Source organism: Desulfovibrio desulfuricans DSM 642 (assembly GCF_000420465.1).
Taxonomy (GTDB): Bacteria; Desulfobacterota; Desulfovibrionia; order Desulfovibrionales; family Desulfovibrionaceae; genus Desulfovibrio; species Desulfovibrio desulfuricans.
The window spans coordinates 1-57102 of the sequence record NZ_ATUZ01000016.1 but is presented as its reverse complement, the minus strand read 5'-3'; the positions used below and the strand labels follow the sequence as shown (position 1 = coordinate 57102).

The following is a 57102-nucleotide window of genomic DNA, read 5'->3' as shown; positions in this document are numbered from 1 at the left end:
CGCACTCCCCTTGAGGACGCGTTCATTACGGCGGGCGACCGGTATCCCGGTCGCCCGCCAAATGCCGAGTACCAACGCCGAACATTATGGAACAATTTCTCCAACAGCTTTTGAACGGCCTGGCCGTGGGCGGCATCTATGCGCTTGTGGCGCTGGGCTACACCATGGTGTACGGCGTGCTCAAGCTCATCAATTTTGCCCACGGCGACCTGTTTACCATTGGTGCCTACCTGGGGCTTACCCTGCTTGTCAGCTGCAATATGGCAGGCGCGCTCAATCCCTTTTTGGCCGTAGCCGCCGTTTTTGTCATGGTGGCCCTGCTGGTGGCGATTATTGGCTTTTTGCTTGAGCGCACGGCATACCGCCCACTGCGCAACGCCAACCGTCTCTCGGCCGTGGTTTCGGCCCTTGGCGCATCCATATTTTTCCAGAACGCGGTCATGCTGATCTACGGCGCGCGCTTCTATGTGTACCCCGACTATCTGCGCCCCGACTTTACGGTAAGGATGCTCGGCCTTGAAGTACCCGGCGTGCGCCTGCTGGTCATCGCAGCCAGCGTTGTGCTGATGCTCGGCCTTTGGGCCTTTATCCAGCGCACCCGCACAGGCGCGGCCATTCGAGCTGTGGCCATCGACCCCGGCGCAGCGCAGCTTATGGGCATCAACGTTGACCGCATCATCTCGCTGGTCTTTCTTATCGGCCCCGGCCTTGGCGGCGCGGCGGGTCTGATGGTGGGCATCTATTACGGGCAGATCGACTTTACCATGGGCTGGTCTTACGGCCTCAAGGCCTTTACCGCCGCCATCCTGGGCGGCATTGGCAACATCCCCGGCGCAATGCTGGGCGGGCTGCTGCTCGGCGTTATCGAAGCCCTGGCCGCAGGCTACATAGCCATTGCCTGGAAGGACGCCATCGCCTTTCTGGTACTCATTCTCATTCTGATCATCCGCCCCACAGGCATTCTGGGCGAGCGCACGGCGGACAAACTATGAAAAAACTTCCGTGCAATTTCGCCGTGTATGCGGCTGCGGGCCTCTTTTTGTGCGCGTTGCCGCTCTTTTGCAATGCCTACTGGCTTGACGTGTGCGTGAGCATTGGCCTCTACGCCCTGCTGGCCCTTTCGCTCAATGTTATTCTGGGGCAGGCGGGCATATTCCATATGGGCCACGCCGCCTTTTTTGCCGTGGGCGCTTACACCACCGCTATTCTCAACACGGTCTGCCACTGGCCTGTGCTCTGGGTTATGCCGCTCTCCGGCGCGGCGGCGGCTATTTTTGCCCTCATTGTAGCCCGCCCCATCATCCACCTGCGTGGCGACTATCTGCTGATCGTCACCATCGGCATTGTGGAAATTGTGCGTATTGCGCTTATTAACGATGTTTTCGGCCTCACGGGCGGCGCCAACGGCATTTTCGGCATCAGTCGCCCCATGTTTTTTGGCTTCAAGATCGTCAAGAGCCTGCAGTTCTATTTTCTGGTCTGGGGCATGGTGGGCGTGAGCCTGCTGCTGTTCTACGGCCTGTGGCATTCCCGCTTTGGCCGCGCGCTGAACTTCATCAAGGAAGATGACGTGGCCGCAGAAGGCTGCGGGGTCAATGTTACCCACTACAAGCTGGCGGCCTTTGTTCTGGGCGCTTTCTGGGCGGGCATGGCTGGCACGCTCTATGCCGCAAAAATGACGACCATTGCGCCGGAATCGTTCAACTTCATGGAATCCGTGATCATCTTTGCGGTGGTCATACTTTCCGGCGGCAGCCAGCTTGGCGTGCTTATCAGCGCTTTTCTGTTCATCGGCCTGCCCGAAGTGCTGCGCGAATTTTCCAACGCGCGCATGCTCATCTTCGGCCTTGCCATGATGGTCATGATGGTCTGGCGGCCCCAGGGCCTGTTGCCCCCGAGGCAACGGCGCTACAAGGTTGCTGCGCCGCCAGCAGCCAGTGACGGGAGGCCCGCATGACCCTGCTGCGCCTTGAGGAAATGAGCAAGATGTTCGGCGGCCTGATTGCCCTGAACGATCTGACCTTTGACGTGGACGCTGGCAGCATTGTGGGGCTTATCGGCCCCAACGGCGCTGGCAAGACCACCGTGTTCAACTGCATAACCGGCAACTATACGCCGGAGTCGGGCCGCATCTTTTTTGACGGCAAATCCATTGCCGGACTGCGCCCGCACAAGGTGGTGGAACTGGGCATCGCCCGCACGTTCCAGACCATCCGCCTCTTTGGCCGCCTTTCTGTGCTGGAGAACGTGCTGGCCGGGCGGCACTGCCGCATGAAATCCGGCCTGATATCGTGCATGCTGCACACGCCGGGTCAACGCGAGGAAGAAAAAGCCGCCGTTGCCCGCTGCATGGAAGAGCTGGAATTTGTGGGTCTTGCCGATCGCTACACCGAGGCCGCAGGCGGCCTTTCTTACGGCAACCAGCGTTTGCTTGAGATCGCCCGCGCCCTGGCCTCCGACCCTCGTCTCGTGATTCTGGACGAGCCCGCAGGCGGCATGAACGATCAGGAAACCGCCGCGCTGGTGCATACCATCCGGGCCATCCGGGACAGGGGCATTACCGTGCTGCTTATTGAGCACGACATGCGCCTGGTGATGAAAATTTGCGAAAAACTGGTGGTGCTGGAACACGGCACCATGATTGCCCAGGGCAAGCCCGAAGACGTGCGGCAGGATCCCGCCGTCATTGAGGCCTATCTGGGCGCAGACGACGAAAAGTGGTAAGCCATGTCCCTGTTGCAATTGTCTAATGTGCACGTGCGCTACGGCAGTGTTGAAGTGCTGCACGGCATCGACCTGAAGGTGGACGAAGGCGAAATCGTCACCATTCTCGGGGCCAACGGTGCGGGCAAAAGCACCACCTTGCTGTCCATCAGCGGGCTGGTGCGCCCCTTTGAAGGCGAAATCCTCTTTGAAGGGCAAAACCTGCTGCGCCTGCCGAGCCACAAGGTCGTGGGGCTTGGCATTGCCCAGTCGCCCGAAGGGCGGCGCGTTTTCGGCATCATGAGCGTTCTGGAAAATCTGCGCCTCGGGGCATTCTGCATTGAAGACAAAGCCCGCCGCGAGCGCACACTGGAATGGATTTTTGATCTTTTTCCGCGTTTGCACGAACGCAAGGATCAACTCGCTGGCACGCTTTCCGGCGGCGAGCAGCAAATGCTCGCCATAGGCCGTGCCCTCATGGCCCAGCCGCGCCTTCTGCTGCTGGATGAACCTTCGCTGGGCCTTGCCCCGCTGCTGGTGCGCTCCATCTTTGAAACCGTGCGGGCCATCAACAAGAAGGGCGTGACGGTGCTGCTGGTGGAACAGAACGCCCGTGCGGCGCTGAAACTGGCCACGCGCGGCTATGTGCTTGAAGTTGGCAGCGTTGTCATGGAAGACCGGGCCGAAAACCTCCTTGCCAATGCCAGCGTGCGCGAGGCATATCTGGGCGGTTAGGCCAGACAGGGCGGCTGTTTTTTTACAAGCGCCCGCAATAGCATGAGGTTTCCGCGCCGCAACCCGGCTGAAAAATTTTTCACTTCTTTTACTTGACAGAAAATTGCTTTCAACTATATTTTTCCATTCCAACGCGGCGGCCATTCCGCCGTTATTTTAGCAATACGGCGCTGCTGCGCATGGAGGTTTTGCTATGACCCCTCTGGAAAAAGCCACCAAAACCGCTGAAGGCGTGGTGGTCAACGGTTTTGTTCTTTCCCCGGTGGTTGAACAGTGTTCTGGCTGTGACCGCGTGCGCGAATTTGAAGGCGAAGAGTTCTGCTCCAGCTACCCTGTCCCTGCCAAGAAGTGGACTGCTGGCCGTTGCAACTTTGCCACGCACGTGAAGGCCTCTGTTGCCGCTGCCGCCAAGGTCAACCCTTTGAAGGCGTCCAAGCGCGCCGCCAAGGGTGGCCGCTAGGCCAACCAGGCTTACATCGGTTCCGACATGCCGCTGGCGGTCAGCTTGCGATTTTATCGCAACAGGCCGATTCAACAACGGTCATGCCGGGGCTGAAGACTTTTTCAAGGGGCTGCGCGAGCAGCCTCTTGCGCGTTGTAACGCCATACGGGAAACCCCATGTTCAAGACACTCGACACCTTGTTGCGCGGGCTGGCTGGGCGAGAAGACCGCGTTGCGGAGCTTCAGGCCGTGCTTACGGCATGCCAGGCCCTTGGCCCGGACAACGGCGGCCAGGGCGAAATGGAAAAGGTGCGCTGCATCACCAACTGGCTCAAGGCCTGCGGAGTAACCGCCCTTTCACGAGTTGACGCGCCGGACCCACGCGTTACCGATGGTCAGCGTCCCAACCTTGTGGCCCGCATCCCCGGCAAAAGCAGCCGCACTCTGTGGCTTTTCGGGCATACGGACGTGGTGCCCCCGGGCGACCTCGCAGCCTGGACCAGCAATCCCTGGCAGGTGCGCCGCGATGGCGATTTTCTGTACGGGCGCGGCGTGGAAGACAACCAGCAGGCCATAGTCAGTATGCTGTTGCTGGCGGAAGAAGTGCTCTCACAGGGCATTACCCCCGAGCTTTCACTGGGTCTTGTTTTCATGGCTGATGAAGAAACCGGCAGTCTTTACGGCCTGGAGCATCTTCTCAACACAGCCCCGCACTTTTTTAATCCCGATGATCTTTACATCGTGCCGGACGCCGGTTCGTCCAAGGGCGATGTCATCGAAATTGCAGAAAAAAGCCAGCTCTGGCTCAAGGTGCAGACCACGGGCATCCAGTGCCACGGCTCCACGCCGCAAAAGGGCCGCAACGCCTTTCTGGCAGGGGCGGACATGGCCCTCTCGTGCCACAATGCCCTGCGCTCCGCCTTTGCCGATGCCAATCCCCTGTTTGACCCGCCCTATTCCACCTTTGTGCCGGGCAAGCACGAAGCCAATGTGCCGAACATCAACACCGTTCCCGGCAATGATGTTTTTTACATTGACTGCCGCCTCCTGCCCCATGTGGATATGGACAACGTGCTTGCAAAAATGCGTGAAGTGGCCGCCGAAGTGGCGGAAAAGCACACCGTGCAGATACAGGTGAGCGTGGTGCAGCGGCAGGACGCCACGGCCATACCGCAAACAGGCACCGTTGTTACAGCGCTCAAGGCCGCCATCGCCCGCATTTACGGCGTTCAGGCGCAGGCCGTGGGCATAGGCGGGGCAACCGTTGCGGCATTTTTGCGGCAAAAGGGCCTGCCCGCCGCCGTTTGGGGCTGCCTTGAAAACACCTGCCACCAACCGGACGAACGCTCATCCATCACCGCTACCATCAAGGATTCGCAGGTGTTTGCCCACATCCTCATGAACGCAGCCCATGTCTGATTCCATATTTGACTGCATTGTCGCCGGCGGCGGCCACGCTGGCAGCGAAGCCGCCGTGGCTCTGGCCCGCATGGGGCACAGTGTGCTGCTCATCAGCGGCAACCTCGACCGGCTGGGCTACCTATCGTGCAACCCCGCCATCGGCGGTCTGGCCAAGGGGCACATGGTGCGCGAAATTGACGCCCTTGGCGGCATGATGGGCCTGTGGGCCGATGCTGCGGGCATACAGTTTCGCGTGCTGAACATGAGCAAGGGGCCTGCGGTGCGGGCCACACGCGCCCAGATTGACCGCGAGGCCTACCAGCGCGTGCTCAAAAAAACGCTCTACAACACGCCCGGCCTGCGCATCTGGCAGGATTCCGTGGTGGACGTGACCACCGATGACGGCCGCGCCACTGGTGTGCGCACGGCTCAGGGCCTGACCTTTGCAGCGCGCCATGTGCTGCTGACCACGGGCACCTTTCTGGATGGGCGCATCCACATGGGCCTCACCAATCTGCCCGGCGGCCGCCTGGGCGATGCCCCGGCGCTGGGCCTTTCAGACAGCCTGCGCAGCCTCGGCCTGACCCTTGGCCGCCTGAAAACCGGCACCACGCCGCGTATCCTCAAGTCATCCATCGACTATTCGCAGCTAGAAGAGCAGCCGGGCGACACGCCGCCCCCGGGCTTCAGCCTTCACGGCCCCGGCCCGGCTCTGGAACAGGTGTCGTGCCATGTGACGTGGACAAACGAACGCGCGCACGAAATCATCCGCAGCGGTTTTGACCGCTCGCCCATGTTCACGGGCGTCATCAAGGGCACTGGCGCGCGCTACTGCCCTTCCATTGAAGACAAGGTGGCCCGCTTTCCGCACCGGGAGCGGCACCAGATTTTTCTGGAGCCGGAGGGACTCAACAGCGCGGAGGTGTATGCCAACGGCATTCCCACCAGCCTGCCCCTTGATGTGCAGCTCGACATGGTTCACGCTCTCAAAGGGTTGGAAAATGCTGTGGTGCTGCGCCCCGGTTACGCCATTGAATATGACTACGCCGACCCCATCCAGTTGCGCCCCACCCTTGAAACCAAGGCCGTGCCGGGATTGTGGCTCGCGGGGCAGATCAACGGCACGTCCGGCTACGAGGAAGCCGCAGCGCAGGGCCTGTGGGCCGCGCTGAACATCTCGTGCGCCATGCGCGGTCTTGCCCCTTTTACCCCGGGGCGCGATCAGGCCTATATGGCTGTGCTTGTTGATGATCTTGTGACACTCGGGACTCAGGAACCCTACCGGATGTTCACCTCGCGCGCGGAGCACAGGCTGCTGCTGCGCGAAGACAATGCCGATACGCGGCTGACCCGGATTGGCCGTGAACTTGGGCTCGTGAGCGACGAACAGTGGCGCGCGTTTTGCATAAAACAGGAAGCCGCCGAACGTTTCAGGGAATATCTGGGCAAAAAACGCATACCCGGCCACAAGTTGCCCGAGGATGCGCCCGAGGCCCAGTTGCCTGTGGGCAAGACTCTGGCAGAAGCCCTGAAACGCCCGGATGTTGACCTGGACTCGCTTGAAGCCATGCTGACCGCGGCCCGGCATGAAGCGCTGGCCGAGACCGGGGCTGATCTGGCTGCTGCCAGAGCTGCCGCCGGAACCGGAGCCTGTGAAAGCGTGCAGACAGAAATCAAGTATGAGGGCTATCTGGCACGGCAGCGTGAACTTATCGCGCGCTCGGCCAGGCTTGAGGCAACGGCCTTGCCCCCGCAACTCGATTATGCCAAAGTAGCGGGGTTATCCCATGAAGTGGTAGAAAAACTGGACAGGGTGCGACCTTGCAGCCTTGGGCAGGCCGGACGAATATCCGGCGTAACCCCTGCGGCGATTGCATGCCTGGAGGTTCACCTCCACAAACTTGGATTACTGCGCCCTGATAAATACCCCAATGGCGCTGCTGCATCCCCGCAGTGAGGGATGACGCCACACAACTGTTGACACCGGTGAATCTATGACGGGCACCCAACTTCTTATTGTTGTCGGCATTCTGCTTGCGGCGCTTTGCGCCACGCTCGTCTCGGTCAAAGGCCGGTTGCAGAGCCTGCGCCACGCGGCAAAGCGTGCGGAGATCATCCGCCGCATGCTTGAGACGGCGCAGGAACAGAACGAAATATTCGACCTTAATGTTGAGGAACTCCACAACAGCAAGGGCATGGCCGGCACCCTCGTCAGGATACTTTCCACGCAGCTTGAGATGGAAGTTCTTTCCTATGTATCACGTGAGCTTGAAGGCACCCCGGTGGAAGTATTCTTTCGCGCCACCCTGCCCGAAGGCCCCTCCTTTTTTAAATTCCAGGCACAGATTCAGCAGGTAAAGGGCGCGTATGACAAATCGCGCCTTCTCCTTTCCATGCCCAAGGATATAGACGCGGGGCAAAAGCGCCATTTCATCCGCGTTAAACCGCCCAAGGATCTGGTGCGTGTTATCGGCGTGTGGGAGATGGATCCCGCCAAGCCCATGCCCCGCAACACGGCAGAAATTGGCAGACCCCTGCTGCATTATAAATCCGGTATGGAAAACGAACTTGTGCAGGTGGCCGACATTTCCGCCACGGGCATGGCCCTGCGCTTTCCTACTGAATCGCTGGAAGACAAGCCAGTTGACCTCGACAAAGGTTCCCAGTTACTTTGTCTCATCATCTATCAGACGAGCAAGGAAGACCGCGTAGTCACATTCTGGTGCACCTGTGACGTGCTCAATATCCGCATGCAGAAAGAACCCACCCCGGCCCTGGTTCTGGGGACGGAATTCAGCAACTGGGCGGTTCTGGAACAGGGCAAGGCCGATATCAACTGGTTCCACAGCACCCCCAAAAGCGGTGTTTCGCCCATTACCCAATGGGTGATGCAAATGGATATCCAGCAGCGCAAGCTGACCGGCTAGGGCAGATTGACAGTAAAAATGATCCACTCCGCGCGGGTACTGAAAAAATCCGTTCCGGGATGTTTGCAAGGCGCAGATCGTTACATGCAACGGCTGCCGCACAAGTGAAGATGCTTTGCCGGTGAACAGGCATTGCAACGTGAAAATACTTTAGCAGGAAAATTCTGCCGTGGCGGTTGCACCGCAGGCAAACGCGCGCGGCGCGTAGTGAGTACGCCAACCTAGGAGGTTATTTTGGACGGCGGCACGGAAGGTCACAGTACCATCTGGTCGCGCCTGAGCAGACTGTTCGGGCACGACGATCAGGAATCTCTCGAAAAAGCCATTCTGGAAGCACGAGCCGACGGCGAGGTGGAACCCTACGAGGAATCCATGCTCCTTGGCATCCTGCGCTTCAACGATCTTCAGGTGCAGGACACCATGATCCCCCGCACCGATATAGACTGCGTTCCCGATGACATGCCGCTTCAGGAAGTGGCGCGCATCATTGTGCGTTCTGGTCATTCGCGCATTCCCGTATACAAGGACACCCGCGACAACATCGTGGGCATTCTCCACGCCAAGGATGTTCTCAGCAGCTTGCTGGATCAGGGGGACCACGCCCCCGCAGTTTCGCGGGTCATGCGCGAGCCTTTCTTTGTGCCCGAGACCAAGTCCATCCGCACCCTGCTGCAGGAATTTCGTGCCCGCAAGCAGCACATTGCCATTGCGCTTGACGAATACGGCGGCACATCCGGCCTTATCACCATTGAAGACGTGCTGGAAGAAATCGTGGGCGATATTGAAGACGAACACGATGCGCCGCGTCAGGAAGACATCCGCCCCCTCGGCGAAAATGTTTACGAACTCACAGGCCGCGCCCTGCTGGAAGACATTGAAGATCTGGGCGTTGATCTGGATTCGGACGAGGTGGACACCATCGGCGGCTACCTGAGCATGGAGGCGGGGCACGTCCCCGGCCCCGGCGAGCGCTTTACCCTGCGAGGCTGGGCCTTTACCGTGCTTGAAGCTGACAGGAAGCTCATTATCCGCCTGCGCATGGAACCTGCTGACCACGCCGCGCCCGCTCCGGCCACGGAAGAGGAAGAAGCGGCAAAAGCATGAAGCTGTTCCGTCCTGAAGCGCCATGGGCCACGCAGCGCGGCTGGGTTTTGTGCCTTGCTGCCGCACTAGGCCTGTGGCTGGGTTTTCCCAACGATCTTATCAGCTTTCCTCCACTGGTGCTTGTGTGGCCTGTGGCGCTGGCATTGCTTGGCCGGGAGGCCGCAAACCGCGCCATTGCCTTGCGCATGGGCTGGATTGGCACCATTGCTGGCGGCATGGCCGCACTCTACTGGCTCACCCTGCCCGTGCACAACGTGGGCGGCCTGCCCTGGCTGCTGGCCGTTCCCTGCGCGCTGTTCATTGTAACCTGCATTGGCAGTGCTGGCGGTCTGTTTGCCCTCGCGGCCCACATGTTCCGCCACAGGCCCGCCTGGGTGCAGGCCGTGCTGCTTGGCCTCTTGTGGTATCTGCTTGAGGCGGTCTATGCCCTTGCCCTGGGCTTTCCCTGGCTGGACATGGCCGGAGCATTGTCCCCCTGGCCCATACTGGTGCAGGCTGCGGACATAGTAGGCGGTTACGCCCTTACAGGCCTGTGGAGTATGGCGGCCCTGCTGTGCTGTCTTGCCTTTGTCTGCGGGCCCCGGCGCTTCTGCCCCGACCGCGCAAGCCTGATCCCCGGCCTTGTGCTCACAATTGCCCTGCTGTGTTACGGGGGCTGGCGGCTTTACGCCAACCCGATGATCACCGAACCCAGCGGGCCGGACAGCGTGGATGTGCTCTATGTGGAAGGCAATGTTGACCAGAACCAGAAGTGGGTTCCAGCCTTTCAGCGGCAAACGGTGGATCTGTATCTGGGCCTGACGTATCAGGGCCTTGCGCAAAACCCCGATGCCCGCCCTCTCATTGTGTGGCCGGAAACAGCCATGCCTTTCTTTTTTGAGGTCAATGCCCTGCATGCCCCGCGCATTCGCGAGCTGGCGGCCCACAGCGGCAGCCCGCTGCTGTTTGGCGCGCCGGGCCTCGAGCGCCACCCCGGCAAAAAAGATCCCGATGTTTTCAACCGGGCCTTTTTGCTGAACCCCAAGGGAGATACTGTCGGATATTACGACAAGGAACATCTGGTTCCCTTTGGCGAATATCTGCCGGAATGGCTCAACTGGGGATTTCTGGAGGCATTGCTGCAAGGGGTTGGCGTGTACCAGACTGGCACGGCTGTCGCCCCGCTGCGGCAGGACAATCTTGCTCTGGGAATGCTCATCTGCTATGAGGGAATATTCCCGTGGCTTGCCCAGAACCGCGTGGCGGATGGGGCAAATATTCTTGTAGATATCAGCAATGACGGCTGGTTTGGCAACACTCCGGCGGCACGGCAGCATCTCTACCTTACTGCCCTGCGGGCCGTGGAGCAGAACCGCTGGATATTGCGCGGCACCAACACAGGCATTTCTGTTGTGGTGGATCAGCGCGCCCGGCTGACCATGCAGGGAGGCCAGTTCAAAGCACAGGCCGTCTGGGGCAAGGCGGCGATTGTGACCGCGCCAAGCCTGTTCCACAGTATTTCGCCATGGCTTATGCCCGGGGCCGCCCTGGTATTTCTGACCCTGCTCCTGCTCGGCCCCGGCGGCAGGTTTGCAAAAGATCGCGACAAAGCCGCCTGCTGTTCCTGATTTTTTTCGGCCTTGACGCAGTCCGTGACGCGCCCACGCTGAGGTCTGATCCTCCCGGTTGCGCGGTTTTACGCCTCAGGGCATTCACCTTAACCCCCATAGTATCCACAATGTTGCAACTCAGTGATCTGCGCGCCGCATGCCAGCCCCTTTCCCAACGTTTCGCCACCCTCTGGGGGCGTCTTTGACGTTGCCGCCAGCCAGAAGCGCCTGCAGGACATCGAACACGAAATTTCCCGCCCCGGCGCATGGGACAATCCCGAAGCGCTGACCCCTGTTTTGCAGGAAAAGCGGCGTCTCGAAGAAGAAATCGAGCGTCTCAGCCGCCTCAAGACCTGCCACGACGACATGAACGAATGGCTGGCCCTGGCCTCTGAAAGCGAAGACCCCGAAGCTCTGGAATCCCTTGACCAGCAGAACCGCAATCTTGCCGCCCTGCTGGACGAAACCGAGCTTGTCATGCTGCTTTCCGGCGAGGAGGACAGTCAGGACGCGATACTTGAAATCCACCCCGGCGCTGGCGGCACGGAGTCGCAGGACTGGGCCGAAATGCTGCTGCGCATGTACACTCGATGGGCTGCGCGCCACAAGTACACCGTGGAAGAGCTGGATTACCTGCCGGGCGATGAGGCGGGCGTTAAAAGTGTTACCATGCGCATTGCCGGGCCGCATGCCTTTGGCTTTCTCAAGAGCGAGCGCGGCATCCACCGCCTTATCCGCATTTCGCCTTTCGATTCATCGGGCCGCCGCCACACCTCCTTTGCATCTGTGGACGTCATCCCTGACGTGGGCAACGATATTGAGCTGGACATCAAGGAATCCGACATCCGCGTGGACATTTTCCGTTCCAGCGGCCCCGGCGGGCAAAGCGTCAACACCACAAGTTCGGCTGTGCGCGTGACCCACATTCCCACTGGTGTTACCGCCCAGTGCCAGAACGAAAAATCGCAGCACCACAACAAGGATACGGCCATGCGCGTTTTGCGCGCCCGCCTGTACAACATAGAGCTGCAAAAACGCGATGCTGAGCGGCAGGCGGACTACGCAGGCAAGGACGCCATCGCCTTTGGCAGCCAGATCCGCACATACACATTGCAGCCCTACAGGCTGGTCAAGGATCACCGCACCGGCTCCGAAGCCGGAGATGTGGAAGGCGTTTTGAACGGTCAGATCGACCAGTTCCAACACGATTACCTGCTGCACCGACATGAGCAACAACGCTGATTTTGACGCACTTGCCAACGAGCTGCTTGCCTTGCGGCAGGCAGACGGCACCGCTTCGCGCAACAGCGGCGAATCTGTGCTGGTGGCCCGGCTGTTGCCAGGTTTCAACGTCAGCAGGTGGCAGGAATTTTTGCGCCGCTACCCCACCGGGCGCTGGTGCGCCCTGCCCGCCAGCCCCGGCCTTTTGCCGGAACTTGGCGGCGGCCCCAGCAATGCCCCCGGCCACCTTGCCCACCTGCTCATGGCCGAAATGTTTACGGTGCAGATAAGCCGCGAACTGTTGCGCCTTTCCCGTACTGGGGGCGATCTGGCGGTGATTGAAGCCGTTATTTTGGACAAGGCGCATCTGGACGAGGCCTCGGTGCAGGCTCTGGAAACCCTGCTTGTGGACTGCCTGCGGCAGTGCCGCGAGGAATGCGATACCCTTGGCTGTACCGGCCTTGGGCGCTTTGCCCTGCTCCTGCCCGGCGTCAGCGTGCTGCGCGCACGCCTGATGGCCGAGCAGATACAAAAAATCTTTGCTGTCCGGGCAGCGGAAATTCCCATTGCCAGCAAGGGCAGGCGTGCGGCAAAGGCCAATTGCGCCTTGGGCATAGCCTGCGCCGATCAGGGGGGCAGACCAACCCCCGAGGCCCTGTTGGGCAAGGCCGCACAGGCCACGGACGAGGCTCTGGCCCAAAAGCACGGCCACATTTGCATAGCGGGTGGTGCTGCCCTGGACGCCAGAACCACCCTTGTACATTCCAGCGAAAAACGATTTCTCTTCTTTGGGGGAAACTGATGGCGAATACGACATTGAGCGTTGCCCTGCTGAGCGGCAAAGGCGGGGTGGGCAAAACAAACATGTCGCTCAATATAGCCTGCGCCCTTCACCAGCAGGGTTTTAAAACCCTGTTGATGGATTGCGATCTGGGTCTTGCGAATCTTGACGTGCTGCTGGGCATTACGCCGGAAGGCAACCTCCAGACGGCCCTTTTGGGCGAAGCCGATGTATCTGACGTGCTCTGCCAGATTGATGGCGAGGACTTTGCCGTGCTGCCCGCAGCGTCTGGCGTGCCGGAACTGACCGAGCTGCAGCCCGACGCGCGCGACCTGCTGCTCTCCCGGCTGGAACCTGTGCTGCACAAATATGACTTTGTCTTCATGGATATCGGCGCGGGGATTTCCGGCACGGTGCAGACCTTTGCCGCCATGGCTTCGGTGCGCATCGTTGTCATCACGCCCGAGCCCACGTCCCTGACCGACAGCTACGCCCTCATCAAGGTGCTTAACAGCCGCTACGGCCTGCGCGACTTCATGGTGCTGGTCAATCAGGCAACCTCCCAGGCCGAGGCAAAATCTTCATTCGACAAACTTTCCGGCGCGTGCAAACATTTTCTGCACATAGAGCCTGTTTTGCTGGGGCATGTGCGCTCCGACAAAAAATTGCCAGAAGCAGTCTGCCTGCAAAAGCCGCTGATGATGCACTCTCCGGGCAGCCCCGCTGCGCTGGATTTGCAGAATATGGCCTCGCGCTTGCAGCGCATCCGGCTGGGAATGCTTGACTGGCTTGGCTCGCGCAACATTTTGCAACCTGTTCCGGTTCAGGACTAGATTTTTTGTCAAACAGTTTACCTTGTCTGGAAAAAGGTATAGGGTTGAATTACTAATAAATGCCCGACGTTGTCGCCCTGTTGGGCAAACTTGTAACGCGGTCACGGAGGCATGATGAACAAGAGCGAGCTTATCAAGGCACTGGCCGACGAAACCAACATCCCTCTGGACGACGCGTCGTTGGTGGTCAACACCTTCTTTGACGCAATGAAAAAATCTCTGCTTTCCGGAGAGCGTATTGAAATACGCGGCTTCGGCAGCTTCAAGATCAAGGAGTACGAAGGCTACGCCGGCCGGAATCCTAAAACCGGCGAAAGTGTCGTTGTTGAATCGAAACGCCTGCCCTTTTTCCGAGCGGGCAAGGAATTGAAAGAATTTATCAATCAGTAAGGCCGTAACGCGCTGCCGAACCTGAGGCCCGTGCGGGGCCGCCTGCCTGCGAGGGTCAAACCTTCGCGCGGGCTTTTGTTCGCTTTTTGCAGCGCGCTGACACACAGGAGTCTGTAATGCAATTTTCAGGTGCATTGACCGCGCTTGTAACCCCGTTCAGAAACAACGCTCTGGACGAAGAAGCATACCGCGCATTTATTGAACACCAGATCAGTGAAGGCATTCACGGTCTGGTTCCCTGCGGCACCACGGGCGAATCCGCCACCCTGACCCACGAGGAACACGAAAGGGTCATTGAAATATGCATAGATCAGGTCAAGGGCCGTGTTCCGGTTCTGGCGGGCGCGGGTTCCAACAATACCATGGAAGCCATCCGCCTGACCAAGTTTGCCCAAAAGGCCGGGGCCGATGGTGCGCTGCTCATCACCCCCTATTACAACAAGCCCACCCAGGAAGGCCTGTACCAGCACTTCAAGGCCATTGCCCAGGCTGTGGACATGCCTCTGGTGCCCTACAACGTGCCGGGCCGCACGGGTTGCAATCTGCTGCCCGCCACTCTGGCCCGTATGGCGCGCGACTTCCCCAACATTGTGGGCGTCAAGGAAGCCACCGGCGACCTGGTTCAGGGCAGCCGCGTGCTTGAAAGCTGCCCCGAGAACTTCAGCGTTCTCTCCGGCGACGACTTTACCGCTCTGCCCCTCATGGCGCTTGGCGGCAAGGGCGTCATCTCCGTTACCTCCAATCTTGTGCCTGGCCGCGTGGCAGCCATGTGCAATGCCTTCAACAAGGGCGACCTCAAGGAAGCAGCGCGTATCCACCATGCGCTCTTTCCCCTGCACGATGCCCTGTTCTTTGAGAGCAATCCCATTCCGGCCAAGACAGCGCTTGCGCTCATGGGCCGCATGGAAGCGGAAATCCGCCTGCCCCTCTGCCCCATGGCCGAAGGCACCAAGCAAAAGCTCATTGAAGTGCTGCGCCAGCAGAACCTCATCTAGCCTTGCTGCAGCAGATATGACAAAGCCCCCGAACCTCGCAGGTTCGGGGGCTTTTGCGTTCAGCCTGCAATAAAAATCTGATATCAGGCGCGGTCTTCAGGGCCAGCGATATCGTCTGCCGCATCATCAGCCGCATCGTCCGCGTCCTCATGCATGGCGGAAACCGACGATGTGCCGGACGCGTAGTCAGCCATACCGGCTGACTGGACAGCGCCAGTAGTGCGCGCCACTTCGCCGCGTTCATCACCCTTGTGCTTCACGCTTTCACCCTGGCTGATAAAGTAGACCTGCTCCGCAATGTTGATGGAGCGCCGCCACACGCGCGTGAGCGAGCGGGTCACTAGTATGATGTGCATGGCCTGATAGGGATCCAGGCTGGAATCAGGGTCAGAAAGGCTTTCCATAATCTGCTGGATGATGCGCACTTCGCTTTGCACGGCCTCTTCATCGCCGCGCAGCATATGCAGGGCGTCTTGCGCATTGTTCTCGCGAAACACGCGCACGGCGCGGTCAAAAGCCTCGCTGGCCTTGTAGTACATTTCGCGCACATGGGGAATCACCCCAAAGCCCGGCTTGTCCTGCATCAGAATAGCCTGCTCGGCCATGCTCACGGCCTCGTCGCCAATGCGCTCAAGGTCAACCACCATACGCAGGGCACTGACCACAAAACGCAGATCTCCGGCAACGGGCTGTGTGCGGGCAAGCAGTTGCAGGGCCATCTCGTCAATTTCATTTTCCAGAGCGTCAATGGCGGCATCGTTTTCAATGACTGATGCCGCGCGACCCGGATCACCTGCAGCCATAGCCTTGCCGGCGTCTTCCAGGGCAATGCCGACGCTGGCGCACATGACCAGCAGCCTGGTGCGCAGTGATACGAGCAGTTGTTGCAAATAATTGGCCTGTTGCTGCATGATCGTTCTCCCGGAACAATTACGCTTGAATGTGAACTGCCCTGCGCTCTCTTCGACGCGCTGGCAGCGCTTGAACATGACGTCCTGACGGCTGCGAGAGCAGGCGGTTAGCCAAAACGGCCTGTAATATAATCTTCCGTCTGCTTTTTAGCCGGTCTGGTGAACATGACATCCGTGGCGTTGTGTTCAATAAGCCTGCCCATGTAAAAAAATGCCGTGTAGTCAGAAACGCGGGCAGCCTGTTGCATGTTGTGCGTAACAATGATGATGGAAAGCGATTCGCGCAGTTCGCGGATGCTTTCTTCAATCTTTTGCGTGGCAATGGGATCAAGGGCGCTGGCGGGTTCGTCCATGAGCAGCACCTCCGGCTCCACAGCCAGAGCACGGGCAATGCACAGGCGCTGCTGCTGCCCGCCGGAAAGCCCAAGCGCCGGGCTTTGCAGGCGGTCTTTGACTTCTTCAAAAATGGCGGCCCTGCGCAGGGAAAGCTCCACTTTTTCGGCAATCAGGCTTTCGTCCCGCAAGCCATTGACGCGTAGGCCGTAGGCCACGTTTTCGTAAATGGTTTTGGGGAAGGGATTGGGCTTTTGAAACACCATGCCCACACGGCAGCGCAGCGAAACCACATCCGTATCGGGACGGTTCACGTCCTGGCCATCCAGGAGGATTTCGCCTTCAACGCGCGCGCCGGGAACAAGGTCGTTCATGCGGTTAAGACAACGCAAAAAGGTTGATTTGCCACAGCCCGAGGGGCCAATCAGGGCCGTGACCCTGCGCGGCTCAAAATTCAGGCTTACTTCGTGCAGGGCCTTGTTTTGCCCGTAGTATACACTGACGTTGCGTGCCAGCAGATGCTCGTTCATGAAAGTGCCGCTCCGTAAACGGAAGATAGGGTGAAAACAAGGGCCGTGCTGCCGTCTTGCGCCGGGCTTTCCGCCCGTATGCGGCCACCGTGCCGTTCAACAATGTGCTTGCAGATGGCCAGCCCAAGACCGGTAGTTGCCTGGCCCCTGTGCCGCTCCACCTGATAAAAACGTTCAAAAATGCGCTCCAGATCGGCCTTGGGAATACCGGGGCCGTCATCCACCACGCGGAAAACCACATCCGGGCCGCTCACGCGCGCACTGATGCGAACATCGCCGCCTTCCGGCGCGTAACGGCCCGCGTTTTCAATAAGGTTTCTGAAAACCTGCGCCAGATGCGGCTGGCTTGCCATCACGCGGCAGTCTTCGGGGATATCCACAACCACCGAACACTTACGGCGCTCAAGCATTTCGCGGCACATCCCCGCGGCTTGCGATACGGCATCGCGGGGATCCGTGGGGCTGAGTTCCAGACTACCTGTCTTGCCCTCCAGCCGGGCAAGGGTGAGCAGATCGTCCACCATGCGGCTGAGGCAAACCCCGTGCTTCAGAATGATTTCGCCAAAGCGGCGGCATTCGGGCGAGGCGTCCAGGCTGATGAGGGTTTCGGCATAGCCCTGAATGGCAGTCAGCGGGGTGCGCAGCTCATGCGACACGTTGGCCACAAAATCGCGGCGCACACGCTCCAGCCGTATAAGCTCTGTAATATCGTGGAAAACCGCCACCGCGCCCACGCCTGTCTGGCCCAGATGCTCAAGGCCGCAGGGGCGGGAAATGCATACCGACATGACCTGCCCGGACGAAAGCTCAAGTTGCAGATAGCGCTGCTCTCGATTGAGCGTGGGCTCTTCGCCAGCGGCAGCGCTTTCGTGCTCCGCAGATGTGGCAATGCTGTTTTGCGCTGCGTCTGCCTGGCCTGACCCAGAGCTGGACACAGAACCTGGCACTGGGCAGGCGGCCATGGCCGCATCCACAGCAGCCTGCAACTGCGGAGATGGAATAACTTCTACCACCTGCGCGCCCAAGGCCGATGCCGCAGCAGGAAATTCACGAGCCAATGCTCGGTTGCAGCGGCGGATGCGCCCATGCGGGCCCAACACCAATACGCCGTCGCTCATGGTTTCCAGTATGCTTTCAAGCTGGGATGTCTGCTCAGCAGCCGTTCGTACATGGTCTTCAATATTTTCAGCCATGCGGTTTACAGCTTCAGCCAGCGGAGCAAATTCCCTGCCGGGAATACGCCGCAAACGCCGCTGAAAATTCCCCAGTGAAATGGCTTCCACCACAGAGACCATCTGTGAAAGCGAATTGCGCAACGCACCGGAAAGCAGACCCGCAAGAATCAGCGAGAGCACCAGCGTCACAATGCCGATTCTGGTGAATACGGCCACGCGGCTTTCAATTTCCTGCTGCAGATTGTTCAGCGGCAAGGCAATGCGCAGCAGCCGCGCGTCATTTACGCGCACCGAGGCATACGCCATATCCGTGCCCAGCGTTCCGCTCGAACGCACGGAATATCCCTGCCCACCCTGCATGGCAGCCCGTACCTCCGGCCTGTCCGCATGGTTGTCGAGCTTGGAAACCGGCTGCGCGCCCGGCGCGGTGTCGGCCAGCACGTTGCCGCTGTTGTCAAGGAGCGAAAGCCGTTCCTGAGGCATTTTCAGTATGGCCGCCAGTTCGCGCAGGCCTTCAGGATTCGCCCCTGCCTTGTCAAGAATAGCGGCAGACAGCGTAGTTTCGCGCAACAGCCTTTCGCGCGCCGCGTCAACCTGACTCTGCTCAAAGGAAGCTCTGCCGTAATAAACGGCGATTCCCGAAGCAATGAGCGCTGCGGCAAGCACGCTGCAAAAAATTCGTGTTCTGAAAGAAAGCATGGTTTTTCTCACTCGTAACATGCTGTCGTGGGCAATTACATTTTGAAAATGTGCAGCCTCAAAACAATCAAACGATAACGCTGTCCACCATCAGCCAGACGCCCCGCCACCGTTGGCGCACCGCCCTGCTCCCGCCTCTGCGCCCTTATTCCTTGATGCGGTAGCCGACGCCGCGCACGGTCTCCAGCATGGGAGCCGCCTCGCCCAGCTTGGCGCGCAGCCTGCGCACATGGGTATCCACGGTTCGGGCATACCCTTCAAAGGAATAGCCCCACACGTTGTTGAGGAGCTGCTCCCGGGTGCGGACTGATCCGGCATGCCGCAGCAGGTCTTCAAGCAGTCGGAATTCTGTAGCCGTGAGGTTCAGCAATTCGCCTTCCACTTCGGCGGAATGCGCCTCGGTGCGCAGGCGTATGCCATGCCGCTCAAGCACAGGGCTTTCAACCTTGCGCCCGCCGCGCCGCAGCACGGCTTTGACGCGCAACATCAGCTCGCGGACGCTGAAGGGTTTGACCACATAATCATCGGCACCAAGACTCAGCCCCACCACCCGGTCCACTTCTTCACCACGTGCGGTGAGCATGAGCACCGGGATGTGGGAGGTTTCAGCCTGCGCGCCAAGACGGCGGCACACTTCAAATCCATCCACACCCGGCAGCATCACATCAAGAAGCACCAGGTCGGGGGTATGCTGCCGGGCAAGGGCCAGGCCCTGCGTGCCATCGGCGGCTTCATGCACTGTGAATCCCTCGCGCTCAAGATTGAAACGCAAAAGTTCACGAATGTCGGCTTCGTCTTCAACTATCAGTATTTGCTGGCTCATATGTTTCACCTCTATGACGCAAACAGAGTACAGCGGCTTTGTGCGCCAAACTGATGGAGGGCATGTTACAATTGCGTGACGGAAAACAATTTAAATAACCTGTAACATTTCAGAATGTTAATTGCGCATATTGCAGCTTCACGCAGTCTTCTGCGTTTCGTCATATTTTTGTAACAGAGGCAGGCAAAAAGAGAAACGTACCGGGAAACGCCCCGGCACCAACACCAGAAACCAAGGAGATAATCCATGTCTATCGGAAAACTGCTCGCCACCGCCCTCACGGTTCTGAGCCTCAGCGCTCCTGCCATGGCTGCCCAACAGGTCGTCATCAACGGTTCCACCACTGTTCTTCCTGTGGTTCAGAAAGCTGGCGAAGCTTTCATGGCCTCCCACCCCGATGTGGAACTGAGCATTTCAGGCGGCGGTTCCGGCAACGGCATCAAGGCACTCATTGAAAAGCAGTGCGACATCGCCATGAGCTCGCGCGACATCAAGGAAAAGGAAGTTGAAGCCGCCAAGAAAAACGGCGTGACCCCCAACCGCGTTGTTGTTGCTATTGACGCCATCGTGCCTGTGGTCAACCCCGCCAACCCGGTTGCCGCCCTCACCACTGGCCAGCTGCGCGACATTTATGCCGGCAAGATCACCAACTGGAAGGAAATTGGCGGCCAGGACGGCAAGATCGTTGTTATCTCGCGCGATACGTCCTCCGGCACCTTTGAATGCTGGCAGGAACTTATCATGAAGGAAGAGCGCGTTAACCCCGCTGCTCTCATGCAGGCCTCCAACGGCGCTGTGGTGCAGGCCGTTTCCAAGAACAAGAACGCCCTCGGCTATGTTGGCCTGGGTTACCTCGACAAGTCCACCAAGGGCCTCAAGGTCAATGATGTGACCGCCACCGCCCAGACTGCCCTTTCCAAGCAGTGGCCCATCGCCCGCGAACTTTTTGTCTTCACCAACGGCGCGCCTGCTGGCGGTGCCAAGGCTTTTGTTGATTACCTGCTGGATCCCGGCAAGGGCCAGAAGAACGTGCTTGAAGTGGGTTATGTGCCCCTGGGCAAGTAGGTAGACTTACTACCCGCGTTACACCCACAGCATCGGCGGAGCGGGACGGCATGAGCCTCCCGCAACCCGCCGGGGAGAAAGCGCAATGCGCTCCAGAGACATCAAGGAAAAAGCGGTGCGCGTCACCCTTACCACCATGGCAGGCAGCTCGCTGCTGGCTCTGGCTGGTATTGTCATTTTTCTCTTCATGGAAGGCCTGCCGCTTTTCAGCGAATACCCCTTCCTCAATTTTCTGTTCGGCAACCTCTGGTATCCGACTGAGGAACCGGGATTGTTCGGCATATTCCCCCTGCTGGTGGCCTCACTGGCGGTGACGGTACTTTCGTCCCTGCTGGCGGTGCCCATGGGGGTGCTGACGGCGGTTTACCTGACGGAAATCGCCCACCCCAACGTACGGCGCGTCATCAAGCCCTTTGTGGAGCTGCTGGCGGCATTGCCCTCGGTTGTGCTGGGCTTTCTGGGCATGGTGGTGCTTGCGCCCTTCTTGCAGGATTATCTGGATGCCGCCACAGGGCTGAATCTGCTCAATGCCTCGCTGGTACTGGCGCTCATGAGCGTGCCGACCATCTGTTCCGTGTCTGAAGACGCACTGTTCGGCGTGCCACGCGACCTGCGCGAGGCATCGCTGGCACTTGGCGCGACCCGTTGGCAGACAACCGTGCGAGTGGTTATTCCTGCCGCTCTTTCGGGCATAGGCACGGCTGTGATGCTTGGCATGTCGCGCGCCATTGGTGAAACCATGGTGGTGCTGATGGTTGCTGGCGGGGCTGGCATCATCCCCACCTCGCTGCTTGACCCGGTGCGGCCCATGCCTGCCAGTATTGCCGCTGAAATGGCGGAGGCCGCCTTCCGCAGCGAACACTACCACGCGCTGTTTGCTATTGGCATTGTACTCTTTTTCCTGACGCTGAGCTTCAACCTGGCCGCCGGTTATATTGCCGAAAAGCACCGTCAGGTGGGAACCTCCAGCCTGTAAACGCACAGTGTTGCAAGGTTGCACAGTATGACGCCAGTTCAGAACGAGGAAAAATCCATGTCAGCCACCAGCCGCCTTACCCCTGTTCCTTCCGCCGGGCCGAGCATCAAACTCACACCGCGCCCTCTGGAAGCAGACCTCAAACACCACGATGCGGACGAACCGCCGCGCGAAGAAGGTGCGCGCCTGCAATTTGCCAGCGGCAAGGGCCGCGGGCAGTACCAGACCTTCATGTTCTGGCTGTTGCGCGCGATTGCCGCCTGCAACGTGCTGGCACTGCTGGCCGTATGCGCTTTTTTGCTGCAAAACGGCTTGCCTGCCTTAAGCTGGTCGTTCCTGACCGAGGCCCCCCGACAGATGATGACCCAGGGCGGCATATTCCCTTGCATCGTCGGCACGGCAATTCTGTCGCTGGGTTCCCTCTTGCTGGCGTTTCCTCTGGGCGTGGCCTCCGCCGTGTACCTCAATGAATACGCCAAGCGCAACGCCTTTGCCCGCTTTGTGCGTCTGGGGGTCAACAACCTTGCGGGTGTGCCTTCTGTGGTTTTTGGCCTGTTCGGGCTTTCATTTTTTGTTACCTTCTGCGGATTTGGCGTAAGTATTCTTTCTGGCGTGCTTACCCTTGCGGTTCTGACACTGCCAGTCATTATCGGCACAGCCGAGGAAGCCCTGCGCAATGTGCCGGACACATACCGCGAGGCCTCGCTGGCTTTGGGCGCAACCAAATCGCAGACCATTGCCCGCGTTATTTTGCCATGCGCGCTGCCCGGCATGCTCACTGGGGCCATTCTTGGAGTGGCGCGAGCCGCGGGCGAAACCGCCGCCATCATGTTTACAGCTTCGGTATTCTATATGCCCAAGGGGCCGGATTCCATATTCAGCCCGGTCATGGCGCTTCCCTACCATATGTATGTTCTTGCCACGGCAGGTACGGAAATCGACAAGACACGCCCCCTGCAATACGGCACCGGCCTCGTGCTGCTCTTGCTGGTACTGGGCATGAACCTGCTTGCCATCATTCTGCGAGACAGGTTGCAGAAACGCTACTAATTCTCACACCCTCCCTCCTCCAAACTCCAATACCCTCTCCTTCCCTCCTCTCTGTCAGAGCCCGCGCAAGCGGGCTCTGGTCGTATTGGCCTTGCCCTGATGGCTAAAAGCAAGGGGCAGCTGCTGCATGGCTGCACCATCGGGCTGGATTCGTTCTGTCCGGTGTAGAGACAAGTAGAGGTTGTCAGCCTTACTAAAAGGCACGTAGGTTTGCACTTCTGCCTGCTGCGTGCCATTGCCCGAACTGCTGCCGGCAGCTTTACGCGGGGGGCAGACAGCCAGAGCCATCGCTCAAGGGACAGCCTCGACACAGACGCAAAAAGGGAGGCCCGAAGGCCTCCCTTTAAATGCGTATCAAGCCGTCCGCAGACGGTTGCGCTTGGATTAGAAGCTGTACGCGAAGACCACTTTGGCCTGGTACATGTCCTGCTTGCTGAACGAGCTGGGGGTCTGAGCCTTCTTCCAGGTGCTGTTGTCCATGCAGTTGACCATGTAGTCCAGTTCCAGGTTCATTTCCAGGTTCTGGTAGATCTTGTAGGAGTTCACGAGGTTGAATTCCACAAGTCCGTCGCGGGTGGTCAGGTAAGGCACAGTGTTGTTGCCAAGACCATCGGACCAGGAGTAGGCGGTATTCATGTACTTGACCATGCTGGTGCTGTTGGTGCCGCCCCAGTAGGCCACGCGGAAGGTGTGCTTCAGGTCTTCCAGGAAGCTCATGTCCTTCAGCTGGGCGCCGATGCCCCAGGTACCGGCGTAGTCAACGCCGTAGTCCTGACGCAGCCAGCCCATGTTGCCGTCGCCCATGTAGGAGGTGAAGTTGCCGGTGGGCACCAGGGAAGGCATGCGCTCGGAACCGTTCTTCACGCTGCTGTCGTCGCCGGAGGCATACCAGCCGAACAGACCGGGGGTGGCCCAATCCATCTTGTATTCAACAAGGGCCTTGGCCAGCCAGCCCTGACGCTGGGAGCTGCCGCGCACCCATTCGTTGCTCTGGCCCTTCTGCACATCATAACGGCCCATGCCTTCAACATAGCCGTAGTTGATGTCCAGTTCCACGTTCAAGGGATCGAACATGGTCAGAGCAACAGGCAGACCGGCCCAGAACATGGAACCGTAAGACTTGCTGGTGCCGCCGAGGCGCACAAAATCGTTACCGGTGATGGACGAACCCATGGGGGCGGGCAGCAGGGTCATGGGCGGGTTGCCGTCATTATTGTTGGCAACCTGATTGTACGTACCCTTGGCGGAGTCGTAGTTGGTCAGGGTGTTCTTGCCCAGCATGCCGTACATGATCCAGGGGGTCAGGTTCACGCCGTCAAAGGTCAGGGGGGCCATCACGCCGAACAGATCCATGTTGTCAAGATAGTTCACATGGTTGGTGCCGTGGTAACGGGCATCATCGCCATCGAAGTTATCATTGAAGGGACGCGCCCAGAAAGCGGTGAGGGCAACATTTTCGTTGAACTTGTAAGAACCGACAACAGCGGCCACGTCGGTATCAAGAATTGCGGAGCCACCGGCAACGGTGTTGGGCAGGGCAAGACCCTGGATACCCATGCGCACCTTGGCATCGGTCTGGGGGATGGCCCAGTCGATGTAGGCGTTCTTCACTTTAACCTGGTTGTTGCCGTCAGCACCGAGGGCGCCGCCGTTATCGCTCTTGCCCCAGTTCTGGGTGCCAATTTCAAAGAACACGGTGCCGGACAGGGCTTCAGAAGCCACGGCGTCCAACTGCAAGCGTACGCGCTGCTGAGCAACAAAGCCGTCGCCCTCATCGCCCTTACGCTTGACACCGTTTACAGAAGTCTTGTTGGTCAGGCTGTTGTTACCAGCGCTGAAGCCCATGAGCCACTGGCCCTTGGCCTTGAAATCAATGGCGCTGGCGCCGGTGGCCGCGCCGAACACCAGGCCGGCGGCCAGGATAAGCGTACAGATGCGTTTCATAAATCCCTTCCTCTCTAGTTTTTCCCACAGGGTTGACACAGGCCTGCTCCAACACAGGCTGAGAAAACATACCTAGAATCATGGATGAAGGCAACCGTTTTCGTCAAAAAATTTTTACCAGACTGTCACAATGGCAGAAATATGACGCTCAAATGACATGCTGGCAATGCCAAATCCTTCATTCCACTAATCCCAAACCACTGGCGTTGCTGTGCAGGGAGCCATCACCTACGTATTCTTCCCCAAAGCTGCCTACGTGGGCTTGCCGCAATTACGCGTTCAAATTTTTTGCAGGGCAAGAAGCCTCCTCATCTTAAAGGAGGCAGGTTCACACGCAAAAACCCGCCCCTGTTCATAGCCAGCATTGCTGCGGCATCATGAACAGGGGCGGGCCACGGGCTCACCCAAAAATCAGAAATTACCTGTAATTCAGCTTACAGAAAATCAGGATCAGCGGCAGCCTTGCCCTCTGCCAGCATAATACGCACATAGTGCAGGCTGTGCTCGTCAACCGGGATAATAGGGAAGGACTGGGAGCAGCCAGGGCAACGCACCATGCGAGGCTCCGTTGGGCTCGCTTGCGGCACGTGCTTGCCGCAGTTGGGGCACTGATAAAAAAACAGAATTTCCATTCCGTCAGGCGCAACAGGCTGGACGGGTCGCTTGCGCTCAGCCACGGCTGGCCTCCCCTTCATTTTGTGACGCGGCCAGATTGCGCCCGGTCATCAGTTCAGAAGGCTGCATCCCCCAAAGACCAAGAATGGTGGTGGCCACATCGGCCAGCCTGCCGTCTGCCAGGGCATGCACCTTTCCATCCGGCTCCAGCAGAATGCAGGGAACGGGATTGGTGGTGTGGGCCGTGTGGGGCTGACCTTCGGACGTGAGCATTTTTTCGCAGTTGCCGTGGTCGGCAATGACAATCATGCGGCCCTTGCGGGCCTCCACAGCGGCGACCATGCGCCCCACGCAGGCGTCAACCACTTCGCAGGCGTTGACCGCAGCCTGAAGAATGCCCGTATGCCCCACCATGTCGCCATTGGCGAGATTGCAGACCACAAGGTCGTACACGCCTGAATTCCAGGCTTCCACAAACTTGTCCGTCACTTCAACGGCGCTCATGGAGGGCTTTTGATCGTAGGTTTTCACCTCGCGGGGGGACGGCACAAGAATGCGATCCTCTCCAGCAAAAGGCTCTTCAAGCCCGCCGTTGAAAAAATAGGTGACGTGCGCGTATTTTTCCGTTTCCGCCAGGCGCAGCTGCTTCAGCCCTTGCCGGGAAACCACCTCGCCAAGCCCCATGCTCACGGCCTCCTTGGGAAAGGCCACGGGGATATTGAAGCTTGATTCATAGGCGGTCATGGAAGCAACCCCGGCCAGAGCCGGAACGCGGCCACGGTCAAAACCGTCAAACCCCGACTGAATAAAAGCCTGGGTAAACTGGCGCATGCGGTCTGCACGGAAGTTGAACAGGAACAGGCCGTCGCCATTGGCCATACCGGCATCATCGCCCGCAGCAAAATACAGGGGCTTGATGAATTCGTCCGTGATGCCAGCCGCGTAAGAGGCTTCAATGGCCGCAACGGGCGCAAGCGTGGTTGCAGGGGTACCGTGAACGATCACTTCCCATGCTTCCTCAAGGCGTTCCCAGTGCTTGTCGCGATCCATGGCAAAAAAACGGCCCACCATGCTGGCGATGCGCGTCTTGGGCTGCCCTTCAATGCTCTTTTGCAGCGCGCGCATAAAATCCACGCCGCTGTGCGGGTCGCGGTCGCGCCCGTCCATGAGGCAGTGGATGCGCACAGGCACCCCTGCCTTATGGGCCATGCCGCACAGGGCTTCCAGATGATGAATGTGGCTGTGTACACCGCCATCAGAAAGCAGCCCCGCCAGATGCAGCTTGCCGCCGCTCTTGCGAATTGATTCAAGCAGCCCGTTGAGTACCGGATTGGCGGCAAAGCTGCCGTCTTCCAGCGCCACATCGATGCGGGTCATGTCCTGATACACCACGCGGCCTGCGCCGATGTTCAGGTGCCCCACCTCGGAATTGCCCATGTAGCCGCGCGGCAGCCCCACATCGCGCCCGGAGGCCGCCAGTTGGGAATGAGGGCAGCGCGCGATGAGCGCATCCATATTGGGTGTAGCTGCAATATAGGGCGCGTTGCCGGGCCCCGGCTCGGCAATCCCCCAGCCATCAAGAATCAGCAAGAGCGTGGGCGTCATGATTATTCCCCGCTTCGGGCTTCGGCCAGAGATGCGGCCTTGCCCCACAGGGCCTCAAGGCCGTAAAGCTCGCGCACCGGCTCCAGAAAGACGTTGACGACAATATCGTTCATGTCCACCAGAATCCACTGACCGGCGGTGTAGCCTTCCATGCGCAGATATTCAAAATTGCGCTGGCGGCAAAGTTCGCCCACGCCATCGGCGAGGCTCTGGGCGTGGCGCACCGAACCGGCGCTGGCAATGACCAGGGCCTCGGCAAAGCCGCCCTGCCCGGCCATATCTACGCTGACCACGCGCGCGGCCTTGTGCTCTTCAAGCCAGGTGACCACGTCCGCCAGCTTTTCTTCCAGGGGGACATCCGAATAACGCTTGGGGGCTGTGCCCCCTGCAGGTGAAGAAGAAGTGTTGTTTTCCATACCCTGCACATAACGTAAAGACGGGGCAAGAGCAATGGCGCAGCAAGCCGCCAACGCGCTGAAACGGGCGTGAAATCGCGCCAATCCGTATTGACCGCGCCAGCGCATTGCGGCATACCCAAACGAAGCTTTTCAGGGATCAGCGTCGCGCTTTTGCGCCGCCAAACGCCAGCCGCAGAAGGAGAGGGCCGTGCTTTTCAACATCAAACAGGAAACTCTGCCACGCGAAGAAATGGAGGCGCTGCAACTGCGCCGCCTGCGTGATTTGTGCAACCGCGTCTACGCAAACGTGCCCTTTTATCGCAAACGCTTTGACGAGGCGGGCATAACCCCTGCCGACATCAAGTCGCTGGCGGATCTTAAGCTGCTGCCCTTTACGGAAAAGCAGGATCTGCGCAACCACTATCCTTATGGTCTTTTTGCGGTTCCCAAGGATCACATCGTACGCCTGCACGCCTCCAGCGGCACCACGGGCAAATCTGTTGTGGTGGGCTATACCCAGCGCGACCTTGAAACATGGGCGGAACTGATGGCCCGCAGTTTGGCCGCCGCAGGCGTGGTGCGCTCGGACGTGGTGCATGTGGCCTATGGTTACGGCCTCTTTACCGGCGGGCTGGGCGCGCACTATGGAGCAGAGCGCCTTGGCGCCACTGTTGTGCCCGCTTCTGGCGGCGCGACCCGGCGTCAGGCCGGTTTGCTGCGCGATTTTGGCGCAACAGTGCTCTGCGCCACGCCGTCCTATGGCCTGCATCTGTGGGAAGCATCCATGGAAGTGGGCGTTAATTTTCGCGATCTGCCCCTGCGCGTGGGCGTTTTTGGTGCCGAGCCGTGGTCTGAAGCCATGCGCCGCGACATTGAAGACAAAATGGACATCAGCGCCATGAACATTTACGGCCTGTCCGAAATCATGGGGCCCGGCGTTGCCATGGAATGCGAAGAAGCCAAGTGCGGCATGCATTTGTGGGAAGACCACATCCTGCCCGAAATCATTGACCCCGTTACGGGCGACCAGCTCCCCCCCGGCGAAGTGGGCGAACTGGTGCTGACCACGCTGACCAAGGAAGGCATCCCCATGTTGCGCTACCGCACGCGCGACCTCACCAGCCTTGATTACACCCCCTGCCGGTGCGGCCGTACCCACGTGCGCATTTCGCGCCTCCAGGGCCGCAGCGACGACATGCTCATCATCCGCGGCGTCAACGTGTTCCCGCAGCAGATTGAGGGCATCCTGATGGAAAGCGAGGGGCTTTCCCCCAACTACCAGATCATCGTGGATCGCTTGCACAACCTCGACACCCTTGAAGTGCGCGTTGAAATGAATGAAAACCTCTTTGCCGATGAAATCCGCAAGCTGCAAATGCTTGAAGGCCGCCTGCAAAAGACCATCAAGGAATACCTGGGCGTCTCCGCCAAGGTACGCCTGATGGAACCCCGCTCCATTGAGCGCTCCGAGGGCAAGGCCAAACGCATTGTGGATAACCGCCCCAAGGATTAGCTTAATGGTCTAGTTGGATATAAAGGCTGTATGCGCGCCGGAATACGGCGCGCGCGGCATGTTTGTGGGGCCATCGGCAATGCGGATGGCCCCTTTTGACAAAGACAGCGCACAGCGATACCCCTGATATTTTTAGTTGTTATTTCAGTTAATTAACAAATTTGTCAAAAAAGCGGCGAAAAAAAGTCCAGCAATGCTTGACACCTCAGCCTAGTCCGCGTAAAACGTTTTCTCGCTGAGCGGGAGTAACTCAGTGGTAGAGTGCAACCTTGCCAAGGTTGAAGTCGCGGGTTCAAATCCCGTCTCCCGCTCCATTTTTTTTGCTGGCGGCATAGCCAAGTGGTAAGGCAGAGGTCTGCAAAACCTCCATCTCCAGTTCAAATCTGGATGCCGCCTCCAACAGCATCCTTTACGCTTCGCCGTTTCGCATACCATGCGGGAGTAACTCAGTGGTAGAGTGCAACCTTGCCAAGGTTGAAGTCGCGGGTTCAAATCCCGTCTCCCGCTCCACTTTTGCGGGAATAACTCAACGGTAGAGTGTCAGCTTCCCAAGCTGAAGGTTGCGGGTTCAAATCCCGTTTCCCGCTCCAAAAAAGCTTACAGATAAAGCCCTTACAGTTTAAAGCTGCAAGGGCTTTTTTGTTGGCCTGGTAGTGGTCAGTTACCGGGCTGCTGATTCCTTGAACTCATCTTTTTGACCCGCTTCTTGGGCCGATGGGGCATCTGACCACCCTGCCCCCAATGATTTATAGAGGGCAATGACGCCGCGCAGTTCTTCCCACTGGCTAAGGGCCAAGGCATCCCGCGCATTATTAACGGTGCGCTGCGCAACGAGCACCGGCATATAGGCGCTCAACCCCCTACCGTAGAGCCCGGACGAGTGTTCCAGAGCTTTCTGGCTGTCGACAACGGCTTCTTTTAGTGAGGCCTGCCGCAGACGTTCACTATTCAATGCCGTCAAGGCATCTTCCACATCCCGCAGGGCAAGCCTCACGTCTCGCGCATACACCAGCCTTGCCGCATCGGCGTTGGCTTGCGCCGCCTTCACGCCTGCGCGTGCCCGCCCGCCATCGTAGATGGACTGGCTGACCTGCCCCCCTACCGACCAGGCCGTGCTGGCGCTGGAAAAAAGGTCATGGATGAGGCTGACGGTGCTGCTGATGCCTAACGGAATGGTAAACCTGGGGAAACGCTCGGCCTCGGCAACGCCGATCTGTGCGGTTGCTGCGGCAAGACGCCGTTCATCAGCCCTTATATCAGGGCGCTGGCGCATAACCTCCGATGGCAATGAAAGCGGCAGGTGAGCGGGCACAGGCAAAGATGAAGACGGTTCGGCCAGCGCTGTGCGCCAATCACCAGGAAAACCGCCAGCCAATACGCCGATGGCATGACTGAACCGGGCAACATCTGCCTCCATCAAAGGCGGCTGCGCCTCGGCTGTTTTACGTTCTGCCCGCGCCTGCATCACGTCGGCCAGGGTGCCCATGCCCCTCAGCTGGGCCTGCTCAGCCAGTCGCTCACTCTCAAGCAGCGTACGGATGTTGTCATGGGCTATGGCCAGGCGTAGCTGCGTTGCACGGAGGCCCGCATAGTTGGACACAAGTTCCGCGACCAGACTCACCTGCAATGCGCGATGATCTTCGGCAACCGCTTCAATGCCCGCATCTGCCGCTTCAACGGCTCTGCGCGTTCCACCAAAGATATCCAGCTCCCAACTCGCGTCAAAGCCAGCAAGCCAAGTTCGCGACTCGCCGCCGACTTGCCCGGTGAGCGCCTCGCTGGTGCGCCGCGCCTCTCCAGCCCCGCCGCCGGAAACCGTCGGCCCAAAGGCCGATGCGGCCTGAACCCGCTCCGCGCGCGCCTGCCGCAACCGCGCCAGCGCGATACCAATATCCTGATTCCGCTCCAGCGCCTGCTCGACCAACCTGTCGAGCAGCGGGTCGTTGAATGACCGCCACCACATGCGCAGTCCATCCTGAGAGCTGCCAGACAAGGCGCTGTTGGCCTCAACCCAGTTTGCAGGCAGGTTCAATGTGGGCTTGGTGTAGTCAGGGCCTACGGACAGGCAGCCTGACAGGCTCAGCAACAACGGGGCGAGCAGAAATGCGCTGCAAATACGCAGTCGCGCATGATTCCGTGCTGTGTACATGCGCACTCCTACAGCCAACGTTGCAAAAGCGTTGCGAGGCGGCCCTGGGGTGGCCTGTCGCCGCCCGGCGCAGTCACCTCGATGCTGCCTGTCATGCCTGCGGCCAAAACAAGATTTTGCGGGAGTTGCCCAAACTCGACGCGAACCGGAATGCGCTGCGCAAGGCGAACCCAGCTGAAGCTTGGCGCAACGCTTGGCAAACCCTGCGCATCAGCCTGCTGGTTGGCATCGGCTATTCCGCGCCCGATACTCACCACCCTGCCAGGAATCACATCATCAAAGCCCATCAGGCGGATCTGCGCAGAGGCACCGGGCTCAATACCGTGCAGTTTGGTTTCTTCAAAATAGCCGATGATCCGGAAGCTGCTCGCGTCCACCAGCGCGATATTCGGCTGACCAGTCACCGCATAGTCTCCCTTGCTCAGCCTCAGGCGCGTTATATATCCATCCACAGGGGCCCGCAGCACGGTATGCTCCATATCAAGCTTTGCCCTGTCTACAGCAACCTGCGCACTGCGCAACTCGGCCTGGGCGATGGCCATTGTCTGGTTCGCACGCTGGATTTCTTCAGCGGGTACTATATCTTCCATACCCCGGCGGCGTCTGGCGTCTTCCATTTTCTGGCGTAACGACACGTCCGCCACAGCCAACTGGGCTTCGGCCTGAGCCAAAGCCAGAGCAAAGTGGGCAGGGCCTATGCGGTAGAGCACCTCCCCCTGTTTCACAAACTGGTCATCCACCACCGAGACATCCAGTACCGTACCTGACACCTCCGGGGCTATGCGGACGATTTGCGCGCTGACACGGCCATCGCGAGTCCAGGGGGCCAAGACATAGGCACGCCAGAGCGCGCTTACCAGAACCCACGCAAGAATGACGACAGTTACTGTAAGCCCTGCCCGAAGTATCTGTTTTGCCGGAAACAAACTGTTAGACATGAAAAACCAACACCTTTTCTGGGAATAAGCGGTTAAACAAAGAGAATCAGCATCGAAACTATGCAGAGGGAAAGAGCAAACCCGAATAAACCGGGATGCCAGACCCACCTCAGCGCGCCGCAGCGTGTAAGCAGGGAGCGAAGCCCCAGGTATGTTGGCAGCGCGGCGCACGCATAGACAAAGAATGGCGGCAGGTAGATGCCAGCCACCGAGAACTCACTCAGCATCGGTACGACCTCCAGAATGTTGTGAAAAGTAATCTGCGCGGTTTTCAAGCAGCGCTGCAATATCAAGCAGCACGACCGTCAATCGTTGCGCTTCGGCTGTGGCGGCGCTCCCGGTCTGTGACAATTGCGACAAGGACCTTGCAGCGCGGCGGGCATGCCGAGCCGCAATTTTGGGTTCTCCGACCCGGTGGTTCATGTAGCGAAAAGCGGTTGCGAGCTGGCGGCGCAATTCAGAATCTTTGGGCGCATGGCGCAGCCAGTTGCGCAGGCGCAAAACCTCTCGTCCCAGATGAATACTGTCCAGCGCATTGGCAATCTCTCGCTCCATCGCCTCCGGTTGCGCTCTAAGCAGCGCACCGAGTTGCGCCGTACGGTGCTGCTGGCTCCATTGCCAGACTTTCGCATCCGTCCGTTTTCCTCTGAAGGTGCCAAGCGCATTATCGCGGATAGCAAGATGCAAACGCTCGGCATCGCGCGACAGATTGCGCGGCAGAAGAACCTTGAACCCCACCAACGTAAAAAGTACTGCCAGAGTCCAGGCCACGGAACTGTTGAGAAATAACGCAAAATCGTAGTTCATGGGGTTGTCTGGCGCGGCCAGCGTAGTGAAAGCCACGAGATATGTGGCCCCTGCCGCCGTATGGCGGGGCATGGAGGTGGCGTAAACGCCCGGCAGCCAGAAGAGCCCCAGCACCAGGAGCAACAGCGGCAACCCTTCAACATGGGGAAGCACGATAAAGGTGCAGAGGTATGCCATTACAACGGCGGCCACAGTGCCCTTGATAAATTCCACGGCACCTAGAGCCGGATTGGGAGCCGTGGACAGTAGCGCGCAGCCCGACGCCAACCCCGCCAACATCATACTTCCGTACGTCCAGCCAGTCGCTAGCCAGAAAGCGCCGCCCAGCAATACCGTCAGCATGGCTCGCAGCCCGTTCTGCATCGCCGCCGTTCTGTCCCGGTAGAACGGCACGGAAACTTGCGCCGCTGTTGGTAGCGGAGCATGTAAAAGTTCAATGCCCTTAAGGGCTTCAATATAGTCATCGAGCTGTTCGAGCAGCCGATCCCCAGCGATCATCAGTGCGGCATGCTCCGATGACTCATCAAGCGATACGGTGGAGAGCGTGTCTGTCAACTGAGCGCGCATATTTGCCAATATCTGAACGGCATGCTCCAGCCCGATGGAGCCTTGTTCCTGCGCCAAAGCCTGACTGACTTGTTGCCACGCCATCTCCCAAGCTGGCTTGAGCTCTTTCAGGGCACCCAGGCTGGCACTGCCCTCCCGCAGGGGAGACATGCCGCCGACCAATGCGGAAAACAAGGAGACCATTGTCTGCCGAACTGTACCCGCACGTTGGGCAAGGTCGGGGGATTCGGCTTTTCCCAGCGCCAGCAGGTCGTCCACTCCATACGCTTCAATAATGAGATTGCGCCTGCCCGCATCCAGGGGGGTGATTCCCGGTGTTTCACCAGTGCGAGTCGCCTGGTGATTTGTCGAAAGAATGTCTGCGGCGGCCGTTGCCAACCGCCGCAGTTGCGACTCCAAACGATTCTGTACGCTCCGGGTGCTGAAAAGTGCGGATACGCACACCAGGCACACCACGCCGATCGACACGGAAGCCCCGCGCCCCATAACCTGGGAAAACGTAAGTTCCGGATGTTCCATGGCTCCATAGGCCGCCATCCCCACGGTATACCCCGCAAGGGTAGCGCCATACGCCCGAAAATGACGCAGAAGCGTCATCCCCACCACGCAAACGCCCATCCACAGGCCAAAACCCAGCAGGAACAGCCAGGGACTCTGACCAAACAGGCTCATCAGGATGAAGGACGCCATCATCCCGACCAGCGTGCCGAGTATCCGCCATGCTCCCTTTCCGATCACAGCGCCCTGAACAGGGTTGATGACAAGAAGAACACTGGACGCCGCAGCATACGGAGCCCGCAGATCCAGCCAATAGGCAACCACGAGCGCCAGCCACGCGGCAAGAATCGAACGCATCACGTAGGTCGCGCGTGGCGTGGTCAGGTCAAGATACGGCAGCCCGCGGAAAAACCATCCCCGGAGCAGGGAAAGATGGGAGGTAAAGAAGCCTGAAGGTGCCGAAGGCACATTCGCATAAGACATGATAGAACCCTTCTGCAATGACGTAGTAAGCGCCACTGTAGATATGCCCTACCGTTCCGAAAAGTGAATTTATTGCATTTTGATGATTGCGTTAAACGCACGGATTGAAGGTTGCTCCCCCTCTCCGTTTTGTTTGTCTGACCGTCTGCGCAGCATCGCCGTTACAGAGGGCGTGGATTGTACGCCGCAGCCACTGATGGGCAGGATCCTTCTCCAGACGAGGGTGCCAGGCCTGTGTCAGCAGCACTGTCTCCAATGGAACCGGCAGCTCGAACAGGCGGATGCGCAGGCCTGCGGCAAGCGCGCTGCTGGCCAGATTTTTGGGCAAGATCAGCAACAGGTCAGAATCCTGCAGCGCGAACAATGCCGTGTACGGGTTCGGCACGACCAGGGCAACATGACGACGCAGCCCATGTTCTTCCAGCGCTGCATCCACGGGCCCAACGGATTTTCCGCGCCGAGAAACGTTGACATGCTCCCAGCGGGTGAGGCGCTCGGGGGTAATTTCGTCGTCAAAAACCGGATGATTTGCTCGGGCAACGCTGACGTAAGTCGTGGTAAACAGCGATTGCACGCAAATCTCCGGCCCCAGCTTGCGTGAACCGCTGATGAACAGGTCGATGCGGCCATTGCGCAGCGCCTCCTCGTCCACGTCATCCTCTTCCGGCGAAAAGCGCAGCATGGCACGGGGCATATCTGTTGCCATGATTCCCAACAGATGGCCCAGATGCATGCTCACAAATTCATCGGTGGCGCGGACATTAAAGCGCCTCTCCAGCGATTTCAGATCGATCTCAGCGTTGGATGAAAAAACCTGCGCAGCCTGCTCGACCGCCATGCGCACCTGCTCGCGCAGAGCGAGCGCTTTAGGTGTCGGGATGAGCTTGCGGCCCACCTGAACAAATACGGGGTCACCCAGCGCGCCCCGAATCCGGCTCAAGGTGCGGCTCATCGCCGGGGAGCTCAGATTCATGCGACGGGCTGCGCCAATGACGCTCCCCTCATCCAGCAACGCATCCAAGGCCAAAAGCAAATTTAAATCCGGACGCGACATGCCCCCTCCAATCCGTTAACTAAAACGCAATCACATATATCACTGAATAATGCGAGGAGCATTTAAAAACAAGCGAACTCCAAATGGTGAAGCATCCAGCTTTCTCGATCACCGCCTTTTGGCTGTTTCTTGCGGGGGATATGCGACTTGCTGCCCCACCAAATGGCAGATTGCCGCCTTATCCAGTTGTGATGCTTTTTGGGTTTTGAGGGTGGCAGGACCTTGAGAACGATATTTTTTTTATTTCTGTTTACCAACACAACTAGCTAAAATACCTTGCAGTATTAGCAGGTAAGATTTCCAACCCGGATATCCCGGTCTCCGAAGGCTCCCAAACTATTGCAAGCCATTTATGAGAGTGCTATTTTTTACCTGCGAAGTTTTTTGTTCGCAACCACCAGAACCAAGGAGGCAAAGTATGGAATATGCCGTTATGCTGGGGACCGTCGGATGCCGCAAAGAGGATTCAATCCTCGGCTCTGTTTGGGGTGGTTGGATGAACTGGTGGCGTCGCATGCTGGCAGCCGCCGACCGCTTTTAAGCATAGCATGTGACACCGCACGCTGTAATCAACCTGTGATTTAAGGCCGGGACAACTCCCGGCCTTTTTTTTGCCAGCGCCAAGCAGCAACATACGCCCGTCCGGAAGCTTCAAGGCGGGTACCCACTGGCGCATCCCACCCGCCACCACGCGTCACTTCTCCCGCAACAGACTCAAAGTCCTTGGGGCTATATCAAACACGCACACGGGTACACACTAACCAGCGCCCGTTGCTGCCGCCCTTATAGCACAATCGCCCATACCTGAGCCACACCCCTGTATATTTTTGCGTGTCTTTTAATTATAAACACGATATTATACATAGGAAACCTACTGTTCAATCTCCATCCAAACATAATCCTTACTTTCTATACGGTTGATAAATATGTTAGTTTGCAATAGCCTGACTTCGCTATCTCACTGAAATAAAAATGACATATAACATCATCAAAATGTATGCACCCAACTCGCACAAAGGAATGCACAGAACAGGAATGGCCTATACCTAACTGCACCGCATAAACACTACTCACAGATATACTTTTACTTAAGCAAACTGACTTACAAACTAATCCACCCAGGCGTTCAGCAAATGTTCTTCAGATTTTCAAAAAATTACGCATTATGGGATATAATTTTTATCATTGCCATTGCTGGCTATACCCTGTTTGGACTGTGGGGAGTGAGCCTGCTTTCGTGCGATGGGCTTAAAATCAGCAGCGACCTTTGCTGCTATGTACAAAATATGGCGGGCGAACTGCGCCGTGAACTGTTTTCACTTGACCCGCTATTAGCAATTCCAACCACTGCGAATTCCATCATCAGTCTTGAATCAACATTGGCGAGCCTTCTTCAGCCCGGTGACGACATTGTGCAGGGGATGCTACGGGCTGGCGCTGTGGGCGTATTTTTCCACTACATTGCCTGTTATTATCTCGGACGCCGCCTGTTTGACACTCCGCTGATTGCCGCCCTGTTTGCCCTGCTGACAGGCGTGACCGTATGGGTCAGCTTTGGCACATACTGGGGCTTTGGCTCGGGCGACATAACGCCGCGTGTTTTTTATGCCGCTCTGTTCCCGGCACTGCTGGCAGCAACACTTTCCGCTCTAGACAAACCGCAACTCCGGCCTCTTATTCTTTTTGTTTCGGGCTGCGGCATGTACCTGCACAGCATCAGTTCCCTGGTGGCGAGCTGCATGCTGTTTACCGTCTTTTTCTTTCACAGGGCCAAAGACGACAGCCTGTTGCGGCACGGGGCATGGCTTCTGTTGAGCCTTGTTGCCTGGTGCCTCCCCACATTGCTCTATCTGACAAGCTCCATCAAATCCGCCACGCCATTTTCGCCGCAGGATATGGCAGTGCTCCAGCAGGTTTTTGACCGCCGCTTTCTTGAAGACGAAGGCGGGCTCTGGAGCAGACTGACAGGGCACCTGCATTACAGAAGCGACAGCTTTTTTCTCATTCTTGGCGGCATTGCCGGATTTTTTGTCGTGCGCCGTTACGGCACTGCACCAATGAAACGCCTGGCATCCATTGTACCCACCCTGCTTTTGGGCCTGTGCCTGGCTTTGCTCTTTTCCGTAGCAGAAACACACATAGCCCAGGCTCTCGGCAGAATGCCCATGGGAGCGGAGCTTCCCCGTGGAGTCCGCTTTGTGATCTTTTTATGCTGGCTCATGATTGTCTGCGGCTTTGCCTGCTTCTGGCAACGCGCGCCCAAGTGGGCGGGCCTTGTTGCCATCGCCGCTGTCATCGTCGTTCTTGTGTGCGATCAGGGTCGATGGGCCTATGGGGTAAGGTTCGCTTTCAGACATGTGCTGGAACTGCCGCAGCCTGCCAAAGTACAGGCTCGCCTGCGCCGGGGAGCAGACTACGCCGAAGCCCTGCAAGCCGTGCAGCGGATTGTCCCGCAAGATGCCCCCATTTTTGCAGACCCCGATGCCATGGCCGTGCGCTATCGCCTGTATCGGCCCTTGGCCTACGCTTTTAAAGACGGATCTTCCTATCTGTACAGCCAGGACGCGCAAGGAGCTGCCCGCTGGCTTGACCTGACCGCCATTCGGGATAAACAGGGATTGACCGCAGCATGGCTTGCCTCTGGCACCCAGTGGATTTTGTGCGGAACCATGTCTGAACGGCAGAACATTGAACCGCAGGGAACCGTTCTCTGGAGCAATGACCGCTGGTTTATCGCCAAACGCGGTATTGCGGCTGAACACGTCACACAATGAGGCTTTGCATGCGTCAAACCACTCTCTCGGTTGTCGCCCCCGTTTACTGCGAGGGTGCTCATCTGCACGAATTTGTGGCTTCACTCGTTGATGTGCTCGCGCCGCTGAGGGCAGAAACCGGCCTCAGCTACGAAATCGTGCTGGTTGACGATGGCTCCACAGACAACACGTGGGACGCCATGCGTGCGCTGACCGGGCAATATGCCAACCTGAGCTGCCTGCGCCTGAGCCGCAATTTCGGCAAGGATGCTGCCCTTTCCGCTGGCCTGGAGGCCGCGCGCGGAGATGCCGTCATCACCATGGACAGCGACATGCAGCACCCCGCCGCGCTTATACCAGAAATGGTGGCCCTGTGGCGCACCGGCGCTGTAGATGTGGTTGATGTACGCAAGCAGGAGCGCCAGATGGAGTCATTTTTAAGCAGAATCTGCGCCGTATCATTTTACCGCATTTTTCAGATGCTGACCTCATATGACCTCAAAGGCTCGGGCGACTTCAAGCTTCTTGACCGCAAGGTGGTTGACGCCTGGAAAAATCTTGGCGAACGCAAGCTGTTTTATCGGGGTCTGACTTCGTGGATGGGCTTTCGGCACAAGGAAATACTGTTTACGCCCTGCGTCCGCTGCGGCGGCACCAGCAAATGGAGTTTGGCCCGCAGAGTCACCCTGGCCGTTGATTCCATGACATCTTTCAGCGGCAAGCCCCTGCTGATCATTGGCATTATTACCCTGCTGTTCTACGTTTTTTCGTTTATTATGGGCTGCGAGACACTTTGGAGCTATGCCACAGGGCAAGCGCAATCGGGCTTTACCACGGTCATTCTGCTGATGCTGCTGACCGGCAGCGCCATTCTCACAGGCCTGTGCATTCTCTCGGCCTACCTGCACCACGCCTTTGTCGAGCTTAAGGGCAGACCCCGCTATCTTCTGGCCGAAACGCTGGAAGGCGACAAGACGGACGCCTGATTCATGCGTCAGCAAAGCGATGCCGAAAAACTGCCTTCCATGCGCTTTATCGTCCATGCGGACGACTGCGGCCTGACCCGGCAGATTAGCCAGGATATCTTTGCCTGCCTCTCCCATGGGCCGCTGAGCTCGGTTTCCGTCATTCTGGGCGGCTCACACGCGGCACAAAGCCTGCAACACCTGGCTGCCATGCCCAATGTGCGCGTATGCCTGCACCTGAATATTCTTGAAGGGCGTTGCACTGCACCCGTTTCACAAGTGCGCCCGCTGGTTGATGCAGATGGCATCTTTCGGTACGGGCTTGGGCAGATGCTCTATAACCTTGCCACGGTCACTGGCCCCCGCAAAAAGGCCCTGCTTTCAGCCATTCGTAATGAATTTGAAGCGCAGATAGATGCCTTTGCCAGCGGTTTTTTACCGTTGCGGCAAAGGGGAGGACTGCATCTGGACGGGCATCTGCACGTGCACGCCATCCCCGCCCTGCGCGAAGTCATGCGAGACCTCATGCGGGAGCACCTGCCTGCCTATGTGCGTCTGCCCAAGGAACCCGCTCACCTGCCCCCGCTGCCATTGGCGCAGATGCTTGTGGGATGCGCGCGGCGCACCCTGCTCGCGCACTGGTCGAACGGGTTTGCGGCCCTGCTGGATCAGGCGGGCATTGCCCGCAACAGCTTTTTGTGCGGGCTTGTAAGCGGCGGCAACCTTACTGCTGCGCGGGCCGACGCTTCCCTTGCGGCCATACAGCGCCAAAAGGAGCGCGCCCCGCTGGTTGAAATCATGAGTCACCCCGGCGGCGGGCATGACGCCAGCGAGGCCCGCATGCGGCACAACGGTTTTTATCAAAGCAGCGCACGGTTGGCAGAAAAGACCATGCTGCTCGACGGCAGCCTGAACGCCGTGCTGGCGCGCTACGGTTCCTTGCAGACCTTTGCGGAGACACAGCCATAGCGCCCCATCCAACAAACCCGGCAGGTGCCGGATTGCTCCGGCATTTCACTCAAAAAATCCCGCACGGCAAACAACAACCGGCCCAAAAGCATAATGCCTTTGGGCCGGTTACATTCTTCAGCGGCGAGCGCTCCCGCCTGCATAAGCGTTATTGACCGCGAATCCAGTAGGTTTCAAAACCGTCTTCAAGCCAGCCGTCCTTCACCCGGGTGAAGCCAGCCTCCTTGAAAAGATCGCGGTACTCATCCTGCGTGCGGCGCCAGCCCCAGAACTGCTGCCGACGAATACCCATATAGTGCAGGGCCGCGCGGATGCCGATCTTGATGGCGTTCACAAAACTGCCGATAAACGAATCTTCTTCCAGCAACGACGCAGAAAGCAGCACCAGTTCCCCGCCGGGGGCAAGCTGCGCCCGCAGTTCCCAGAGCAGATGCTGGAACTCGCGCGTAGGAATGCCGTAGTCGACAGTAGACAGGTAGATCATGTCGTACTGCACATCAGAGGGCAGACACATGGGCGGCAGCCCGATATAGATGCGGTCGCTGGGTATGTATTCCCGCAGCCACTTCATACCTACGGTGCTGGGTTCGTTGACATGCAGTTCAAGCTCCGGCATTTCTTCCAGCAAAATCTTTTCCATATAGCCCACGCCGCTGCCAATGGACAGCACGCGCACGGGTTCCGTGCGCCCTGCGGGGTCTTGCGCCAGCTTTGCACGCAACTGACCGATAAGCCACTTTGCGTCTGTGCGCTTGTTTTCGCGCCAGACAGAGGGCAAATCTTCCCAGTTCTTGTAGCGGCGGAACAGCTCTTCGTAAAAAACCGCATAAAACTTTGGTTCCGCCAGATGAAAGAATGAAATATGTGAAAAGGACGTGAAGGGTATGCCCTGCCAGCTTTCCTGATAAAAACGCCGCACGTTGAAGCCTCCGAGACATGGCCGCAAAAGCTCGCCTCGCGCAGGATTGCGCCTCAGGCAAACTTTCGATGCGCAAAATCATAACCCAACCGTCAGCAAGGCGCAATGCGCGTAAACCTGGCGGCGGCAACTTGCACAAGAACGTGACCAGACCGCAACATCACTGCAATACTTAAAAAATATCTGGCAGGCACACGCAGCAACCAGCCAGATATCATGCAGCAGCAAGCGCAAACAAATCATAAAAATCCGCAAGGGGAGGATCTTTCCCGATCCTCCCCTTGCCCATAGCTGCCAAACTGGCGGATAACCAGCAAACAAGCATCTTGCGGCCACTGTCACCTACAGACGCTCCTTGCTTTCTTCTTTTTTCTGCTCTCAAACCTGGATACGGCGTTCCGTTAACCCGCCTTCATTTCCTGAATAAGCCGCCGCAGCACCTGGGCCTGCTGGGCCATCTCGCTCATGGCCTGGTTGGCCCTTCCCATGGCTTGCGCCGTTTCTGCCGAAATCGTTGCTACCTGCTCCACGGAGCGGCTGATTTCCTCGCTGGATGCCGATTGTTGCTCACTGGCTGCGGCGATGGAGCGCACCTGATCGCTTGCCTGTTCCACAAGGCTGACAATCTGTGTAAGCGCCTCGCCAGAAAGCGAAGCCCGATGCGTGGCGCTTTCAATGGTGGCAACAGACTTGTCCACGCCGTCAATGCTTTTGCGGGTTCCTTCCTGAATACCACGAATAACGCCGCCCACTTCCTGCGTGGCTGTCATGGTCTTTTCCGCCAGTTTGCGCACTTCATCAGCCACCACGGCAAAGCCGCGCCCGGCATCGCCAGCCCGAGCCGCCTCAATGGCGGCATTAAGGGCCAACAGGTTGGTCTGATCTGCGATATCTGAAATAACGCTCATGATCTGCCCAATGCCATCGGCCTGTTTGCCGAGCGTAGCCATATCGGCCTTGACTTCAAGCGACTGCTTTTGCACCGCAGTAATGTCGCTCACCACATTGCGAACCAGCTGCGCCCCTTCCTGCGCCTTGGTGCGCGCGGTATCGGAGGTATCAGAGGCCTTGGCGGCATTTTCCGCAACTTCGCCCACGGTGGCGTTCATTTCGTCCATGGCAGAAGACGTAACCGAAACACGCCGAGACTGTTCCTCTGCCCCATTGCTCGACTGCGTAATCAACGCAGAAAGCTGCTCTGTGGTAGTTGATACCACCTCAACCACGCTTTCAAGCTGGTGCGCGGCCTGCAACATACCCTCGGCCTTGGCGCGCTCTGCCTGCACCTTGGCAGCCTGAGCCTCTTGCGTGGCTATTTCCGCATGGTGGGCCTGCTCCGAAGCTTCAGCGCTTTTCTGCTCCGCCTCGGCGATCTTGTCCTTCATGGTTCCCACCATGTTCTGCAAGACATGATAAACGCCGCCGGGCTTCTTTTGCTGACGGAATGTCACATCCAGATCGCCGTCAGCAATCTTGCCTGCAACTTCGGCGAGATAGCCAGGGTCTTCGCCAAGCTGCCGCATAACCTCACGCGTGAGCAACATGCCCTGCCCCACAGACAAAATAAAACCAATGGCAATGGCCGCAAAAATCATTTTTTTGGAAAAATCAGCCAGTTCGTCATTGGACTGGGCGAGCAGATGACCCTGCTCTTCCTTGGACTCCACAAGGCGGTTGATTGCGTTCTGATACTGGTCGGCCAGCTTGTTTCCTTCACTATCAAGATAGGCTTCGGCTCCGGCGGAATCACCAGCCTGCTTCAACTTGAGAACCTTGTCCGTCATGCCTCTGAACGCAGCGCGGTGTACCTTGTACTCTTCAATAATCTGCTTTGCCTTGGCAGAAATCAGGGTCTTTTCCACAGCTTTTGAGCTTTCGTCTATTTCTTTGCGCAGTGCTTCAATCTGAGCAGTACGTTGCTTAACCTCCGCATCAGACGATGCACCAACGATACCTTCCATGTTGACGCAAATACGTTGGAAACCCACGGAAAGCTTCAGCAGATCCGCCATGGGGACTGTGGCGCGCTCATAAAGGATTGTGTCCGCATTATTGACCTTACCCAGCTCAAAAACGGCAAAAACGCCTACACCCAAGGTCATCAGCGAAGACAGGATAAAACTCACAATGAGCTTTGTTTGCAGTCGTGTATTTTTTAAAAGGCTCATGGTCGATTCTCCAGGAGAGGGGGGATTTTATACTATTAGCGTCCTATTTTCTTTATCGGCACAGTCTTTAAATATTTTAGGCTATCAGCAAAAGTAATTAAAATTGTTTTTCACATAACACCATACAATCATTTGTTTATCTACCAAACCAAATTCCTGTCATATTGTCCAGCATCGTGTGCACACGATGCTCGGCACATCAGGGCTTATCAATCGGTCTGAGAGGAATGCATATTTCCGTCAGCAGGTCTGCGGGAGGGGTCGTTTGCGGTGAATTCCAGTAAATTTCAAAGCCCGGATCATTATACGGTTCGCGTCCACTCTGCGGGAACCACATGCCAAACAGCGACCTGTAGGCCGGATGCAGCAGAGAGTACGGCCCCCTGATGCGCAACACGGCATACTCCTGTTCCCCGCCAATATGCCGCAAAAAAATATCCTCATTCTGTAGCAGGGGGCACAATTCGACACTTGTTTCCAGCAATCCTGACGGCAGGCTGACGCAGGCATCCATGCGGCACTTTTGGGGCGCGGTGATGTCCGGGTTGTCGTAGCTCACGCCGTAAGCCGCTGAGGCATCAGAAAGCAGGCCGTTGGCCCCCAGCGCGCCGCACAGTTTTTCCCATGCAGGAAAACTCTCGTCATACGGCCCTGTATGCCGCACGGCAGCCACCAAAAGCGGTGCGAATTTTTCAACACGTACATTCATGGGTGGGAGGTCGGTCATTTCATGATAAAACAGAGGGCGCGCCAGATCGCGCCTGCGGGCAACCTCCAGATGCCCCTTCCTGCGGCGGTATTCAGACGGCAGCATGCCCTGATGCGCCCGAAAAGCCCGCGTAAATGCGTCCAAGCTATCGTAGCCCGCGCCAAGGGCTATCTGGGTGACAGATTCAGGGGAATGCCCAAGCTGCATAGCGGCGCGTTCCAGCAACAAACGGCGCACGTACGCCGCAACGCTCTCGCCCACCATGGATGAAAATATCCGGTGAAAGTGATAGGGCGAAAAACAGGCTATGCGCGCCAGCTCTTCCAGGTTTGGCCTGTCATCAAGGTGCTGCTCAATGTGGCGCAGCACAAGGCCTATACGCTGCTGGTAGGTAAGTGTTTCCATTTATTCTCCCATCTCGGTTCTGGCCGCCAAGGGCCACGGTGGGCAGAAGCGCAAAAAAAGTCGAGCGAATTTTCGCCAGCAGGAACATGCTGACCCGACACAATATATCCCCGCAAGGAGTAACTATGAACGGATTTGAAATAAAAGTTGTGGATTTTCCGGCCAAGCCGCTTATGGGCATCAAAGTGCGTACCAATATGGCAAAAGCCAAGGAAGACTGCCAGGCCCTGTGGCAGAACTTCTGTCCGCAAATGCCCAAAATTTATGGCAAGGAAAGCTACGGCGTTTCCATTATGCTCAATGCCGAGGATTTTGATTACTGGGCCGCCGTTGAGGCTGACGAACAGATTCCGGCAGGCATTGAAACAACCGCCATACCGTCCGGCTTATACGCCCGCTGCACTGTGCCAAATCTGGAAAGCATCGGTGCGGGATACATGTTCATGTACCAGACATGGCTTGGCGGGCAGCAGGAATGGAAACTGAACGAGCAGGCCCCCTGCTTTGAGCTGTACCCTGCGGACTGGAATCCGAGTATGCCGTTTGATCTGTTTATGCCGGTCAAGCGTTAGATTCCATCATCCGGCGGAGTTGGTACGCCTGCGCGGCTCAGTCTCGCCCGAGAGGCACTAAGCTTATCTTTTTTCTGCCCTTCGGGCACGGGATTCCGCCGTCCGGCGGGGTTGGGGACGCCTGCGCGGCGCGCGGCAAGGCGGGGCCGGTTATGGGGCTACGCCCCCTTCTCGGCCCCCCTTGCATCCCCCCCCGAAGCACCCCTTCAGGTTTTCAACTTCCTTAGCGTGGCGAGGGCAACGCGGCCATAGCTGCGGGAGCTTCCCTCGCTCACTGCGCTCGCTCAGGTGATCTCCCTCCGCGCCGCGTAAATGCCAGAGGGGGCTTTCGCTTCGGTCAATATCCACTTCAGCCAAATCCCACGGGTTTAGCTGTTCGTTTAGGGCGTGGTCTTGTCCTCTTTTCCCGTAGCTTCTGATGTTTCAGTCACCACCAAGCCCGGACTAATCACGGTAGTAAACAAATACCGGTATCACATAGACAAGTTACATGCGATAACGACAATTTCCATTCAACCCCGATCAGGCGGATGAGTTACGAGCTAAAAAAAATCACTCAGCATCAAAAGCTGGTCGTGAAGTAACCTTCCTTAAACTCGCCGGAGCAAGGCGAAGGCGATGGTTGGTGTTGGTCGAGTTTGCAAAATACGCATTTTTCTGGACTGACAAGGAAAAGTCCTGTTTTTGAGCGCAGCGTACTCAAGTACGTGAGCATCAAAAACAGGACTTTAACGCAGTCAGGCCGAAAAAGTCGAGTTTGCGTAAATCAGCCCGACAGGCTCACCCACGCCACCCAAACTCTTCCCGCCTTTTCTTGCCCTCTCCAACCCTTACACTGCCACAGGGCTACGCCTGCGGCTTACGGCTCAGAATCAACGACATATAGGGCGGAGTTTCACCCGCAGCACAAGCTCCGCCAAGCCCCTGACAGACCTTCTCCGCAGGCTGCTCCACATGGCTCGCCAGCACGCACGACTCCAGCCTGTTGGTTGCGCCCAAGGCTTCCGCAATGGCAGGCAAATTTCGATAAGCCTTGAGAATAACAGCAGTATCACTCTGCAGCAGGGAATCTTCCAGACTCTCCCGGCTGTTGATGCCCGGTATGATGCGCAAGGTCTCGCCGTTTTCGCACAAAACGGTGCGGGTGCGGGCAGCTGCCGCCTGAAAGGACGTGATGCCGGGAATGACCTCCACCGCCAAATGCGGCGCGCATTCGCCAAGGGTGCGCATGAGGTAGCCAAAAGTGCTGTACACCAAAGGATCGCCAATGGTCAGAAAAGCGGCGCTCTGCCCGCTTTCCAGCACATCTCTGGTAGTCTGGGCCGCTACGCGCCACGCCTCACGCAGCACGGAACGATCGCGCGTCATGGGAAATTCCAGCCGCAACACGCGCACATCGGCCCGCAGATGCGGGCGCGCCGTGTCCAGCGCCGCTGAAAAATCATTGCGGGGCGAGGCTGCCGCAAGGATAACATCCACCTCGCCCAACACCCTGACTGCCCGCAGGGTCAAAAGATCAGGCGCGCCGGGGCCGACGCCCACGCCGTAGAGAATTCCGTTCATTATCTTCTCTCTTTACAATGCTCTGAAATATTTATGGGATCAGCGATGCAGCCAGCTATCCAGCTCTTCCGCCGCATCCAGGGCGCGGGGGCCGGGGCGGGCAAAACGCTCTTCGTCCACCACGAGCACTCGGCCAGCTCGCTGGGCGCGCAAATCCTTATAATGGTCGCGCTCGGCCAGAGGCGTGGGCGCAGGGTTCATGGGGCCTTTCTGAATAATGTACGCATCCGGGTCTGCCGCAATCAGGGCTTCCTCGCTGTAGCGCACCAGCTTTTTGCTGTCGCTCACCACGTTTCCGCCCCCGGCAAGGGCAAGTATTTCGCTGCTGATGCCGCCGCGCCCCGCCGCCAGCAGATTGGGATAACGCACCTCGTAAAAGACGCGGACCACGGGCTTGCAGGCATTGCGGCTGCGCAATGCCTGCACACGGCTCTTCCAGCCGTTTACAAGAGCCTGGGCTTTATCCTCGCGCCCGGCAAGCCGCCCCAAAGTTTCCGTCACCTCAAACAGCCGCTCAAAGGAATTTACCTCAAAGGTCAGTACCTTGAGGCCTAGGGAACGCAGATTCTCGGTCTGTGTCTGGGCTTCGCTGCGGCCTTCAAGCTGCAAAACCACATCCGGCTGTTGCGCCAGCACAAGCTCGGCATTGGGACGCATGTGCGTGCCAATGGCAGGCAGGGCCGCAAGCTCCGGCAGATTGCCGTCCGCAGCAGTGCGCGCCACCAGCAGGTCGCCAGCGCCCAGAGCCAGAAAAATCTCGTTAAACGCTCCGTACAGCGCGATCACCCTTTTGACAGGTTGGGCAAAGGTTACTGTTGCGCCCGTGTCGTCCGTGATGACAATAGGGGCGGAATCACGACGTTCGCTGTTTTCAGAGTTAGCCGCCTGCGCTCCTGCCGGGAATAGAACCAGACAGAGCATCAGACACAACGTCATCAACAGAGGCCGCCGGGGCAGCAGATTTTTCCCCGCTCCACGGGCCTTTTGCGCTGGCAAGCAGGGCCTGGGGCAACCCCCACCTTGGGTGGGGCAACACGCAGATGGGTATGTTGTAAAGCGCACCGAGATTCTCCTCTGTAAAAACCTTTGCTACCGGCCCGTCAAAAACCAGATTTCCGTCCCGCAGCCCCATGAGGCGCGTGGCGTAGAGGGCAGCCAGATTGCAGTCGTGCACGGCCATGAACACGCAGGCTCCGGCGGCGCGGCGGCGTTCAAGCAGGTTGAACAGATCAACCATGCGCGCCCAGTCCAGCCCTGCGGCCAGTTCGTCCAGCAGCAGGAGCGGGCTTTCCTGCGCAAGGGCGCGGGCCAGCAAAACCCTTTGCAACTCGCCGCCCGAAAGTTCGGTGAGCCTGCGGTGTGCAAGCGGCGCGGCCCCGGTTTCTTCAAGCGCCCGGTCTGCCGCCGCATAGTCTTCCCGCCCATAGGCCCCAAGCCACGAAAGATGGGCAAAACGTCCGAGCAGCACCATCTGCCGTGCGGTAAGGCCCTGCGGCAACTGCCCTCGCTGCGGCACCACCGCCACCATGCGGGCGCGCTCTCGCGGCTTCAATGCCGCCAGCGGACGCCCCTGAATCTCAATGGTGCCAGCCTGCGGCATCAGCACCCCCGAAAGGGCGCGCAGCAGCGTTGTTTTGCCGCTGCCATTGGGGCCAAGCAGGGCGGCGCACTCTCCGGCGTGCAGGGTAAAGCCCGCCTCGTGCAGCACGCTCTGCCCGCCGTATCCGGCGCGCACCCCGGCAATACGCAGCACAGGCGGTGCTGTGCGCCCCTCATGGCGAATATCTTGGTCAGGCCGCAGCATCAGCGCCTCCGCACCAGCAGGGCAAAAAACGGCCCGCCAAGCAAGGCTGTGACCACGCCCACGGGCAGTTCCTGTCCGCCGGAAAGCACGCAACGGGCCAGCACATCCGCCCAGACCAGCAGCACCCCGCCGCCCAAAAAGGCCGCAGTCAGCAAGGGGCCGTGCCCCCAGCCCAGCAGCAAACGCAACACGTGCGGCACCACCAGCCCCACAAATCCAATCACCCCGGCCACGGCCACGCAGCCAGCTGTCATGCAGCTTGCCCCGGCCAGCAGCCACAGGCGGGCGCGGCCCACATCAAGGCCTGTTTGAGCGGCCTGTTCATCGCCTAGGGCAAGCACGTCCAGGGAGCGCCAGCCAAAGGCCGTTGCCAGCAAGCCCGGTACAAGGGTCGCCAGCAAGAGAGGCAGACTGCTCCAGCCCCGGCCCTGAAAGGAACCCATGATCCAGAACACGATGCTGGTTACGGATTCCTCGTTGAGGGCCTTCACAAGGGCCACCAGCGCCCCCAAAAATGCAGCCACGGCAATGCCCGCAAGGATAACGCTCTCCCGGCTGAATGCGCCGTCGCCGCGCCCAAGCCACAGTGCGCCGCCAAGTGCCGCCAGCGCGCCGATCAGGGCCGCAGGGGCCACCAGCCCGGCATGGCTGAACCCGACCAGCCCCGGCACGCCGCCCAGCCACGGGATGCTCCCCAGCATGGCGACCAGCGGCCCGCCAAGGGCTATAGCCATACTGGCCCCGCAGGCAGCCCCGGCGGAAATGCCCAGAGTAAAGGGATCAGCCAGCGGATTGCGCAACACGCCTTGCAATGCTGCCCCAGCCATAGCCAGAGCGCCGCCGCACAGGGCGGCCAGGCACACCCGGGCAAGGCGGATGCTCACCACAACTCCGGTCAGGGCCGGATCATCGGGCGTGGCCGCAAAGCCTGCCAATGCCGCCAAAGCGCGAAACACGCTCTGCGCGCTCAAGGGCACTGGCCCCGGCAAACAGGCCAGCGGCAGCGAAACAAGCCACACGACCACAAGACCGGTAAAAACCGGCCACAGCCTGCGGGTTTGCGGGTAGGAGGAGGGAGAAGATGCGGTCGTTCTGGTCATGCCAGCCCTCTGGCCGTAGCCTGCGGGGGCAAACGCGGGCCAAAGCGTTGGCTGACCTCAGGGGTCAGACCCTTGCCCAGTGGCGGCCTGCGCCGCGCGGGCATAAAAAAAGCCTCTTCCACTCGTGGTGGAAGAGGCCCGTATTTCCTCTGTCCTGCCGGCAAAAACCCGTTGCCGTGGGGCGGCCAATGCCGCACCGTGGTGCCGTCATTCCATGACTGCGCACCTTGGGGCATGGCAGGTCTTCCGGCTTGGTTCCCCTGCTCCGGCCTTCCCGTTTCCAGTGGCGCAAGATGGAGCAAGGTTAAGAACCTTACGGCGGCGGGTCCGCTCCCGTTTTTCACGGGATTCCCTTTTCAAGCCGGTCTACCCGGCTACCAATGCCGCCAACACTCTAGGCGCGGCCTTGCGGCCTGTCAATGGCTCAGGCTGCTATCCACACAAGGCTGGCCTGACGGCCCGAGCGTCTGGCGCAGCGGTAGGAAAAAAACTGCTCGTTGTTGCTGGCGGTGCAGATGTCCAGCCCATAGATGTTGCGCGGCAAAAGGCCCGCGCGCTCAAGCTGGTGCCGCGTGAGGCCCCACAAATCCATGGTTTTGCTGCTGGCATCAAACCAGGGCAGGTAGGGTTCGCCCCACTCCTTGCCCAAATTGACAAATTCCGCCTTGCCCGGCCCGAGGCTGGGGCCGCGCACAGCCAGCAGATCGCGCGGTTCAAGGCCGTAACGTTCGCAGAAGCGGGCCACGCCCGTGATGGGGAAATCGCAGCGGTTGCCACGCCAGCCCGCATGCATGGCGGCGATGTACGCGCCGCTTTTGTGGGCAATAAGGATGGGCTGGCAGTCTGCCGTTTTGATGAGCAGCCCAAGGCCGGGACGCTCTGTGGCCATGCCGTCGCCTTCCGCCGTGACGGGCGTTTCGCAGGCCACGGCCTCCGGCTCAAAAACAAAACCATCGCCGTGCACCTGCATCAGTTCGGCCCAGGCGGTCATGCCTTGCGGGCGCAGGCCTTCCAGCAGGCTATGGCGGTTGGCAATGACGTGTTCGGGCTTATCCTGCACGGTAAAAGCAATGTTGCCGCCGCCAAACTCGCCAAGGCTCACGCCTCCGGCGCGGGTCTGAAAGGCGCAACGCACCTGCGGAACACCGGGAAAAATAAAGGGGATATAGCTTACAGACACAGCATACGCTCTTCAGTACATATATAGTTGACCCGCTGGTCCCAGGGGGCCAGGGGCAGGGATTCCACAAGCTGAAATTCAAAACACAGGCCCACGCGGGGGCAGGTGAATCCTTTTTCCAGAAAGCGGTCGTAATAGCCGCCGCCATAGCCCAGCCGCCCTCCAGTGAGATCAAAAGCCACACCGGGCAGGAGCGCAAGATCGGGGGCAAGGGGGTATGCTTCCCCCGCGCCGCTGCCGCCCGCCGCTTCCGGCCCGAAACCGGGCAGGGAATCGTGCGGTTCAAGCAGGCCGAGAGGGCCGGGCCGCAACTGATCCGGGCCGCTGCAGGCCACAAAGTCCATAAATCCCGGTTCGCTGCGCCGCACACGCGGCAGCCACACGAGCATACCAGCCCGCCATGCCGCGCGCAGCAATGCCTGCGTGCCAAGCTCACCCCTAACCCCCACATAGAGGGCCACGGAGCGGGCATTCTTCCACAGGGCGGATTCCATCAGCCTGCTCTGCGCCGCCTTGCTGCGGATTTCTGCCAACTGGGGGGACTGCTCCACCCGCAGACGCCGCATGGCTTTGCGCACATCGTTTCTGGCCTGAGCCATAGCCTCGGACAGCACGGCTGAAAGATTGCCCGCCGGGCACGTTAGCGGAGCATCCGGCTGGTTCACTGGCTGACTGGGCGGCACAGGCACGGAGGGTGTGGCATTGGAGGGCAAGCGTCTCTTTCCTTGTGGTGCAATGTGTGGCATTCTCAACACCTGCGCCACTGTAACAAAGGAAGCAACACCATGCCAAGCGCCGACTCTCAGGATTTTCTCTGGATCGCCGTGGGCGACATCCACGACGAGCCTGAACGTTTTGCCCAGATACCGGAACTCTCGCAGGCTGACGGCATTATCGTTACCGGCGACCTGACCATCACCGGCGGCGTCAAGCAGGCAGAGCTGGTCATGAGCGCCCTGTGCGTCCACGACATCCCCGTGCTGGCTCAGATCGGCAACATGGACAGGCCTGAAGTTGACCAGTGGCTGAGCGAAAAAGGCTGGAATCTCCACGCCGTCACTCGTGAGCTTACGCCCGAAATCGCCATTTTTGGCGTTGGGGCCTCCACATTTACGCCCTTTGGCACGCCGAGCGAATTTCCGGAATCCGCATTTTCCGCGTGGCTTGAAACCTGCTGGCAAAAAGCCCGCCACTATCCGCACAGCGTGCTTGTTTCGCACAATCCGCCCAAGGATACCGCTTGCGACATGATCCCCGGCGGCATTCATGTGGGTTCCACAGCCGTGCGCGAATTTCTTGAAGAAGCCCAGCCGGACATCTGCCTGTGCGGGCATATCCACGAATCGCGCGCCATGGACCGCGTGGGCCGCACCCTTGTGGTCAACCCCGGCATGCTTGCGCAGGGCGGCTACGTGCTGCTGCGCTCCAATTCGGGCCAGCTCTCCGCCGAACTCAAGATGCTTGAAGACTAATTTTTTGCCTGCCGCATCTGCCGGAACGCATTGTAAGGATGTGATTCGACGGATGCGGCCCTTGCCCCAGATCCACACCCGCCTCCACAATTTTTCTTCTGCCTCCGCAGCATGTTAGGATGGCAGGCACAGTTCACGCCGCGCTCATTTTCCCGCCCCGCCCTTGCCCGCTTGCATATTTTCAAAAAAAACGTACTCTCCAAAAAGCGGATTAGCATGCTGCCGCCTTCGCGCGCCTTGTTGGCGCTGCGGCGGAGCAAATACGGCACATTCCCGTAAGTGCATGGCATGCTGGCTGAAATTTTTGCGGAGGCTCAACGCCCCGCAGCAAAAGGATTTTCATGACTATAGACCAAGACACCCCCGTGGTCGCTTCACAGCAAGCCACGGATGCATCGTCGCAGGAAGTTTCCAAGCCCAAACGTTCAACCACAACACGCAGCAAAGCCAAACCAGCCGCCAAGCCAGCCTCTGGCAAAACAGCTTCCGGCAAGGCCGCGTCCAAAACCTCCGGATCAAAGCCCGCCAAGGATTCTTCTGATTCTAAAGGCGCTTCCGATTCCAAGGCCGCCCAGGCCGAATCAGCTTCATCCAAGACCTCGGCATCAAAAGCCGCATCAACCGCCAAGGTCGCAGGCCGCAGCGCGGGCAAAACAGCAAAGACGACTACCGCCAAAGCTAAAAAAACGGCTGAGCCCTCCAAAGAAATTTCTGGCAGCGCGGCAGATGCCGTAGCGCCCAAGTCAGCCGCCGCCCCTGCTGCTGAGGCCCTCAAGGCTGCTGGCAAAACTCCGGGCAAGGCTCCTGCCAAAGCTGTGGGCAAGACTGCGGGCAAAGCCGCAACGCCCCGCAAGGGCAAGACAACTGAAGCCAGCACAACTGAAGCTGCGGCTACGGCCAAAACTGCAAAAGCTTCTGATCGCTCCAAGCAGGAAGCCGCGCCCCAAAAGCCTGCCGCAAAGGCTCCCAAAGGTCGGCCCGCAAAAACAGCGGCAGAAAGCAGTGCAAAAGCCACTGCTCAGGTAGCTGCACAGACACTTGACGCAGCGCCTGCAGGCACAGCCCCCAAGTCCGTAAGCCCCGCATCAGACAAGCCTGCGGTTTCTGCGGCTCTCACTAGCCCGGCTCCCGTGGCTCAAGCCCCTGCAAAAGCAGCTGAGCTGAGCGCAAAGCAGGCGTCGGAACAAATTTCAGACAAACCCGCAGACGCAGCGCGGCGCCAGAACGCCCCCGCAGCGGAACGCGGTCAAAGCCCCAGACCGGCTGCCGATCAAAATGTGAGCCAGGCCGCAAGTCAGCCCGCAGACAAAGCAGTAGGCACACCTGCCGCCCAAGCGGAACAGGATGCGGAACAGGCCGCTGAAAGCGGTTCTGCATCGGCCTCCGGCGACGCCGCTGCAGGGGATGGCCCGCGCCGCAAGAATCGGCGTGGACGTCGGGGCGGGCGTGGCCGCAACCGTAAAAAAGAACTGAACGGACAGGATGACGCGCAAACCGCCGAGGATCAGGCCAGCACCGCCCCTCTCGACGATGATGACGATGCTCTTGATCTGGCCGATGACGCGCCAGAGCAGGCCAGCCGCGCGCAGGATACGCGCCCCCAGAACGCCCCCAGGCAGAACAAGCCCGCCAGGCAGGCCAAGCCACAACAGCAGCAACAGCTGAACAAGCCTGAAAACGGCAAGCCGGCTGAAGGCGGCAGATCCACAGAAGGCAACAAGGCTGCCAATGCTGACAAGGCTCCTACCGAAGCCCCCAAGGGCAAGCGGCGCATGTTCATCAGCGTGCTGCCCGGCGAACAGGTAGAAGTCGCCCTGGCTGAAGACGGCCAGTTGCTGGAATACTATCTGGACATGCTGCACCAGCGCAAAATCAAGGGCAATATTTACAAGGGTGTCATCCACAATATCGACACCAACCTTCAGGCCGCCTTTGTCAGCTACGGCGCTGGCAAGAACGGATTCCTCCAGATTGACGAGGTGCATCCCGAATACTGGCTGGCCCACCACGAACCCTCCAAGGGCAAAAAATTTCCGCCCATTCAGAAGGTGCTGAAGGCGGGTCAGGAAGTGCTGGTGCAGGTGGTCAAAGAACCCACCGGCAGCAAGGGCGCGTTTTTGACCACATGGCTTTCCCTTGCCGGGCGCTTCCTTGTGCTTACGCCGGGGCAGGATCAGATCGGCGTTTCCCGCAAGGTGGATGACGATGATGAGCGTTCGCGCCTGCGCGAAATGATGAACGGCATTGACCCCGGTCAGGGGCTTGGCGTCATTGTGCGTACTGTCAGCGCCGGAACCACCAAAACCACGCTCAAGAACGATTTGCAGTATCTCAAGCGTGTCTGGCGCGATATCCGCAAAAAGGCCACCGAGGTTTCCGCCCCGACCCTTATCTACCAGGAGCCGGGTCTTTCAGAGCGCGCCGTGCGCGACTATCTGACCGAGGACGTGTGCGAAATCTGGGTTGATAATGATGAAGTGGCGCAGAGCGTGCGTGACACCGTGAACCTGCTGTTCCCCCGCCGCAAAGATATTGTGCGGGTGCACACCGACATGCGCACCCCCATGTGGGAACGCTTTAATCTGCGCCGCCAGCTGGAGCAGATTTATTCCCGCGAAGTGCTGCTGCCCTCTGGCGGGCGTCTGGTGTTCGATCAGACGGAAGCCCTCATGGCCATCGACATCAACTCCGGCAAAATTTCCGGCAAGGGCAACTTTGAGGCCATGGCGCACAAAACCAACATGGAAGCCGCCGAAGCCATTGCCCGCCACCTCAAGCTGCGCGACATCGGCGGCCAGGTGGTGATCGACTTCATTGAAATGCGCGACAAAAAACACGTGCTTGAAGTGGAAAAAACCCTGCGCACAGCCATGAAGAATGACCGCGCACGGCACGATGTTGCCCGGATGAGTTCCTTCGGCCTGCTGGAACTGGTGCGCCAGCGCACTGGCTCCTCGGCTTTGGCCATCTCGCTTGAACCTTGCCCCGCCTGCGGCGGCACAGGCATGCGTCGCAATATTGAGTGGCAGGCATTACAGGCCCTGCGCGAACTGCGCCGCATGATCAGCGCAGAGCCCAAGGAAAAATGCGTATACCCGGCAAGCCCGGAACTGGCCCTGTATCTGCTGAACCACAAGCGCGACACCCTGCGCGAGATTGAGCAGGATTATGGTAAATGTCTGGAAATAATGGTTCGTCCTTAGAATACGGTGCGGCAGCCGGGGTGGAAACCCCGGCTGCTGTTTCTGCACAGCACTCCCCGGCTGACGCCGCGCCCGCCGACTCCACTCTGGCAGGCTCCATTGTAGCTGCGCCCACAAATCCCTTGCCCGCCAACAGCCTGCTGCTGCATGTTTGCTGCGGGCCGTGTGCCGTCATGCCCATCACGCGCCTGCTAGACGAGGGCTTTGCCGTGACCGCATGGTTCATGAATCCCAACATCCAGCCGCTGGCAGAATATCTGCGCCGCCGGGAGGCCGCAGGGCAATGTGCCGAACGCCTGGGCGTGCCGATCATTTACGCCGATGAAACATGGGACATCACCAACTGGCTGCGCGCTGTGACGGGGCGCGACACACCGCCCGCCCGTTGCGCCTATTGCTGCGAAAGCCGCATGCAGGCAGCGTTTGCCTTTGCGCGGCAGCAAGGCTTTGCCTGGGTGAGCAGCAGCCTGCTCTACTCGCGCTATCAGCCCCACGAGGTCATCAAGGCCGCAGGCGAGCAACTGGCGGCCCAGGAGGGCGCACCAGGCTTTGCCTATCGCGATTTTCGCGCGGACTGGCAGGAAGGCATAGACCGCTCAAAGTCCATGGAACTCTACCGCCAGCCCTACTGCGGCTGCGTGTACAGCGAGGCGGAACGCTACCAGAAAAAGCTTTTGCGGTGCATCAAGGGATGATCTAAATTTTTTTTGCAGTTTTCGCTTGACCTTGCCCCTGTTTTTCCGTAAACACTTCCTTGCCTGAACGATCCCCGATAGCTCAATTGGCAGAGCGGGTGACTGTTAATCACTAGGTTGGCGGTTCAAGTCCGTCTCGGGGAGCCAAACGAAAGTAAGCCCTTGCAGTTAATAGCTGCAAGGGCTTTTTCATTTTATTTCAGCATGTTAGATTTGAGAATATCCACCAGCGGCAAAACTGCCTCCCATAAGGCATTTTGGGCCTAGACCAAAGACGGGGGCAAACCCCTTCACCGGACAGTTTTTCGACAGATCCCCCCAATAAGGGGGTTCACTTTTCCGGACCAGTCAACGGCAAAACCAAGGTGGACAGTTTCATGGCTATGCCTCCTTTGGCAAGGCCGGGCCCTCTCTGGCCTAAACGCTGTCATATCCCCATCAGATTTATGCCATCGAAGGCCTTGTGCGAACACCGATTGTTGTAGAACTCAAGCCGCCAGACCAGGACGTGGAGAAGATCACTCCCGGCCTCCCCCCTCAAATGCACGTATTCATACTTCAGAAAAGCTAGGGCCATTCGATCGTCACGTTGTCCATCCAGCGACCTCGGCCATCCATTGAAATACGTGCTCCGGCCTCTCTGAGAGTTCGTGTAAACACGTAACGCCTGAACTGCGAGCCTTGGTTAGTGTTGAAGATTTCCGGTACGCCGTACCGGTTCATTGCCTCCAGGGCGGCGGCACAAGAATCTGCATCCATGATTTTTGATAAGCGCCAAGAGAGTGCCCCTCATTCCCCAACCTCAGACATATTCTCTTGATGAATGCATTGATAAGGCCGCAGGCAACCCCAAGCCAAGATCATCATTGCCAAAGCGCAGCAGGCAAGGAAGGCCCAGAAAGTCTGCCCAACAGAACCTACCCATCATTCAATCATAGAATGACAGCCAATATGCACCTTAAAGCTACCTATCATATTAGACTAAAAAAATATTCAAGCTCATAAGGATGCCGCGCAACAATTAATGGGAGATTTACAGTTGACCCTCCCCCCGAAAAGTATGCCATTGAAAAGTTAGTGTTCCTGACATAGGAGCACAAGAATGAAACGTAGCAGATTCACCGAAGAACAGATTATTGGAATTTTGCGGCAAGCCGAGGCTGGAGTTCGCGTTGTCGATCTATGCCGTCAGCATGGCATCTCGGATGCGACCTTTTACAAGTGGCGCAGCAAGTTCGGTGGAATGAACATCTCTGACGCAAAGCGATTACGCCAGTTAGAGGAAGAAAACGCACGGCTGAAAAGACTTGTAGGCGAGCAGGCACTTGATATTGTCGTCCTAAAGGACGTGATCTCAAAAAACTTTTGAAG

49 protein-coding genes, 5 tRNA genes, 1 pseudogene and 1 riboswitch are annotated in these 57102 nt (G+C 58.6%); of the genes and pseudogenes, 33 read left to right on the top strand and 22 right to left on the bottom strand.

The window, feature by feature from the left end:
- Positions 1-86: 86 nt before the first annotated feature.
- From G449_RS0111555 to dapA, 15 genes are all read left to right on the top strand, one after another.
- The gene (locus tag G449_RS0111555) at positions 87-992 is read left to right on the top strand and encodes a branched-chain amino acid ABC transporter permease (RefSeq protein WP_022659474.1); all 906 of its coding nucleotides are present in this window, start codon (positions 87-89) and stop codon (positions 990-992) included.
- The gene (locus G449_RS0111550) at positions 989-1957 is read left to right on the top strand and encodes a branched-chain amino acid ABC transporter permease (protein WP_022659473.1); all 969 of its coding nucleotides are present in this window, start codon (positions 989-991) and stop codon (positions 1955-1957) included. The genes G449_RS0111555 and G449_RS0111550 overlap by 4 nt, the downstream gene beginning before the upstream one ends.
- On the top strand, positions 1954-2724 hold the full coding sequence (locus G449_RS0111545) for an ABC transporter ATP-binding protein (protein ID WP_022659472.1): 771 nt from the start codon (positions 1954-1956) through the stop codon (positions 2722-2724). Before G449_RS0111550 ends, G449_RS0111545 begins: the two co-directional genes overlap by 4 nt.
- 3 nt (positions 2725-2727) lie before the next feature.
- Entirely contained in the window at positions 2728-3438 is a 711-nt protein-coding gene (locus G449_RS0111540; RefSeq protein ID WP_022659471.1) for an ABC transporter ATP-binding protein, read from the top strand.
- A gap of 193 nt (positions 3439-3631) precedes the next feature.
- Positions 3632-3898: a PxxKW family cysteine-rich protein gene (locus G449_RS0111535; RefSeq protein WP_022659470.1), complete on the top strand. Its 267-nt coding sequence runs from the start codon at positions 3632-3634 to the stop codon at positions 3896-3898.
- Positions 3899-4057: 159 nt separating this feature from the next.
- Positions 4058-5299, top strand: a complete 1242-nt coding sequence (locus G449_RS0111530) for a M20 family metallo-hydrolase (protein WP_022659469.1) — start codon at positions 4058-4060, stop codon at positions 5297-5299.
- Entirely contained in the window at positions 5292-7238 is a 1947-nt protein-coding gene (gene mnmG / locus G449_RS0111525; RefSeq protein ID WP_022659468.1) for a tRNA uridine-5-carboxymethylaminomethyl(34) synthesis enzyme MnmG, read from the top strand. The genes G449_RS0111530 and mnmG overlap by 8 nt, the downstream gene beginning before the upstream one ends.
- A gap of 37 nt (positions 7239-7275) precedes the next feature.
- Positions 7276-8208, top strand: a complete 933-nt coding sequence (locus tag G449_RS0111520; protein WP_022659467.1) for a PilZ domain-containing protein — start codon at positions 7276-7278, stop codon at positions 8206-8208.
- 234 nt (positions 8209-8442) lie between these two features.
- Positions 8443-9312: a hemolysin family protein gene (locus G449_RS0111515; RefSeq protein ID WP_022659466.1), complete on the top strand. Its 870-nt coding sequence runs from the start codon at positions 8443-8445 to the stop codon at positions 9310-9312.
- Entirely contained in the window at positions 9309-10919 is a 1611-nt protein-coding gene (gene lnt / locus G449_RS0111510) for an apolipoprotein N-acyltransferase (RefSeq protein ID WP_022659465.1), read from the top strand. The genes G449_RS0111515 and lnt overlap by 4 nt, the downstream gene beginning before the upstream one ends.
- 110 nt (positions 10920-11029) lie before the next feature.
- Positions 11030-12143 (top strand): peptide chain release factor 2 gene (gene prfB, locus G449_RS0111505; protein WP_108702586.1). Its coding sequence is split into 2 segments (ribosomal slippage): positions 11030-11104 and positions 11106-12143, totalling 1113 coding nucleotides; the frame shifts between segments, so codons are not numbered across the junction.
- Entirely contained in the window at positions 12127-12924 is a 798-nt protein-coding gene (locus G449_RS0111500; RefSeq protein ID WP_022659463.1) for a nucleotidyl cyclase domain-containing protein, read from the top strand. Before prfB ends, G449_RS0111500 begins: the two co-directional genes overlap by 17 nt.
- Positions 12924-13736: a MinD/ParA family protein gene (locus G449_RS0111495; RefSeq protein WP_022659462.1), complete on the top strand. Its 813-nt coding sequence runs from the start codon at positions 12924-12926 to the stop codon at positions 13734-13736. The genes G449_RS0111500 and G449_RS0111495 overlap by 1 nt, the downstream gene beginning before the upstream one ends.
- 114 nt (positions 13737-13850) lie before the next feature.
- Complete coding sequence (locus G449_RS0111490; protein WP_022659461.1) at positions 13851-14126, top strand: HU family DNA-binding protein; 276 nt, start codon at positions 13851-13853, stop codon at positions 14124-14126.
- 116 nt (positions 14127-14242) lie between these two features.
- Positions 14243-15121, top strand: a complete 879-nt coding sequence (gene dapA, locus G449_RS0111485; RefSeq protein ID WP_022659460.1) for a 4-hydroxy-tetrahydrodipicolinate synthase — start codon at positions 14243-14245, stop codon at positions 15119-15121.
- Positions 15122-15204: 83 nt separating this feature from the next.
- On the opposite strand, the gene phoU is transcribed toward dapA, so the two are convergent.
- The 4 genes from phoU to G449_RS0111465 all read right to left on the bottom strand — a co-directional run bounded on the left by phoU (position 15205) and on the right by G449_RS0111465 (position 19592).
- Entirely contained in the window at positions 15205-16032 is an 828-nt protein-coding gene (gene phoU, locus G449_RS16945) for a phosphate signaling complex protein PhoU (RefSeq protein ID WP_022659459.1), read from the bottom strand.
- 107 nt (positions 16033-16139) lie between these two features.
- A complete protein-coding gene (gene pstB / locus G449_RS0111475) occupies positions 16140-16895 on the bottom strand; it encodes a phosphate ABC transporter ATP-binding protein PstB (protein ID WP_022659457.1) in 756 nt (251 codons plus the stop codon).
- Entirely contained in the window at positions 16892-18769 is a 1878-nt protein-coding gene (locus G449_RS0111470; protein ID WP_027180947.1) for a sensor histidine kinase, read from the bottom strand. Before G449_RS0111470 ends, pstB begins: the two co-directional genes overlap by 4 nt.
- A 145-nt stretch (positions 18770-18914) precedes the next feature.
- Positions 18915-19592 (bottom strand): response regulator, encoded by a 678-nt coding sequence (locus G449_RS0111465; RefSeq protein WP_022659455.1) that lies wholly within the window; start codon positions 19590-19592, stop codon positions 18915-18917.
- A 246-nt stretch (positions 19593-19838) separates the two neighbouring features.
- On the opposite strand from G449_RS0111465, the gene G449_RS0111460 reads away from it, so the two are divergent.
- The 3 genes from G449_RS0111460 (at position 19839) to pstA (ending at position 22683) form a co-directional block, all read left to right on the top strand.
- On the top strand, positions 19839-20657 hold the full coding sequence (locus G449_RS0111460) for a PstS family phosphate ABC transporter substrate-binding protein (RefSeq protein ID WP_022659454.1): 819 nt from the start codon (positions 19839-19841) through the stop codon (positions 20655-20657).
- 85 nt (positions 20658-20742) lie between these two features.
- The gene (pstC, locus tag G449_RS0111455) at positions 20743-21633 is read left to right on the top strand and encodes a phosphate ABC transporter permease subunit PstC (RefSeq protein ID WP_022659453.1); all 891 of its coding nucleotides are present in this window, start codon (positions 20743-20745) and stop codon (positions 21631-21633) included.
- A gap of 231 nt (positions 21634-21864) precedes the next feature.
- Positions 21865-22683, top strand: coding sequence for a phosphate ABC transporter permease PstA (gene pstA / locus G449_RS0111450; protein WP_034605657.1), 819 nt, complete (start codon positions 21865-21867; stop codon positions 22681-22683).
- A gap of 384 nt (positions 22684-23067) precedes the next feature.
- Here pstA and G449_RS0111440 read toward each other — a convergent pair whose 3' ends face one another.
- From G449_RS0111440 to rsfS, 4 genes are all read right to left on the bottom strand, one after another.
- Positions 23068-24627 carry an outer membrane homotrimeric porin gene (locus tag G449_RS0111440; RefSeq protein ID WP_022659450.1) on the bottom strand — a complete coding sequence of 520 codons (1560 nt, stop codon included), beginning with the start codon at positions 24625-24627 and terminating at the stop codon, positions 23068-23070.
- 434 nt (positions 24628-25061) lie between these two features.
- Positions 25062-25304, bottom strand: coding sequence for a hypothetical protein (locus tag G449_RS0111435; protein ID WP_022659449.1), 243 nt, complete (start codon positions 25302-25304; stop codon positions 25062-25064).
- A complete protein-coding gene (gene gpmI, locus G449_RS0111430; RefSeq protein ID WP_051135449.1) occupies positions 25297-26853 on the bottom strand; it encodes a 2,3-bisphosphoglycerate-independent phosphoglycerate mutase in 1557 nt (518 codons plus the stop codon). The genes G449_RS0111435 and gpmI overlap by 8 nt, the downstream gene beginning before the upstream one ends.
- A complete protein-coding gene (gene rsfS / locus G449_RS16940) occupies positions 26850-27263 on the bottom strand; it encodes a ribosome silencing factor (protein WP_022659447.1) in 414 nt (137 codons plus the stop codon). The genes gpmI and rsfS overlap by 4 nt, the downstream gene beginning before the upstream one ends.
- A 190-nt stretch (positions 27264-27453) precedes the next feature.
- Here rsfS and G449_RS0111420 point away from each other — a divergent pair, with 190 nt between their 5' ends.
- From G449_RS0111420 to G449_RS0111400, 5 genes are all read left to right on the top strand, one after another.
- Positions 27454-28758, top strand: a complete 1305-nt coding sequence (locus tag G449_RS0111420; RefSeq protein ID WP_022659446.1) for a phenylacetate--CoA ligase family protein — start codon at positions 27454-27456, stop codon at positions 28756-28758.
- 239 nt (positions 28759-28997) lie between these two features.
- Positions 28998-29072 (top strand) — tRNA-Gly (locus G449_RS0111415).
- 11 nt (positions 29073-29083) lie between these two features.
- Positions 29084-29157: transfer RNA gene (locus tag G449_RS0111410), tRNA-Cys, on the top strand.
- Between the two features lie 36 nt (positions 29158-29193).
- Positions 29194-29268 (top strand) — tRNA-Gly (locus G449_RS0111405).
- Between the two features lie 5 nt (positions 29269-29273).
- Positions 29274-29348 (top strand) — tRNA-Gly (locus tag G449_RS0111400).
- 71 nt (positions 29349-29419) lie between these two features.
- Here G449_RS0111400 and G449_RS16935 read toward each other — a convergent pair.
- The 5 genes from G449_RS16935 to G449_RS16930 all read right to left on the bottom strand — a co-directional run bounded on the left by G449_RS16935 (position 29420) and on the right by G449_RS16930 (position 35254).
- Entirely contained in the window at positions 29420-30907 is a 1488-nt protein-coding gene (locus tag G449_RS16935; RefSeq protein ID WP_022659445.1) for an efflux transporter outer membrane subunit, read from the bottom strand.
- Positions 30908-30915: 8 nt separating this feature from the next.
- Positions 30916-31845, bottom strand: coding sequence for an HlyD family secretion protein (locus tag G449_RS0111390; protein ID WP_022659444.1), 930 nt, complete (start codon positions 31843-31845; stop codon positions 30916-30918).
- 32 nt (positions 31846-31877) lie between these two features.
- The gene (locus G449_RS18785; protein WP_022659443.1) at positions 31878-32072 is read right to left on the bottom strand and encodes a DUF1656 domain-containing protein; all 195 of its coding nucleotides are present in this window, start codon (positions 32070-32072) and stop codon (positions 31878-31880) included.
- Positions 32062-34200: an FUSC family protein gene (locus tag G449_RS0111380; RefSeq protein ID WP_022659442.1), complete on the bottom strand. Its 2139-nt coding sequence runs from the start codon at positions 34198-34200 to the stop codon at positions 32062-32064. Before G449_RS0111380 ends, G449_RS18785 begins: the two co-directional genes overlap by 11 nt.
- Positions 34201-34291: 91 nt before the next feature.
- Positions 34292-35254, bottom strand: a complete 963-nt coding sequence (locus tag G449_RS16930) for a LysR family transcriptional regulator (protein ID WP_022659441.1) — start codon at positions 35252-35254, stop codon at positions 34292-34294.
- Between the two features lie 418 nt (positions 35255-35672).
- On the opposite strand from G449_RS16930, the gene G449_RS18700 reads away from it, so the two are divergent.
- From G449_RS18700 to G449_RS0111355, 4 genes are all read left to right on the top strand, one after another.
- Complete coding sequence (locus G449_RS18700; protein ID WP_022659440.1) at positions 35673-35795, top strand: hypothetical protein; 123 nt, start codon at positions 35673-35675, stop codon at positions 35793-35795.
- Between the two features lie 592 nt (positions 35796-36387).
- The gene (locus tag G449_RS0111365; RefSeq protein WP_022659439.1) at positions 36388-38028 is read left to right on the top strand and encodes a hypothetical protein; all 1641 of its coding nucleotides are present in this window, start codon (positions 36388-36390) and stop codon (positions 38026-38028) included.
- Positions 38029-38036: 8 nt separating this feature from the next.
- Complete coding sequence (locus tag G449_RS0111360) at positions 38037-38993, top strand: glycosyltransferase family 2 protein (protein WP_022659438.1); 957 nt, start codon at positions 38037-38039, stop codon at positions 38991-38993.
- 3 nt (positions 38994-38996) lie between these two features.
- Positions 38997-39941: a carbohydrate deacetylase gene (locus G449_RS0111355; protein ID WP_022659437.1), complete on the top strand. Its 945-nt coding sequence runs from the start codon at positions 38997-38999 to the stop codon at positions 39939-39941.
- A 148-nt stretch (positions 39942-40089) separates the two neighbouring features.
- Here the strand turns inward: G449_RS0111355 and G449_RS0111350 are convergent, their stop codons facing one another.
- From G449_RS0111350 to G449_RS0111340, 3 genes are all read right to left on the bottom strand, one after another.
- Positions 40090-40860: a methyltransferase domain-containing protein gene (locus G449_RS0111350; RefSeq protein WP_022659436.1), complete on the bottom strand. Its 771-nt coding sequence runs from the start codon at positions 40858-40860 to the stop codon at positions 40090-40092.
- Positions 40861-41261: 401 nt separating this feature from the next.
- A complete protein-coding gene (locus G449_RS0111345) occupies positions 41262-43028 on the bottom strand; it encodes a methyl-accepting chemotaxis protein (RefSeq protein ID WP_027180942.1) in 1767 nt (588 codons plus the stop codon).
- A 199-nt stretch (positions 43029-43227) separates the two neighbouring features.
- Entirely contained in the window at positions 43228-44142 is a 915-nt protein-coding gene (locus G449_RS0111340) for an AraC family transcriptional regulator (protein WP_022659435.1), read from the bottom strand.
- Positions 44143-44267: 125 nt separating this feature from the next.
- On the opposite strand from G449_RS0111340, the gene G449_RS0111335 reads away from it, so the two are divergent.
- Positions 44268-44714: a GyrI-like domain-containing protein gene (locus G449_RS0111335; protein WP_022659434.1), complete on the top strand. Its 447-nt coding sequence runs from the start codon at positions 44268-44270 to the stop codon at positions 44712-44714.
- A gap of 846 nt (positions 44715-45560) precedes the next feature.
- Here G449_RS0111335 and cobI read toward each other — a convergent pair.
- The 6 genes from cobI to G449_RS0111300 form a co-directional block, all read right to left on the bottom strand.
- The gene (gene cobI, locus G449_RS0111330; RefSeq protein WP_022659433.1) at positions 45561-46277 is read right to left on the bottom strand and encodes a precorrin-2 C(20)-methyltransferase; all 717 of its coding nucleotides are present in this window, start codon (positions 46275-46277) and stop codon (positions 45561-45563) included.
- A gap of 39 nt (positions 46278-46316) precedes the next feature.
- Positions 46317-47198 carry an ABC transporter substrate-binding protein gene (locus tag G449_RS16925; RefSeq protein WP_022659432.1) on the bottom strand — a complete coding sequence of 294 codons (882 nt, stop codon included), beginning with the start codon at positions 47196-47198 and terminating at the stop codon, positions 46317-46319.
- Complete coding sequence (locus G449_RS16920; RefSeq protein ID WP_022659431.1) at positions 47155-48081, bottom strand: ABC transporter ATP-binding protein; 927 nt, start codon at positions 48079-48081, stop codon at positions 47155-47157. The genes G449_RS16925 and G449_RS16920 overlap by 44 nt, the downstream gene beginning before the upstream one ends.
- Complete coding sequence (locus tag G449_RS0111315) at positions 48081-49181, bottom strand: FecCD family ABC transporter permease (protein WP_022659430.1); 1101 nt, start codon at positions 49179-49181, stop codon at positions 48081-48083. The genes G449_RS16920 and G449_RS0111315 overlap by 1 nt, the downstream gene beginning before the upstream one ends.
- A gap of 219 nt (positions 49182-49400) precedes the next feature.
- Positions 49401-49579: riboswitch (cobalamin riboswitch) on the bottom strand.
- A gap of 26 nt (positions 49580-49605) precedes the next feature.
- On the bottom strand, positions 49606-50361 hold the full coding sequence (locus tag G449_RS0111305) for a purine nucleoside phosphorylase YfiH/LACC1 family protein (RefSeq protein ID WP_022659428.1): 756 nt from the start codon (positions 50359-50361) through the stop codon (positions 49606-49608).
- Positions 50352-51107 (bottom strand): 5-formyltetrahydrofolate cyclo-ligase, encoded by a 756-nt coding sequence (locus tag G449_RS0111300; RefSeq protein ID WP_081640546.1) that lies wholly within the window; start codon positions 51105-51107, stop codon positions 50352-50354. Before G449_RS0111300 ends, G449_RS0111305 begins: the two co-directional genes overlap by 10 nt.
- 39 nt (positions 51108-51146) lie before the next feature.
- Between G449_RS0111300 and G449_RS0111295 the strand changes: the two genes are divergently transcribed.
- From G449_RS0111295 to G449_RS0111265, 5 genes and pseudogenes are all read left to right on the top strand, one after another.
- Positions 51147-51833 carry a metallophosphoesterase gene (locus G449_RS0111295; protein ID WP_022659426.1) on the top strand — a complete coding sequence of 229 codons (687 nt, stop codon included), beginning with the start codon at positions 51147-51149 and terminating at the stop codon, positions 51831-51833.
- Positions 51834-52174: 341 nt separating this feature from the next.
- Complete coding sequence (locus tag G449_RS18125; protein WP_022659424.1) at positions 52175-55036, top strand: Rne/Rng family ribonuclease; 2862 nt, start codon at positions 52175-52177, stop codon at positions 55034-55036.
- A complete protein-coding gene (locus G449_RS0111280; protein ID WP_022659423.1) occupies positions 55009-55731 on the top strand; it encodes an epoxyqueuosine reductase QueH in 723 nt (240 codons plus the stop codon). The genes G449_RS18125 and G449_RS0111280 overlap by 28 nt, the downstream gene beginning before the upstream one ends.
- Before the next feature lie 71 nt (positions 55732-55802).
- Positions 55803-55878 (top strand) — tRNA-Asn (locus G449_RS0111275).
- Positions 55879-56833: 955 nt separating this feature from the next.
- A pseudogene (locus G449_RS0111265) lies at positions 56834-57091 on the top strand (transposase); the annotation flags it as partial.
- Positions 57092-57102: the final 11 nt, after the last annotated feature.

What these genes read in the sequence shown, in the direction of transcription:
- G449_RS18125 (WP_022659424.1), top strand. Translation starts at nt 52,175, where the DNA reads ATGACTATAGACCAAGACACCCCCGTGGTCGCTTCACAGCAAGCCACG.
- G449_RS0111295 (WP_022659426.1), top strand. Translation starts at nt 51,147, where the DNA reads ATGCCAAGCGCCGACTCTCAGGATTTTCTCTGGATCGCCGTGGGCGAC.
- G449_RS0111360 (WP_022659438.1), top strand. Translation starts at nt 38,037, where the DNA reads ATGCGTCAAACCACTCTCTCGGTTGTCGCCCCCGTTTACTGCGAGGGT.
- G449_RS0111345 (WP_027180942.1), bottom strand. Translation starts at nt 43,028, where the DNA reads ATGAGCCTTTTAAAAAATACACGACTGCAAACAAAGCTCATTGTGAGT.
- G449_RS0111315 (WP_022659430.1), bottom strand. Translation starts at nt 49,181, where the DNA reads ATGACCAGAACGACCGCATCTTCTCCCTCCTCCTACCCGCAAACCCGC.
- dapA (WP_022659460.1), top strand. Translation starts at nt 14,243, where the DNA reads ATGCAATTTTCAGGTGCATTGACCGCGCTTGTAACCCCGTTCAGAAAC.
- G449_RS0111300 (WP_081640546.1), bottom strand. Translation starts at nt 51,107, where the DNA reads ATGCCACACATTGCACCACAAGGAAAGAGACGCTTGCCCTCCAATGCC.
- G449_RS0111390 (WP_022659444.1), bottom strand. Translation starts at nt 31,845, where the DNA reads ATGTCTAACAGTTTGTTTCCGGCAAAACAGATACTTCGGGCAGGGCTT.
- G449_RS16925 (WP_022659432.1), bottom strand. Translation starts at nt 47,198, where the DNA reads ATGCTCTGTCTGGTTCTATTCCCGGCAGGAGCGCAGGCGGCTAACTCT.
- G449_RS16930 (WP_022659441.1), bottom strand. Translation starts at nt 35,254, where the DNA reads ATGTCGCGTCCGGATTTAAATTTGCTTTTGGCCTTGGATGCGTTGCTG.
- G449_RS0111545 (WP_022659472.1), top strand. Translation starts at nt 1,954, where the DNA reads ATGACCCTGCTGCGCCTTGAGGAAATGAGCAAGATGTTCGGCGGCCTG.
- G449_RS0111380 (WP_022659442.1), bottom strand. Translation starts at nt 34,200, where the DNA reads ATGTCTTATGCGAATGTGCCTTCGGCACCTTCAGGCTTCTTTACCTCC.
- G449_RS0111280 (WP_022659423.1), top strand. Translation starts at nt 55,009, where the DNA reads ATGTCTGGAAATAATGGTTCGTCCTTAGAATACGGTGCGGCAGCCGGG.
- G449_RS0111490 (WP_022659461.1), top strand. Translation starts at nt 13,851, where the DNA reads ATGAACAAGAGCGAGCTTATCAAGGCACTGGCCGACGAAACCAACATC.
- G449_RS0111555 (WP_022659474.1), top strand. Translation starts at nt 87, where the DNA reads ATGGAACAATTTCTCCAACAGCTTTTGAACGGCCTGGCCGTGGGCGGC.
- G449_RS18700 (WP_022659440.1), top strand. Translation starts at nt 35,673, where the DNA reads ATGGAATATGCCGTTATGCTGGGGACCGTCGGATGCCGCAAAGAGGAT.
- pstA (WP_034605657.1), top strand. Translation starts at nt 21,865, where the DNA reads ATGTTCTGGCTGTTGCGCGCGATTGCCGCCTGCAACGTGCTGGCACTG.
- pstC (WP_022659453.1), top strand. Translation starts at nt 20,743, where the DNA reads ATGCGCTCCAGAGACATCAAGGAAAAAGCGGTGCGCGTCACCCTTACC.
- G449_RS0111520 (WP_022659467.1), top strand. Translation starts at nt 7,276, where the DNA reads ATGACGGGCACCCAACTTCTTATTGTTGTCGGCATTCTGCTTGCGGCG.
- G449_RS0111460 (WP_022659454.1), top strand. Translation starts at nt 19,839, where the DNA reads ATGTCTATCGGAAAACTGCTCGCCACCGCCCTCACGGTTCTGAGCCTC.
- mnmG (WP_022659468.1), top strand. Translation starts at nt 5,292, where the DNA reads ATGTCTGATTCCATATTTGACTGCATTGTCGCCGGCGGCGGCCACGCT.
- G449_RS0111355 (WP_022659437.1), top strand. Translation starts at nt 38,997, where the DNA reads ATGCGTCAGCAAAGCGATGCCGAAAAACTGCCTTCCATGCGCTTTATC.
- G449_RS0111340 (WP_022659435.1), bottom strand. Translation starts at nt 44,142, where the DNA reads ATGGAAACACTTACCTACCAGCAGCGTATAGGCCTTGTGCTGCGCCAC.
- G449_RS18785 (WP_022659443.1), bottom strand. Translation starts at nt 32,072, where the DNA reads ATGCTGAGTGAGTTCTCGGTGGCTGGCATCTACCTGCCGCCATTCTTT.
- G449_RS16935 (WP_022659445.1), bottom strand. Translation starts at nt 30,907, where the DNA reads ATGTACACAGCACGGAATCATGCGCGACTGCGTATTTGCAGCGCATTT.
- G449_RS0111500 (WP_022659463.1), top strand. Translation starts at nt 12,127, where the DNA reads ATGAGCAACAACGCTGATTTTGACGCACTTGCCAACGAGCTGCTTGCC.
- G449_RS0111470 (WP_027180947.1), bottom strand. Translation starts at nt 18,769, where the DNA reads ATGCTTTCTTTCAGAACACGAATTTTTTGCAGCGTGCTTGCCGCAGCG.
- pstB (WP_022659457.1), bottom strand. Translation starts at nt 16,895, where the DNA reads ATGAACGAGCATCTGCTGGCACGCAACGTCAGTGTATACTACGGGCAA.
- G449_RS0111465 (WP_022659455.1), bottom strand. Translation starts at nt 19,592, where the DNA reads ATGAGCCAGCAAATACTGATAGTTGAAGACGAAGCCGACATTCGTGAA.
- G449_RS16920 (WP_022659431.1), bottom strand. Translation starts at nt 48,081, where the DNA reads ATGCTGCGGCCTGACCAAGATATTCGCCATGAGGGGCGCACAGCACCG.
- G449_RS0111535 (WP_022659470.1), top strand. Translation starts at nt 3,632, where the DNA reads ATGACCCCTCTGGAAAAAGCCACCAAAACCGCTGAAGGCGTGGTGGTC.
- G449_RS0111495 (WP_022659462.1), top strand. Translation starts at nt 12,924, where the DNA reads ATGGCGAATACGACATTGAGCGTTGCCCTGCTGAGCGGCAAAGGCGGG.
- phoU (WP_022659459.1), bottom strand. Translation starts at nt 16,032, where the DNA reads ATGCAGCAACAGGCCAATTATTTGCAACAACTGCTCGTATCACTGCGC.
- G449_RS0111550 (WP_022659473.1), top strand. Translation starts at nt 989, where the DNA reads ATGAAAAAACTTCCGTGCAATTTCGCCGTGTATGCGGCTGCGGGCCTC.
- G449_RS0111440 (WP_022659450.1), bottom strand. Translation starts at nt 24,627, where the DNA reads ATGAAACGCATCTGTACGCTTATCCTGGCCGCCGGCCTGGTGTTCGGC.
- G449_RS0111540 (WP_022659471.1), top strand. Translation starts at nt 2,728, where the DNA reads ATGTCCCTGTTGCAATTGTCTAATGTGCACGTGCGCTACGGCAGTGTT.
- lnt (WP_022659465.1), top strand. Translation starts at nt 9,309, where the DNA reads ATGAAGCTGTTCCGTCCTGAAGCGCCATGGGCCACGCAGCGCGGCTGG.
- rsfS (WP_022659447.1), bottom strand. Translation starts at nt 27,263, where the DNA reads ATGGAAAACAACACTTCTTCTTCACCTGCAGGGGGCACAGCCCCCAAG.
- G449_RS0111335 (WP_022659434.1), top strand. Translation starts at nt 44,268, where the DNA reads ATGAACGGATTTGAAATAAAAGTTGTGGATTTTCCGGCCAAGCCGCTT.
- cobI (WP_022659433.1), bottom strand. Translation starts at nt 46,277, where the DNA reads ATGAACGGAATTCTCTACGGCGTGGGCGTCGGCCCCGGCGCGCCTGAT.
- G449_RS0111365 (WP_022659439.1), top strand. Translation starts at nt 36,388, where the DNA reads ATGTTCTTCAGATTTTCAAAAAATTACGCATTATGGGATATAATTTTT.
- G449_RS0111530 (WP_022659469.1), top strand. Translation starts at nt 4,058, where the DNA reads ATGTTCAAGACACTCGACACCTTGTTGCGCGGGCTGGCTGGGCGAGAA.